This window comes from Ralstonia sp. OTU4908, assembly GCF_038440115.1.
Classification (GTDB): domain Bacteria; phylum Pseudomonadota; class Gammaproteobacteria; order Burkholderiales; family Burkholderiaceae; genus Ralstonia; species Ralstonia pickettii.
Genome location: NZ_JASATD010000030.1, coordinates 1 through 49,024, shown reverse-complemented (window position 1 = coordinate 49,024; position 49,024 = coordinate 1). Strand labels below are relative to the sequence as shown.

Below are 49,024 nucleotides of genomic sequence, written 5' to 3'. Positions count from 1 at the left end.
GGGCCGCGGTTACGCGCTCAGCGCCGGATCGGACGCGCTGACACGGCCGGTCTCAACGTGGCCGGCAAGACGACGCTCAAAGCCGGCATCGCTGCTGGCCGTGACGGTCAGGTCGTACCAGGCGTGGTGGCTGCGCAAGTCGAGGTACACCGACGCATCGTCACCGCCGCGCACTTCGCGTTGCACGCTTTCGCCCGTGTAAGCGCTCTTGATGGTGAAGACGGTCGGCGCACGGCCGTGATTGATGAGGCGCAGTTGCAGGTTGCCGTTGGCCACGTCGTAGCCTTCCTTCACTTCCAGCGCGTGACCGTGCGGACGCAGCAGGCCCGACAGCGTGAGCTTGCCGACAAAGCGGCGCAGGAAGCCGTTCGGGCCGTGCACCGTGAAGTCGTAGGCACCGCCTGCGTTCACGGCCAGCTTGTCCGACAGCCGCTTGCCTGCCTCGACCGTGTAGGTGCGCGGCGCATCCGTGCTGCCGGCGGTGTAGACGAGGAATGCAGCCCCCACGTCCCCGGTGTTCACGAATTCCAGCTGGAACTTGCCGGCGGCTTCGTCCTGCCGCCCGCGCACGAAGAGTTCGTACGGCAGCGCACGCGACGGGCGCACGCCCGCTTCCTGCTTCGGCACGGCCTGCACCAGCGGGGGCAGCGGCACGTAGCTGGCGTGGCGCAGCTTGTCCTTCGGCACGTAGGCTGCAGTGCTCGGCAATGCAGGCACCACCTCGTTGGGCGTGGCGAAGTTGAACGCCGACGTCAGATCACCGCACACGGCGCGACGCCACTTCGAGATGTTCGGCGACTTCACGCCGTGCGTGCGCTTGAAGCGCTGCTCGATGAAACGAATGATCGACGTATGGTCGAACGTTTCGGAGCACACGTAGCCGCCCTTTGACCACGGCGATACCACAAGCATCGGCACGCGCTGGCCCAGGCCGTAGCTGCCGGCACTGTACGTGCTGTTGCCCGGGAAGTATTCGCCCGTGGTATCGACCGTCGACAGTCCATTGCTGCCCGACGCGGCGAACGGTGGGACGAGGTGATCGAAGAAGCCGTCGTTCTCGTCGTAGGTGATGAACACCGCGGTCTTGCTCCACACCTCGGGGTTGGAGGTCAGCACCTGCAAGACCTGATCGATGTACCAGGCGCCGTAGTTGGCCGGCCAGTTCGGGTGCTCGGAGAACGCTTCCGGCGCGGCAATCCACGATACCTGCGGCAGCGTGCCGTTCTGCACGTCGCGCTTCAAGATGTCGAAGTAGCCCTCTCCGGCCGCTGCGTTGGTGCCGGTGCGCGCCTTGTCGTACAGCGGGTTGCTAGGCTGCGCGTTCTGATATTGCTTGAAGTACAGCAGCGAGTTGTCGCCGTAGTTGCCGATGTAGGCGTCGCTCGTCCAGCCCCAGGAACCTGCGGCGTCCAGCCCGGTACCGATGTCCTGATAGATCTTCCACGAAATTCCGGCGGCCTCCAGCACTTCCGGATACGTCGACCAGCCGTAGCCGGCTTCTGCGTTGTCGATTACCGGGCCGCCGCCGACGTTGTCGTTACCGACATAGCCGGTCCACATGTAGTAGCGGTTCGGGTCGGTCGACGTGGGCGTGGCGCAGTGATAGGCGTCGCAGATGGTGAAGGCGTCGGCCAGGGCGTAGTGGAACGGAATGTCCTGGCGTGTGAGATACGCCATCGTCGTGGTGCCCTTGTGCGGGACCCAGCCGTCATAGCGGCCGCCGTTGACGGCAAGGTGCGTGTCGTTCCAGCCGTGCGGCAAGTCTTGCAGGAACTGCAGGCCCAGATCGGGCGCACTCGGGCGGAACGGCAGCACTTCGCCCACGCCACCGGCCACCGGCTGATGCCACACGCTCTTGCCGCTCGGCAGCGTGACGGTGCGCGTATCGCCATACCCACGCACGCCGCGGAGCGTGCCGAAGTAATGGTCGAACGAGCGGTTTTCCTGCATGAGGATCACGATGTGCTGCACGTCCTCGATGTTGCGGTGCGCGTTATGGGCGGGAATCGCCAGCGCCTGGCGAATGCCTTCGGGCACCGCGCCCATGGCTGCGGAGGCAGCAGCCAGTTGGGCAGCGGAACGGAGAAAACCACGGCGACTGTTGGAGGTCATGTTCTCGTCCTGATGTCTGTGTATTTGGGAGGTTGGGGGGGACAACACGGGGCAACGCCTGACTGAGCGCGAGCGAACGCAGTCAGTCGACGGTGTGGATCACGAGAGGCACATGAGGATCAGCCGCATCGCCACCGCTCAACGCAAGCGCAGACAGCGCGGCTGCGCCTGCAGACACCACGGGCAATCGATGAGGAGCGTTGGCGTCTTGGCTTGCAGACACGGATGACCTCCTGATGACATCAGCGAGCCGGACTGTGCAGCGCGCGCCGTCCGCTCAACACGCGCTAAGGTAGAAAGGATTCATGTCGGTTACGTGAAGACGACTCGCGCCGGCACCGTCCCATCCGCCATTGGATTGATGGATTTTTGTTGCAAGTGCGAATCATTCTCACCTACACTGCAGCGCACCAAATGGTGCCTTCGCGTAGCCGACCCAACTGCCCGCATCGCGCACCTCCGTAGAAGAACGCACCTCCCGGCTGCTGGCCCATGGGAGCGTGATATTCCCGCCTGTCTCTGAAGCGGCCCCTACATCTGGACCCCCCCTGTGCTGCAGGGCCGAGCCCCGCTCGCCTGCACACGCTCATGTCCCGTAGGAGCCCTCGTGCAACGACGATCTGATACCGCCGCCCACACCGCAACCGCATCCGCTGCCGTTGCGGCCGGCAACCTCCGCCTTGAATCCATTCCTGCGCTGCGCGAAGCCGGCGTGCGGACCGAACATTGGTCGACTGCGCAGCAGTTGGCACGCCGCCGCGTGCTGTCGCGCCTGCTGCAGGCGCTGTTTCGTGAAGCGCTGCTCAGCGCAGATCAACTCATCGCCGATACACGGGCCGATGTGACCTTGCTGCCCATCTGGCAGCAGCGCGTGCTGTTGCGCTTTACCGGGCTGCGGCCCGGCGCGCTAGGAAGCTGGACGCTGACGGGCGATGTCGCCGTGCTGGCGCACGAGCGCCCGCCGACGCCGATTGAACGTCCATCAGCCCTGCTCCACTGGCTCGCGCCCATGCTGGACATGGGCGATGCCGCCGAGGCCCATCGCCTCGCCGCCATCGACCGGCTCGCGGCAGAACTCGACAACAGCCAGGACAACGACACGCTGTGCCAGGCCTATCGACTCGCCTGGGGCAAACGGCTCGCTGCCGAGCACCGCACCGCCGCGTGGCAAGACGCGCTGGCCCTGCTCTGCGGCGACGGCACGCCCCGCGCCTTGGCGCGCACCGAGCAATGGGGCACCGGCGGCCACCCGTGGCATCCGGCCTACAAGACACGGCTGGGACTGGCTCCCGACCAGGTGATTGCGCTGTCGCCAGAGTTCGAGGCACAGGTGCCCCTCGGCGTGGTGGCGGTGGCGGCGCATCGACTGCAGGTCACGACGATGGACGGTGTGCAGCCGTACGCTAATTGGTTCGCGGCGACGTTCCCGCAAACCATGGCGGCGTTTCGCAAAGCCCTGTTGGCGCGCCAGCTTGCGCCCGAAGCGTGGCTGCCGCTGCCGGTTCACCCATGGCAGCGCGACACGACACTCGGCGAGACTTTCGCCGCAGAATTTGCCGCAGGCGAATTGATCCGTTTGCCGGACATCAACATTGCCGCCCGGCCAACGATGTCATTCCGCACCGTGGCCGCGACCGACGCGCCGGGCGGTCCGATGCTCAAGCTGCCGGTCAGCATGCGGCTGACCAGCGTTGAGCGCACCGTATCGCCCAAATCGGCCGTGATGGGCCCGCGCGTGAGCGCCCTGCTGGAACGCATCCTCGCGAACGACGCAGCATTGGCGCGCGTCTTGTCGATCGTGCCGGAGCGCCATGGCATCCACTTGGCCGGCACCGACGACGATCGCGCCCGGCATCTTTCGATGATCGTGCGCGACAACCCGACCGCACGCATTGCCGGCAACGAACGGCTGCTGCCGGTCGGCGCCCTCTTCACGCCCGACTTCACCGCCGACATGACGCACGCAGCAGCACCGCTGCTGCTCGACACCGTGCTGGCGCGCCAGGCCGACGGCACGCGCGCCGAGCGGGCTGCGCGCTTTTTCGATGCGTACCTGCACGTCGCCATTCCGGCCATCGTCGGCCTCTATTTGCGTTACGGCATCGCTTTGGAGGCGCATCAGCAGAACACCTTCGTCGTCATCGACGCGGCCGGTATGCCGGTGCGGCTGGTGGTGCGTGACTTTGGTGACGTGAAGATCGCCCTGCCGACGCTGCGGGGCCAAGGCTTCTCGATCGAGCCGTTCCGTGCCGGCCACACCACGTATCCCGATCGGGACATCCCGCGCAAGAAGCTGATCCACGCCTTCCTGCTGTGCCATATCGGTGAGCTGGCGCTGGCGCTGTTTCCCGAACGCGGTAGCGCCGTCGGGCTACGCCAGTGGCATGACGCCATGCAGGCCGTGTTCGAGGCAAACCGCTCGGCGCTGGATGCCGACACCTGGAAGCAGGAGCGTCACGCGCTGCTCGAAGCGCCATGGTCGTTCAAGACGTTCGTTCGCATGCGCCTGCGCGACCAGTCCGACGATATGCACGCCGCGCTGCCTAACCCGCTGGCCGACGCGGTTCGGACATGAGCCCCGCAACGCCCGTGGACGCGTGGCGCGGGGCCATTCGGTGGCTCCTCGTCATCCAGGCCCTTTCAATGGGCGCGATGGAAATGACGGGGCCGTTCTGGCCACTGTTCCTGCGCGAGCTGTTGCCGGTGCCGCATGTGCCGTTCGCGTGGGTGGCGAGCGCAGCGTACTTCGCGCCGATGGCCGCCACGCTTGTCACCGCGCCCTGGTGGGGCCGCCTGGCTGATCGCGTCGGACCCAAGCCGATGATCCTGCGAGCGCTCATCGCGCTGGCAGCGTCGCAGCTGTGGTCGGTCTATGCGGACTCGGCGGCCAGCGTGCTGCTGGCGCGCACCGTGCAAGGCGGACTGGCCGGCTTTCTGGCAGCCGCACAGATCTACGCGATGCGCGTGGCACCTGCCGACATGCGCCGGCGCGTCTTCGCCGATCTGCAGACCGTCACGGCGTGCGGCAGCTTCATGGCGCCGCCCGTCGGTGCGTGGCTCGTGGGGTGGATGGGCTTCCGCATGGCGAACACGGCGGGCGCTGCGGTGATCCTGGCGTGCATTCCGCTGGCGATGTTCTGTCTGCCCGCCATCAAGCCCGCTCCAACGTCCGAGATCCACCAGGACGCCGACGCTCGCCGGGCAGGTCGCGCTCCGCTGGGTGGCCTGGTGATCGGGCTGCTGCTGGGCATGGTGGCAGTGCAGGCGGCGCGCGTCATGCCGCAAGGCTTTCTTGCACCCTACATCACGGAGACGCTGCATGGGTCGGTGATGCTGGCAGGCTTGGCCTACAGTGCCACGGCCGCGACACTGGCGCTGTCTGCGCGCTGGTGGGCAAAGCGTTTTGCGAGCCTGCCCGTGCATGTCACGCTGGGGCGCGTCTGTGCGTTGACCGCTGTCTGCGGCCTCACCGCGCTCTGGCAGGGCATTGCGCAAGGAGAAAACGCATTCATTGCTGCGCGCCTGGCGTGGGGCCTGTGCCTGGGCGGCCTGCTGCCGGTGCTCAATAGCCTGGTGGTGGAAACCAGCCCGGAACACCGCCAAGGCTTTGCGTTGGGGTTGTGCAGCAGCGCAGCCAAGGGCGGCGCGCTCATCGGCCTGGGCGTGGCAGCATTTTCGACGGGCTTGTTCGGGTGGCGCGCGGGTTTTGTCGCCATGGCGGCGATGTATCTTGCGGCGCTGGCAGCGCTGATCGCGGTGCGGCGCGCTGCCTCACCGCATCCCGCATCTGCTGCGGCGGGCACTCAACGCGCGTGACGTCCGGCGCGCCGCTGCAGCTGCGTCTGCTCGGCGCGCCAGGCGAGATAGCCGAGGCCGAGAAACGGCCACAGCCAGCCGATCCATTGCGACAGGCTGTTGAAATGGACGAAGCGCCCCAGCCGCCAGCTTTGCGCGGACACCCACGAATACGGGCTCGGCGGCAAGACGTTGGACAGAACGATCAGCGCAATCAGCAACGTCATGGCCAGCGCGCCGCGCAACCAGCGCGGCAGCCGCACCAACAGCACGAGCACCAGCGAGCCGACAATCAACCCGAATCGCGCACCGGAGGAAAGCCAATCCCACGCGCCGCCCAGCGGAAACTGCAGCACCGTCGCCCCCGCCTTGACCAGCAGCGCGCCGGCCAGCAGCGCAGCCAGCAAGCGCAGCATGGGCGCACCACGGCGCATGGCCACGCTGGCCAGCAGCCCCGTGCCGATCCAGCTGCAAGCGGTGATGAGCGCTTCCAGCAGTTCCTGGCGCTGCAGTGCTTCCGGGTGCGCCGTCAGCTTGTCCTGCCAGTCGAACAGCTCGGGAAACCAGCCGTTAAGGAGATTGACCACAAACGCATCCGGCGATGGATCGAGCAGGATGCTGCGGATCACTCCGCCCATGCTGAAGAGGAATTCCTGCGGAAAAATCTGTGCGAACGGCCACACCAGCATCAGCAGGATGGCAAAGGTCGCATGTGGCTCGAACCACCGGCGGCGCAGGCGGCGCAGCCCGCCGCGGTCGATCAGCCGCGCCGCAAAAGGCAGCATGACGAGGCCGCCCAGCAACGCGCCCAGCGTGTTCGTCGCCAGATCGACATTGGAGGACACGCGCGTGGGCAGATAGGTCTGGATCGCCTCCATCGCGCCGGAGAGCAGTAACCCTGCCAGCATCGCCAGCAAGACCGCGCGCCAGCCGGTGATGCGCGGGTGCAGTGCCAGCACCGTCAGCATGCCCAGCGGCATGTAGCCCCACACGTTGGTGAGCATGTCAAAGGCGGTGTTGTAGCGCGGCAGCGGTGCGCTCAGGAAGGCGAACGGCGACACGCCGGTGTCTGTCCAACCGGCAAACGGATACAGGCTTGCGTAGACGACCAGCAGCACGAACCACCCCAGCCCGGCGCGCGCAAGCGGCGAGTGGCGATGCTGGGTGGGTGCAGCGGGTTGCGCGTGGAGGTCCGTCACCGGAAGAAGCGAGCTAGAAAGAGGAGCGGACGTGGCCGGAAAAAGCCGTCCATCATAGCGTCCGATGCCGCGCATCACGGATGGTTCCTCCATCCGGTTCAGAGGTGGCGGTATTAGCGCCGGCGCGAGCCAAGTGCAGCGCCGGGCGTTGCCGGTGTCGAAGGGGCGGACGCCGCGAGCGGCAGTCCCGCCACCCAGTCGAGCACCTCGCCGATGGCCTTGTCCGATGCCTGCGTGAGGGCGGCCACGCCGCCTGCAGCGTCCGGGCTCGGGGCCGGCGCGTCCGCCTGTACCACGCGCTGGTCGATCACACCGCGCGCCAGTGACACGGTTGCACGCAGGCGCACCACGCCGCGGCTGGCATCGGGCCTGTCGAATACCTGTGAAAAATCGACCAGCTCGACACGCAGGCTCGGCACATCGGGCGTGGGATAGCCGATCACCTGGCCACGCCCTGCCGCCGCATTGCGCAAACGGGCATCGAACAGACTCACGGGCGATTCCACCCAGCGGCTGTTGGCGTAGGCGTCGGTACGCTGGCCTTGCGCATAGGCGAGGCGGTAATAGATGGCGTTGCCGTCCATCCAGCCCGGGCCGGCCACGTCGGCCACGCGCAAGGCGGTGGGCAGGCGCGCGCCAGCGCTTGCGGCCGGCGCGAGTCCAAAGTCATAGAGGGCGGCGGGCGCCACCGGCGCGCTGGAGCAAGCTGCCAGCAGCGACAGCGCCATCAGGGCAGGCAGCGCGCGCGCGCGGCGGAACACAGCGGACAACATCGGCATGGAATCTCCTCAGGGCTGAGCCGAAGCGCGGGCGGCGGGCGCGGTGAAGCCGGTTTCACCGGGGCCGGGCGCGCCGGGTGCGGGGCCAAACAGCACGCTTTGCGGCCGGGCGTTGAAGTCGGTCACGGCATGGTCGAAACCGCGCACGGCCTGGCGGGCCTCGCGTGCAAAGCCATTGAGCTGCGGCAGCGTTTCGTACGTCAACACGTTGGCTGCGGATTGCATCGACTGCGTTGCGGCCGTCAGATCGGTGCCGGCACCGGAGAGCGTCGTCATCAACGGCCCCTTCGGATCGGACAGCGACTGCGTGAGCTTGCGCGTGGCCACCAGCGTGGAATCGAGGTTGTCAGCAATCTGCGGCAGGCGGCGCATGGTCGGCTCCGCCTGCTGCGCGAGCGAGCTGTAGGCGTCCATCGTCTTCTGAAACGATTGCAGCGACGCAGTGACCTGCTGGCGGTGCTCGTCGTCGAACATGATCGACAGCGAACTGAGCGTCTGATCGAGCTTGGACAGCATCTGGTCGCCGCGCTTGTCCAATTCGTCCAGAAAGCCGGCATCCATGCGGATGCGCGCGGGATCCTTCTGGGAAGTGGCCAGACGCACGGGACTGGGCGCGTGCTGGCTGTTGTCGAAACCGCGGTCGTCGAGCTGCACATAGGCGAGGCCCGTCACGCCCTGGTACGCCAGGCGCCCATACGTCGTCGTGGTGATGGGCGCATCCTTGTCGACCAGCACACGCACGACGATCTGCCCCGGCACCTTGTCGTCAAACCGGATGCTGTCGACCTTGCCGACGTCCAAGCCGCGGTATTTTACGGAAGCCTGCGGGTTCAGCCCGTTGACAGTGGAGCGGGTGACCACTTCGTAGGGCACGCGCACGGTCTGGTCTCGGTTGAACCACATGACCGCCAGGCCCATGAAGATGGCCAGCCCGATCGTAAACAGCCCGGCCAGGAATGCGTGGGCTTTGTTTTCCATCAATCCTCCTGCGTCGAAAGCGAGGCCGCAGCCACCGCCTCCGTCATCTGCGGGCCCAGCGCCATAAGGGCCCGTTTGCCCCGTTCACCGAGGAAATATTCCTTGATGAAGGGATGATCGATCTGAATGATCTGCTCCAGCGGCTTGGCCGCCAGCACCTTGCGATCCGCCAGCACGGCAATGCGGTCGGACAGCGCCACCAGGGTGTCGAGATCGTGCGTCACCATCACCACCGTCAGGCCCAGTTCCTGGCGCAGTTCGCGAATAAGCGCGACGTAATCGTCCGATGCGCGCGGGTCCAGCCCGGCGGTCGGCTCGTCCAGAAACACCAGTTCCGGCTCCAGCGACAAGGCCCGTGCCAGTGCCACGCGTTTGATCATGCCGCCCGACAGGTCCGACGGCATCTTGTCGGCATCGGTGGATTTGAGGCCCACCATCTGCAGCTTGAGCATCGCCACGCGCTGGATGAACGCGTCGGGCAGCGTGCGCAATTCGCGCATCGGCAACGCCACGTTGTCGATCACGGACAGCGCCGAGAACAACGCACCGTGCTGGAACTGCATGCCCCAGCGGTTACGCATCGACTGCAGATCGTTGCCCACCTGGCAGGTCAGCTCTTCGCCAAAGATGTGGATCGTGCCCGAGGTGGGTTTCTCCAGCCCCACCACCTGGCGCAGCAACGTCGTCTTGCCGCTGCCCGAACCGCCGACGATGGAAAGCGCCTCGCCGCGAAATACGTCCAGATCGATGTTGTCGAGCACGGTCACCTTGCCGTAGCGCTTAGTGACGTTGCGCACCTCGATCACGCGATCGCGCGCGGGCGTAATTGCCGACGGTTCCGCTGCGGGCTTGATGTGAGGATGGCGGGGCCGGGTCATATCCCGACGTCCTTGAAGAGGATGGCGAACACCGCATCGGCGAGTATGACGATGGTGATCGACACCACGACGGACGTCGTCGTGCCCTCGCCCAGGCTCTGCGTGTTGGGCTGGATGCGCAGGCCGAAGTGGCAGGCCACCAGCGCGATCAGCATGCCAAACACCACGCCCTTGCCGATGCCGAGCCACAGGTTGGCCACCGGCACCGCATCGGGCAACGAGGTGATGAAATACGTCGGACTGATGTCGAGCTGGAACTTGGCCGCGAGAATACCGCCCGCCAGCGCGAGAAGATCCGTCCACGCCACCAGCAGCGGCATGGCGATCGCCAGCGCAATCACCTTGGGCAGGATCAGGCGGAAACCGTGCGAGATGCCCATCACGCGCATCGCATCCAGCTCCTCGGTCACCCGCATCACGCCGATCTGCGCCGTGATGGCCGAGCCCGAACGCCCCGCCACCAGAATCGCCGCCAGCACCGGCCCAAGCTCGCGGATGATGGCCATGCCCAAAATGTTGACGATGAAGATGCTGGCCCCGAACACGCGCAGCTGGTTGGCCGACAGGTAGCTCAAAACGATACCGATCAAGAAGCCCACCAGCGCCGTGATGCCCAGCGCCTTGTAGCCCGTGCTGTAGATGTTGGCGGAGATTTCGCGCCACGGCCCGCGATGCGGCGCGCGCACGAACCTGCCCAAGTCGAACACGAGCTGGCCGACCATGGCGATGCCATTGCTCGCGTGATCGAAAAAATCGAGCATGCCCTCGCCGAGGATCGCCACGGGGTTCATGCGGGGCGCCAGACGCTGCTTCCAGCCGCCGGGGTCGAGCTTCGCAACACGATCGAGCATGCGACGCTGGTCGGGCCGGGCATCCAGATGTTCGGGCCACTGATTGCCCCAGGCACGCCAGAGCAGTTGTGCGCCAAAGTGGTCGATACGGCCGACTTCGGTCAGGCACCACGCGTTGGCGTTGTCCAGCCCGGCGCGGATCTGCTGGCGCGCGCTGCGCACGCCGGCGCGTTCGGCCAGGGCAAGCGTGGTCCAGTCGCCAGAGAGAAAGGCGACGGAGCGTCCATCGACAACGCGCACTTCAAGCTGCGGTGTACGGCAGGTGATCAAACGGGTCTCCGTCAGCGGTGATGCCGGGTATCGGTCGAATTGTAGCCAACGCGCCGCCGAACACTGTCACACTGGCTCCCACACTGTGAGGCCTTTGCGTCGCTTGAAGCAAGCGCCACGCCCATGTTTGCAGCGCCACTCGTACAATGCGCCCATTCTTAGCGCGAACCTGATCGCCCGTTTTTTATGTCTCTTGCAGAACCCTCCGCGCGGTGGCGCCTTGCGCGCGAGCGTATCCAGCCCAGCGGCCTGGCTGCCGGCTGGCCTGTCGATGTGGTCGAGGCCACCGGCTCCACCAACGCCGATCTGATGGCCGCCGTGCGTGATGCCGCCTGGCCTGCCAACCCTGCGATGCCTGCTCCTGCCGGCACGGCGCCGCTGCTGGGCGCCCGGGTGCTGGCCGCCCAGCGGCAGACTGCAGGACGCGGCCGACAGGGCCGCCCGTGGGATGGTGACCACGGCCTGACGTTTTCCATCGCCTGCGCCTTTGCGGGGGAGCCCGCGCTGCTCGGCGGCTTGAGCCTGGCCGTCGGTGTCGCCGTGGCTGACGCGGTCGCCGGGTACGCGGAAGCGCGGGGCGGCAGCGGACAGGCGCTCGCCCTGAAATGGCCCAACGATGTGCAGATCGCCGGGCGCAAGCTGGCCGGCATCCTGGTCGAGACCGTGCGGAAGGAAGCGGGTCAGACCTGGGCCGTCATCGGCATCGGCCTGAATCTGGAACGGCCGCGCGTGCTGGAAGCCACGCTGGGCCGCGGGCTATCGGGCGTGGAAGAACTCGTGGATGCGCCAGAGCCGAATGCCGTGTTCTCGGCCCTGCTCACATCGCTGGGGGAGCATCTGCAGCGCTTCGGCGCGCAGGGCCTGGCGCCGTTCGTTGCGCCGTTTGCCGCCCGTGATGCCTTTGCCGGCGAACGGGTGCGCCTGTGGCAGGACGGCACCGTGGTGCTGGAAGGCGTGGCGCATGGCATCGACGCGCAGGGCCGCCTGGCGATTGAGTCGGGCGGACGTGTGCAGTGGGTGCACAGCGGCGAGGTCTCCTTGCGCAGCGCAGAGGCGGACCAGCCATGACACGCCTGAAGGTGTCGGCCGCGCACGCTGCCCCCGCCCGTCCGCTGTTGCTGATCGACGCGGGAAACACACGCATCAAATGGGCGTGGATTGCCGGGGGTGCCGATGCCGAACTCGCCCTGCCGGAGGAGCCCGGCGGCACGCCCTGGCAGCATGCCGGCGCCCGCGCGCATGATCGATTGGCGGAACTGGTGGAAGACTGGCGCGATTGCCACGCCGCCGGCGTTGCGCCGCCCGAAGTATGGATCAGCGCGGTGGCCGGTCCGGCGCTGCGCGACGCACTCACCGCCCGCATCGCCCGCGTGTTCGATGGGGCGCGCGTGCGCATTGCGGCATCGGAGGACGCCACCGCCGGCCTGCGCAATGGGTATCGCGACCCCACGCAACTCGGCGCTGACCGATGGGTCGGCGCGGTCGGCGCCCGCCATCTGTGGCCCGACACGGCCTTGCTGCTCGTGACGGCGGGCACCGCCACCACGCTCGACATCGTCACGCCCGACGGCCTGTTTGCCGGCGGCCTGATCCTGCCCGGTCTCACGTTGATGATGCGCGCGCTGTCGCGCAACACCGCGCAGTTGCCCGAAGTGGACGTCAGCTACCTGAGCGCGGGCGACGTTGTGGCGCCGCCCTGGGCCGACAATACGCAGGACGCCATCGCGCTGGGCTGCGTCATCGCCCAGGCAGGCGCCATTGCGCAGACGTGGCTGGCACTGCAGAAGCAACATCCCGGGCCGGCACGCTGCGTGCTGAGCGGCGGGGCGCGCGCTGCGCTGGGGCCGCATCTGCGCATGCCGTTCCAGATGCACGATAATCTCGTGCTGCTTGGCCTGCAGGTGCTGGCGCGTGCAAGCCGGGACGGCGCCGCGACGCTGGCCTAGTTTCAGCCCGCCGTGCCGCTGTGTTTGCTTGGCGTTTTACCGTTGATGCTGCTGTGTTCCTGCATTCCGAACCCCCTTCCGAATCCACGTCCGTTCGCACCATGACGCTTCGCCTCGCCCTGCTGCTCCTGCTGCTCGTCAACGGCGTTCTGCTCGCGGCCAATACCGGCGTATTCGGGCCAGAAGTGTCCAAGGCGTGGTTCGAGAGCGAGCGCGAGCCTGACCGCATGCGGCGCCAGATCCGCACCGAAGAGATCCGTATTCTCCAACCGGCACCGGCTTCTTCACCGGCTGCTGCCGTACCCAAATCGGCGCCGGGCTCGCCGGAGGCCTCCCCGCCTGCCGCGTCAGGCACGCAAGCCAACCTCGAGCCTACGGCCCTGACGACCGCTGCTGCTGGAAACGGCGGCACCTGCACCGAACTGGGCGGCCTGACCGAAGCACAAGCCACGCGCAGCATTGATCAGCTCAGGCAGGTGGCGGGCGTGCAGGTCGAGCGCTTCACGCGCCAGGAAGACAACCGCTGGTGGGTCCACATGCCGGCACGCGACACGCGCGACGACGCCGAGCGCAAGGTGTCTGAACTCAAGCGCCGCAACGTGGCGGATTCAGCCATCGTGCAGGAAGGCAATACGTTCGTGGTATCGCTGGGCTTGTTTCGCGACAAGGAGCGCGCGCAGCAGCGCCTCGATGAGCTGCGCGCCAAGGACGTGCGCACCGCCGTGGTCACGCAAACGCGCCGGCTTGGCTCGCAGACGTCGCTGCGCGTGACCGCCACCGCCAACGCGGCTTCGGGCGTCGCAGCCCAACTGGCCGCGCTGAAGAAAACGTTGGGCACCGAAGACCTGCACGCGTGCGCTGCGGTCACGGCATCACGCTAACGCCTCAGGACGTTGCGCGCACGCGCTTGAGCAGCGCCGTGGTCGATCGGTCGTGCTCGAACGGAATCGCCAGCGCCTTGCCACCCCAGCTACGCACCACACGCGTTTCTTCCAGCGCATCGATGTCGTAGTCGCCACCTTTCACGTAGATGTCTGGACGCACGCGCTGGATGAGTTCGACCGGCGTCCGCTCGGCAAACAACACCACCAGGCTCACCGCTTCCAGGGCGGCCAGCACGGCCAGGCGATCGTCCTGAGTGTTGAGCGGGCGGTCGTCGCCCTTGCCCAGCATCCGCACCGAGGCATCGGTATTCACGCCGACCACGAGCGACGCGCCCAACGCACGCGCCTGCGCCAGATACGTGGCGTGCCCGCGATGCAGGATGTCGAACACCCCGTTGGTGAAGACCAGCGGGCGCTGCAAGGCGCGCACGCGGGCCTCCACATCGGCGGGATCGCAGATCTTCTGTTCAAAGGTGGGCGCGGGCTGGCGAGCGGTCATGGCAAAAGCGAAGTCGGAGTGAAAAACAAAACGGCCCATCGAATCGATGGGCCGCTCACTGCCAGTGGCAAGGATCAGGCAGCTTGTTCGGCCGAGCCGAGCAGACGCGCGTTCAGTTCCTTGCGGTAGCGGTTCAGGTCTTGCACGGTTTCAAAAGTGCGTTCGAACAGCAGACCCATGTTGTGCAGGATGCGCTCGATGACCTTCTTTTCCCAACCGGCGTCGAACTTGATCTGCTCGTCCAGCCAGTGCTCCAGCCAGTCCGGGTTCGGCAGGCGCGACTGCACCGTGTCTTGCGGGAAGAGCGCCTTGTTCACGTGCAGGTTGGTCGGGTGGAGCGGCTTCTCGGTGCGGCGCGCCGACGCCATCAGCACGCCGATCTTGGCGAATGCGCTGCGCGCGCTGTCGCCGAACTGGCCGAGGTACTTCTTCATGTAACGCAGGTAGGCGCCGCCATGGCGGGCTTCGTCCTGCGACAGATGCTTGTAGATCGCCTTGATGACCGGCTCGGTGTGCCATTCGGAGGCACGGCGGTACCAATGGTTCAGACGGATTTCGCCGCAGAAGTGCAGCATCAGCGTTTCCAGCGGCGGGGCCGGATCGAACTCGAAGCGCACGTTGTGCAGTTCTTCTTCGGTCGGCACGAGGTCCGGGCGGAAGCGGCGCAGATATTCCATCAGCACCAGCGAGTGCTTCTGCTCTTCAAAGAACCACACGCTCATGAACGCCGAAAAATCGGAGTCGTGACGATTGTCACGCAGGAACATCTCGGTGGCCGGCAGGGCTGACCACTCGGTGATGGCATTCATCTTGATGGTCTGCGCTTGCGCGTCGGTCAGCAGCGACGCATCGAACGTGTCCCACGGAATATCCTTTTCCATATTCCAGCGGACCGCTTCCAACGACTTGAACAATTCGGGATAGAGCATGGTAAGCCTTTGAATTTGCAGGCGGATTCTAGCAGACCTGCTTGACCAGCCCCCGTTTTTCATGGTTGCCGGAGCAAAGTTCTTGGTCTGCCCGTTTCCTCATCACAACAGGCCTGCCGCAGCCACGGTTGCAACGTGGCCCGGCGACCCCCTCACGCGCGATGCCGTCGCGCGTTGTCTCGCGGTATGCCGCGATGTGATCGGCAGCACGCAGGCTGTCGTCTTTTGTGTCGGACCGGACTACGCCCGGCGAGGTTTCAGTATAGGAAGCGTTGCAATCCGTGCGCAGAATGGCAGGCAACGCATACCGCACAATTCACCCGGTGCGACCCCGGGGCGTTATACCCTAGACTGAAGACAAACTCCGGTTCGCCGGCTGAGCGACCGCTTTTGGAGAGTCCCCATGTTGTTTCCTGCCACCGTTTCCGCGCGCCGGCCGCGCCTGCAATTGCACGCGTCGGGTGCGCTGCGTCGGCATCATGTGCTGATGATCATCATTGCGATTGCCATTGCCATCATTGCATTGCTGCTGCCCCGCACGGGACATGCCGCCACGGCTGGCGTTGCACCGACCGTGCAAGCGCCGGTTGCCGCAGGCGCATGCCCTGCCAGCCTGAATTTTCGCGTCAAGCGCCTGCAGGACGACGCGCCACAAGACCTGTGCCAGTACGCCGGCCGCGTCGTGCTGGTCGTCAACACCGCGAGCTATTGCGGCTACACGCATCAGTACGAGGGGCTCGAAGCGCTGTACGCAAAGTACCGCGACAAGGGGCTGACGGTGCTGGGCTTTCCGTCCAACGACTTCCAGCAGGAACCCGGCAACAGCAAGCAGATCGCCGACTTTTGCTACAACACATACGGCGTGAAATTTCCGATGTTCTCGAAGACGCCCGTGGTAGGCGCGAGCGCGTCGCCGCTCTATGCGTGGCTGGCGACGCAGACGGGCCAGCCGCCCAAGTGGAACTTCCACAAATACCTGCTGGACCGCACCGGCCGCGTGGCGGCGGTGTTCCCGAGCAGCGTCGAGCCGAGCGACCCGGCGCTGATCAAGCGCATCGACGCGCTGCTGGCTGAACCATCGACACGCTCGTCGCGCTGATCAGGCTGCGCGCATCGTGTCCGGAATCGCGCCGTACAGAAACGCCGCCAACTCGTCGCGGCGCGCCTGCACATCGCGCTCGCCCAGGTCGATCAGTTCCTGCGTGAACTCTGGCTCAAAAAGCAGATAGCTGGCGAATGCTGCGCCGCGCGCCTCGGTGCCGCCCAGCGGCTTGAGCAGCGCCCGCACGGTGCCGGGCAGGCGTTGCACGTGGCGAGAGGCAATCAGCTCGATGCGCTCGGAAGGCGCCATGACCAGCACTTCGATCTTGCGCCAGCCGTCGCGCGCATCGGCAATCTCGGGGTTGCGCGCCACCATGGCGTTGACGTGCTGCAGCCGCTCGATGTCAGCCGAAAGCCCGTCGAGAAAGATGCTCGCCAGCGCCTGCCCCGCGATCTGCGCCAGCGACGGATAGCCGGACGCCGGTACCGTGTCGTACCAGCCAGGCTGCGTGCGAGACGCCGCGCCCACCACCAGAATGCGATTCGCACCCAGATGAATGGCGGGGCTCAACGGCGACATCTGCCGCATCGTGCCGTCGCCGAACCATTCGTCGTTCCCTTCGAGCGGCACAGGCTCGGCCGGAAAGACGAACGGGATGCTCGACGACGCGAGCATGTGCGACACGCCAATCTGGTCTGATACCGCAATCCGCTGCGAACGCCGCCACGGCAGCACCACGTGCGGCGATTGATAGAACGTGACGTGACGCCCTGTGGTGTATGACAGCGCGGTGATGGCCAGCGCGCGTAGCGCTCCGGCGTCGAATGCCGCCTGCACCTGCTGACCGTCGTGTTGGGATTCCAGCAGCTCGCGCAGCGGCGTGTTGTCGAACAAGGCGCGCGGCGTGTGGCCGGTCATCCAGCCGAACGCCAGTGCGGTCAGCCAGCGCGCGCCGCTGGAGCCCACGCGGCCGACGTCCGTGCGATAGACGCGATCGGCATGCAGGCTGCCCCAGAGCTGGGTGAGCGCCTCGGTGGCGAGCGTGAAATCCTGCGCGCCGCGCGCAAGGCCGAGACTGTTGATGGCGCCCGCCGACGTCCCGCAAATGACGTCGAACGGCGTGCGCGCCACGCCCGGCGCATACTCGCGCGCCAACCCCGCGATGCCGCGCAGCACTCCGACCTGGTAGGCGGCACGCGCACCGCCGCCCATCATCAAGAGTGCAGTGCAGTCCGTCGACATCGATCAGGGGGTGTCGTTGGTGGGCTTGCGCGGCGCAGATTTCGCCGGCGCTTTCTTGGCAGCAGTCTTCTTGGTGGCCGGCTTGGCTGTGCGCCCTGCAGACGCCTTGGCGGCCGGCTTCGGCGTCGCCTTGGCGGCAGCGCGCTTGGGCTGGGCCGGCGCTGTCGGCTCTTCGATGTCTTCCGGCGCCGCATCGAGCCCTTCCGCGCCCGGGGCGCCGCCAGACCCGGGGAAGCCTCCGGGGAAACCCGGCATCAGATTCTGCGGCATCGGCATGGCGGCCGCTGCGGAGCTGGCGATCTGGTTGAACTGCTGCTGCAGCATGTTCCACCACGGCGAGGGGTCCAGCGCAGCCGCGGCGGCGCGTGCGGCCGCTTGCGCCTGCGCAGCGGCCTGTGCCTGAGCGTGGGCAGCCTCGGCGCGGGCTTCGGCCTGATCGTCGTCCGTGTCTTCTTCCGCCTCGTCCTCGTCTTCGGGCGGCGGTTCGTCGTCCGGCTTGGCTGTGGCGGCGGTGTGGGGCCAGACAGGTTTGGATTCCTCGCCGGAAGACGAAGAAGACGACGACGCGCTCGGCGTCAGGCCGTCGAACGCAGACTTCATGGCCTCGGGCGACAGTGCGGAGCCGAACGTCTGCAAGGCCACCAACGTGGCGCGCTGCACCTCCAGGCCCTGAATTGCCGTACGCAGGAGGCTGGCGTTCAGTTGCAGCCAACTCTCCACCGCGCGCAGATCGTGGATACGCTTGTCGATTTCCTCAAGGTCCATCGGCGGCGCGGCAAAGCTCGCCATGTTGGGCATGCCGCCACCGGCCATCCCGGCAAAGCCGCCGCCCCACAGCTTGCGCAGGAAATCGAAACCGCCTTCGGCGAAATTGGGCATCTGGGTGAACATGGTGTCTCCTACAAATCGGTCGGGGGGCGGGCGCGCATACGTGTCTTCATCTTCAATCAGGCGCCATCAAACGTGGGCGGACGCTTCTGGCGCAGGCTCGCAATGCCCTCGCGCACGTCGGGGCCCGCAAAGCCCATGAATTCAAGCGCCAGCGACGTATCAAAACTCGGGCCCGCCAGACGCAGCCAATTGTTCAGCGCGTACTTGGTCCACCGGATGGCCGTCTGCGAACCCGCCGCCAGGCGCTCGGCGACCTCGAATGCGCGGTTGACGAGTTCCGATTCCGGCACGGCCAGCGAAATCAGCCCAATGCGCTCGGCCTCTTCGCCGGTCATGGACTCGCATAGCAGCAAGTAGTACTTGGCCTTGGCCATGCCGCACAACAGCGGCCAGACGATGGCCGCGTGGTCGCCCGCCGCCACGCCCAGGCGCGTGTGGCCGTCGACGATGCGGGCATCCTTGGCAGCGATGGAAATATCGGCCAGCAATCCGGCTACCAGCCCTGCGCCCACGGCCGGGCCGTGCATGGCGCTGACAATGGGCTTGTCGCAGTTGATGACGTTGTAGACGAGGTCGCGTGCCTCGTGCCAGACGCGCGTGCGCACCTCGAAGTCGTCGGCCATCTGCTCGACGAGGTGCAGATCGCCGCCAGCCGAAAAGCCCTTGCCCTCACCGCGGATGAGCGCGACGCGCACGGAGGGCTCGGCGGAAACATCGCGCCAAATTTCCGCCAGCTCACGGTGCAGCCCGGCATCGGCCGTGGACAATTTGCGGTTGGCCGACTGCGCCGCACCCATCACGATTTCGAGGATGGGGCCGTGCTGGACGAGCGTCAGCGCCTGGTAGCGGGCAAAACGGGGAGCGAGCGAGGTCATGGCGTCCGAGGTAATGAATCAAGCATAGCGGATGAGATCGCGCATGCAACGCGGGATGTGCGCCCTCGTCACTTCGCGGTATCGGCCAGGTGCCATTGGCCACGGCGGATCTGCGCCATGACGCGGGCACGCTGGTCCAGGCCAACGTGGTCTTGTGGGCTCATGTTCACCACGCCGGTGCTGGTAGGCAGATCGCGCACCTGCTCCAGTGCGTCGCGCAGCGCCTCGCGAAAGGCCGGCGTGCCAGGCTTGGCGCGCTTGAGCGCCACCGGCACCGCACGCTGCAACAGCAAGCCGATGTCGCCGGTGTAGGCCGCGAAGATCGACACGCTGCCCTTGCCGAAGGCGGCCTCGTAGCGGCGCGCAAAATCCAGCGCCTGCTTCTTGGCTGGGTGGGTATCAGCCAGTTCGGCGGCGACCATCACGGGGCCGGTCGGCACGTAGGCGGCTTCGCAGTCCTTGCCGCATAGCCTGACGAAATCGTTGTTGGAAACGCCGTGATTGAAGTAGATCTTGCCGGTGTAGCCCCGCTCGGCCAGCGCGCGAGCCGGCAGCGCGGCCGGCGTTCCGGAGCCGCCAATCACCACCGCGTCGGGCTTGTTGGCCAGCAGATGCAGGACTTGCGCCGTCACGCTGTTGTCCGTGGGCGAAAAACGCTCGGTATCGGTGACGCGGATGTGCTTGAGATCGGCAAAGCGCTGCACCTCCATCAGGAAGGCCTCGCCCAGTGCATTTGCAAAGCCGATGTAAGCAATGGTCTTCAAGCCGTGCGCTGCGGCGTGCTCAGCAATCAGCGACGCCATGTGCGAGTCCGAATGCGGCGTCTTGAAGATCCAGCGCCGCTTGGCATCCATCGGCTCGATCAACCGGGCGGATGAGGCCAGCGAAATCACGGGCGTCTTGCCCTCGGCCGCCGCGTCGATCATCGCCAGCGTATTCGGCGTCGTGGAAGAGCCGACGATCACGTCAACGTTCGACTCGCTCATCAGCTTGCGCGTGTTGGTAACGGCGCGCGTGGTGTCCGAGGCATCGTCAAGCACGATCACGTCGACCTTTTCGCCGCCAATCTCGCTTGGCCACAGCGTGGTTGCGTTCTTCTCGGGCTGCCCCAGCGAGGCCTGCGGCCCGGTGGCCGACACCGTGACCCCGACGCGGATGTCCGCCAGTGCGGCGGAAGACAGCAAAGCCAGACCAGCCAGTACGCCTGCGTGCCGCCACTTCGGTCGCTGCATTGGGGGTCTCCTCACGTGGTTTGGCAAAGAGCGTAGCGGTTTTGCGGCGGTTTGGCGATGCGGAGTCGCCCAGGCTGGACAGGTTCAGGCAGCGAGCGCCGTGATGCGGGCGCGCGGCAGCGCATCCTCCACGAACGCGCGCATCGATTCGAGCACAGCCGATTGCGGCATCAACCCGAAGTTGTGCAGCGCCATCACGTGATCGACGCCCATGTCGGACAGCCGCGCGAGCTTCTCGGCCACCGCATCGGGCGTGCCGAACAACGACAGGCCGCTGGCGAGCACATCGTCGTACGTCTGGCGGCGCGCATAGAGACGCGTGGCAACGTACAGGTCGAACGCGTCGGCGGCCGTTGCACGCACGGCGGCTTCGGTCGGGCCCACATGCGTGTGCAGCGCGACGGCCGCCATGCCACGCGTGTCGGCAATGCCTGCTTCGGTCAGGCCGCGCCGGTAGTCGTCCATCAACGCGCGGATGTCATTGAAGCTGTCGACCGAGGCATACGGCACGAACAGCATGCGCCGCCCCTGCCGGCCAATGTGATACGCCGCCTCGCGCCGCAGGATCGCCACGTGGATCGGCACGCGAGCCTGCACCGGCAGCACGTTGAGGCGCACGTCGCGCAGCGTGTGGAACTGGCCCGCGTGATGCACACGCTCACCTGCAAGCAAGCGCTCGACAAGCATCAGCGCTTCGTCAAAGCGCTCGCGCTTGACGGCGGGGTCGACGTCGTAGCCTTCGAACTCGTGCTTGAGGTAGCCGGAGCCCACGCCCAGCGACAGCCGTCCGCCCGAAAGCGCATCGACCATCGCGTAGTTCTCTGCCACCGTGGCCGGATGATGAAAGGTGAGGATCGAAATGGCGGTGCCCAGCCGCAGCCGCTGCGTCTGCGCGGCCAGATGCGTGAGAAAGACCGCAGGGTTGGGAACGGCGCCGTACTCGTGAAAGTGATGCTCGGCCACCCAGAAGGTGTCGTAGCCGAGCGCTTCGGCGTGGCGCGCCTGGGCGATGACGTCTGCGTAGAGTTGCGGCAGACTGCGGGGCCGGTCGGGGTAATGGTCCTGCACGGAAAAGATCGACAGCTTCATGGCGTCTCCCGGGGTTTCGAGGTCTTTTCCAGCGCGCAGGGCCGCCGCGCCGGTTGTATCTTTTTACGTAACGTGTATCTTATAAAGCGACACTCGAGACATCAAGATGCCCATCGACGCTCCCCTGCCGCCGGACACATCGCCCGACGAACTGCCCGCAGAAGACGCCGCACCTGAACGCACCAGCGCCGGCATCCAGTCCGCCGAGATCGCGCTGAGCGTGCTTTCGGCGATGGCGCATGCCGGTGGCGCACACGCCGTCTCAGAACTGGGCCGCCAGCTAGGCATGCCGCGCGCGAAGGTGCACCGTTATCTGGTGTCGCTGGAACGCATGGGTTTTGTCGAGCAGGATCCAGCCTCGGCCCGTTATCGGCTCGGCACACAGGCCTTGCAGGTGGGGCTGTCGGCGCTGTCCGACGTGGATTTCGTGCGCGAAGGCAGCAACCTGCTGCCTAAGCTGGCCGAACGGCTGAACGAAAGCGTGTTTCTGTCGATCTGGACCGCGCGCGGGCCCGTCATCGTGCGCTGGGAAGACAGCGGCCGGCCGGTGGCGGTCAATGTGCGGGTGGGCTCCGTCATGCCCCTGCTGAATTCAGCCACGGGCCAGGCGTGCGCGGCGTGGGTGCCTGAAATCCAGATCGTCTCGCTCATCGACCGCGAGCTGCGCGGCCCCGGCGCCGGCAAGGCGGGTCTGACCGACTGGCTGAACTGCCGCGCGCGCTGGCAGGCGGTGCGGCAGGAGGGCGTGGCGCGCATCGGCGGGACATTGGTGCACGGCATCGATTCAGTGGCCGTGCCGGTGCTCGATTCCCAGGGCAAGCTGGCCGGGGCGATCACGGCGCTGGGCTTGTCCAGCGTGTTTGATTCGAGCCCGGAAGGGCCCGCCGCGCGGCTGTTGCGCGAGGCCGGGCGCACGCTGTCGCTGCGCCTGGGGTATCACGGGCAGGCGCTGATGGCCGGTGCCGCTGCGCCAACGCGGGGGCGCCGTCCGCGGACGACGCCCGAATCCGCGTAAGGCAAGGCTTACGCCTGCGTGCCCGGCGCAACGACTTCCTGGTCGATCGCCCCGAAAATCGACACGCCGTTGGCGTCGAACATCTCGATCTTCACGGTGTCGCCGTAGCGCATGTACTCGGTGACGGGCGCCCCGGATTCGAGGGTTTCCAGCATGCGTTTCTCGGCAATGCATGCGTACCCCTTGCTGCGGTCCACGTTGGAAATCGTGCCGGAGCCGACGATGCTGCCCGCGCGCACGTTGCGTGTCTTGCAGATATGCGCGATCAACTGCCCGAAGTCGAACACCATATCGGTGCCGCACTCGGGCTGGCCAACTTTCTTGTTGTTCCAGCGCACCGTCATTGGCAGATGCACCTTGCGTTCGCGCCAGGCGTCGCCCAATTCATCGGGCGTGACGGCCACGGGCGAGAACGACGTGGCCGGCTTGCTCTGAAAGAAGCCGAAACCCTTGCCCAGCTCCGCGGGAATCAGATTGCGCAGCGACACATCGTTGGCGAGCACGATCAGGCGGATGCCCTCGGCAGCGGCGGCCGGCTCGGTGCCCATCGGCACGTCGCCGGTGATGACAGCGACCTCAGCTTCAAAATCGATGCCGAACGCTTCACTGCGGCAGACGATCGGGTCGTGCGCGCCGGCCAGGTCGTCCGAGCCGCCCTGGTACATCAGCGGGTCGGTCCAGAACTCGGGGGGCATCTCGGCGCCGCGCGCCTTGCGCACCAGTTCAACGTGATTCACATACGCCGAGCCGTCGGCCCACTGATACGCGCGCGGCAGCGGCGCCATGCAGTTGGCAGCGTCGAACGCAAACGGGTGGCGTGCGCGGCCCGCGTTGAGCAGGTCGTACAGATCCTGCAACTGCGGCGCGTGGAAAGCCCAGTCGTCCAGCGCGCGCTGCAGCGTACCGGCGATGTGCGTGGCGAAGTGAGCGGTCTTCAGGTCGCGCGAGACCACGGCCAGTTGGCCGTCGCGCGAGCCATCCTTGAGGGTGGCGAGTTTCATGTGCGTTGTAAGAAAAAAGGCTGCGCGGATGGTACACCGAGCATCGGCTAAACTGGCCCGAACCGATCCATCGCCCCTGACCATGCCACCGCTGCCCGCCGACGCCGATCTTGATCTGGAGCCCGATGCCGATAGTGAATTGGATGCGCCCGCACGCTCGGGTATCCAGTCCATCGAAGTCGGCTTCCGGTTGCTGGAAGTGCTCACGCATACCAGCGGCCCGATGATGCTGCGCGACCTCGCGCGTGCCGCGCCCATGAACCCCGCCAAGGCGCACCGTTACCTGGTGAGCTTTGCGCGGCTGGGGCTGGTCACGCAAACGCCTGAAGGCCGTTACGACCTTGGGCCTTTCGCGCTGGAAATGGGGCTCTTGAGCCTGAACCGGCAAGATCCGATGCGCCGCGCCCGGCCCGCCGCCGCCGCGCTGCGCGACGAGATCGATCACACCATCGGCCTGGCCGTTTGGGGCAATCAGGGCCCGGCCATCGTCCATTGGGAAGAAGCCAGCCATCCGGTAACGGTCAGCCTGCGCCTGGGCGACGTGATGCCGATGCTGAACTCGGCCACCGGCCGCGTGTTCGGCGCGTACTTGCCGCGCGCGCAGACGCGCTCATTCATCCAGCGCGAAATCGATCGCATTGCGGCCAAGGGTAAGTCCGCCGACTCCGAGAACCCCGAGCTGCCGCGAACACTCGAAGCCTACGACGTCATCTGCGCAGACGTGCGCCAGCACGGCGCCTCGCGCATCCACGGTGGCGTGCTGCCCGGCATCAACGCGATGTCGCTGCCGGTGTTCGACGCCAACGGCCAATTGTGTCTGGTGCTGATCGCCTTGGGCGCACAAAGCACCTTCGACACCAGCTGGAGCAGCCCGCTGGAGCGGCGCTTGCGGCTGGCCGCACAACAGCTTTCCGCCGATCTTGGATACGTTGCTCCCACCGCCCCGCAATCCTGACGAACTGAGTAGCGACCCCGTGCAACCCCGCAGGCGTCGCTTCCATCGGCTTGGCCGTCTCGGGGTGGTGCTGTTGGCCGTGCTTGTGCTGCATGTCGTTGCGGTCGAGTGGGTTGCGCGCAGTCGTCAGGTGACGTGGCCGCCCGCGCCGGAACAGATCATCCCCGCGCTGTTGCTGCTCCCTGAGCCTGTACAGCCGCCCCCGCCCCCGGCCACGCCCACGCCACGGCCGGCTGTACCGCATGTGCCCCATCCGGCCGCACCCGCGCCGGCGCCGACACCTGCGCCGGCGCCCGACCTCGCAAGCATGGACCCGTCCGAGTTCACCAGCGCTGGCGCACAAGCCTCCGGCGATACCGGCATGGCCAGAGATCTCAGCGGCGACGGCCCGGGTGGCCCCCCAGCACCGTCCGGCGAGGGCTTTTCGCTGCCACCCTCGGCCACGCTGCGATACGCCACTTACGTCAACGGCGTGCGCAACGAAGACGGTGTGATCCGCTGGGCCACCGACGGCAAAACTTACACGCTCGCCGTGGAAATTCCGTTGCCGTTGTTCTTCGGCACACTGGCCTTTCGCAGCGCTGGCACCGTCGGCGACTATGGCCTGACTCCTACACGCTATGAAGAAGTGCGCGGCCGCAGGCAGCCCGACGTCACCACGTTCCACCACGCGACCGAATCAGCACCCGCGTCGGGCGTGCAGAGCGCATCCACAGTCACTTTTACACGAACGCCGGCCGTGCTTCCGTTGCCAGAGGGCACACAAGACCGCTTCAGCGTCTTTCTGCAATTGACGGGATTAGCCCGCGGCGGCCCGGAGCGCATCGCCAGTCCGGGTCTCACCCTGGAAATTCCGATCGCCGATACCGATAGCGTGGAAGTCGCCCGCGTCCAGCACATCGGCGAGGACACTATCGACACGCCGAACGGCACGATTCGTGCGCAGCACTTCATACGGCTGCCGCGCCGCGCGGATGACAAACGGCGTGTAGAGATCTGGCTGTCCCCCGATCGCGGCTGGCTGCCGGTACGCCTGCGCCAGACCGAGCCCAACGGCATGCAGTTCGATCTGGTCTATCAGTCCCAGGAAGGAGGCTGACATGGACGCAAACGCCCTCTCCGCCGCCGGCACGGTGCGCGCCAACGACATCGACATCCACTACCGCACCGACGGCACGGACGGCCCCTGGGCGGTGCTCGCGCACGCGCTGGGCGTCGACCACCGGTTGTGGGACAACACCGCCCAACGCCTGGCAGGCCGCTATCGGGTCCTCCGCTACGACGCACGCGGCCACGGCCAGACCAGTGCCCCACATGGCCCCTACACGCTGTTCCAGATGGCGGACGATGTGGCCGGCCTGCTCGATGCGCTATCGATCGGACAGGTGCATTTCGTGGGCCTGTCGATGGGCGGCATGGTCGGGCAGGTTCTGGGCGTACGGCACGCGCAGCGGCTGCTGTCGCTCACCCTGTGCGACACCGTGTGCCACACGCCCATATCGGCGCACCCAATGTGGGATGAACGCATTGGCCAGGTCGAAGCACACGGCATGAGCGGCATCGTGGAACCCACGATGCAGCGCTGGCTGACTACGCCGTTCCGGGAAGCGCATCCCGATGTTGTCGAACGGATTCGTGCATTGCTGCGCGCCACGCCGCCCCACGGCTATGTCGGTGCGTGCCTGGCCATCAAGGCGCTCGACACACGCAGCGCGTTGGCGCGCATCGCCTGTCCCGTGCTCGTCATGACCGGTGAGCAGGACACTGGCGCGCCGGTGGAAGCCGCGCGCGAAATCGCCTCGCACATTCCCGACGCCCGTTTGAAAGTGATTCCGCATGCGGCGCACCTGGCCCCTATCGAACAGGAGGAGGCCTTTCTCGCCGATCTGGATGAGTTCCTCAGGCACGCGGGATGCGAAACCCAGGTTGACACGCCATGAGGCCTGCTTGCCTTGCCGATAGTTGCAAGCGCCCCGCACACCGCCCGTTGTCCACTGGCCGAATGGCGGAAGCCCGTTTGCTCCTTTCGGTGCAGGCCCGGAAAGATATTGTTACTCGATCCCAACGCACGTCACACATTTCGCCTCGCGTTTGCGAACTTTGTGACCGATCATGAAGCCCAAGGAACAGATGGGGCGGAACGATCATGAGGCGGGAGTTGATCGGCCCTTGAAGTCATGATGGTGGGCCCCATCTACCCGGTGCAGCAGTAGAGCAGTCCCCACAACAGCAAGACGATTGACGCCTCGGAGGTGCACCATGCAGATGATCTACAACAGCGACAACTACTGTGTTGTCGAGTTCGGTGTAGACGGCCAACACGCCATGCTTGCCGCGGGCGGCTACGAGATCGTCGACAAGAACCTCAAACGTGAAATCTTCCTTGGCGGCGAGTTGGCCGAGCATTTCCGCGAAGACGTGAAGAAGCTCATCGCCAGCGAACCGACCGTTGAAGAAGTCGATGATTTCCTGGGCAAATTCGACACGGTGATGACGCAGCCGGTCACGATGCACTGAGGCACTTCGCGGGTCAGACTGCCCGCTGGAACAACCATGAAAAAACGCCCGGAGCTTGGCGCTGCCGGGCGTTATTCATTTGCCGACCGACTATCGGGCCGATAGTTTCTCTCTAGCACTGCTCCCACGGGAGACCGGCATGACGCCAGCCATTGAGGGTGTTGCGATGGCGCGTGCCGTCCAAATCGCCTTCGAAGCCGTGGCGCACGACGTAGACATCGCGGAACCCGGCTTCTTCCAGCGCGTGCGCAGCGGCCGCGGAGCGATTGCCGCTCCGGCAGATCAGCACGATCGGCCGCTCGATGCCGTGGCCGGTCAATTTGCGTACGGTCGGCACGAACTCCGGGTTCACTTCCCAGTGCGGGCCGTCATTCCAGGAGACGTGGTGCGCGCCGGCCGGATGCCCCACGAAAAGGTGTTCCATCTCGCTGCGGCAGTCGATAAAGAGGGCGGCAGGCGTACGCTGCAGGAACGCGTGGGCGTCTGTGGGGTCGAGCAGTTGCATGGCGGGCGTCAGAGCAGAGCAATTGGCGTGATGTCGATTATAGAAGCGCGATTGCCCGCAACGGCGGCAAGTCATTGATGCGACTGGTAAAATTCCGTTTTGGCCGCAAATTCTGAATATTCGACCGGCCGCCGCACCCCGGAGTCCCACCCCATGACCGCGCCCCTGCCCTACACCCGTGCCGCCAACCTGCCCGCGCTGCTGCGCGAGCGCATCCTGATCCTGGACGGCGCAATGGGCACCATGATCCAGCGCTACAAGCTGAATGAGGCGCAGTACCGTGGCGAGCGATTTGCCGACCATCCGATCGATGTAAAGGGCAACAACGAGCTGTTGCTGCTCACCCGCCCCGACGTCATCCGTGAAATCCACGAGCAGTATCTCGCGGCTGGCGCCGACCTGATCGAAACCAACACCTTCGGTGCGACGACCATCGCGCAGGAAGACTACAAGATGGCGGAGCTGGCTTACGAGATGAACGTCGTGGCCGCCCGCCTCGCACGCGAGGCCTGCGACAAATACAGCACGCCCGACAAGCCGCGCTTCGTCGCCGGCGCCTTTGGGCCGACGCCAAAGACCGCGAGCATCTCGCCCGACGTGAACGACCCGGGCGCCCGCAACGTCAGCTTCGACCAACTGCGCGATGCGTATTACGAGCAGGGTAAGGCGCTGCTCGAAGGCGGCGCGGACGTGTTCCTGGTCGAGACCATCTTCGACACGCTCAACGCCAAGGCGGCGCTGTTCGCCATCGATCAGCTTTTCGAAGACACCGGCGAGCGCGTGCCCGTGATGATCTCCGGCACCGTCACCGACGCCTCGGGCCGCATCCTCTCTGGCCAAACCGTCGAAGCCTTCTGGAACAGCCTGCGCCACGCCAAGCCGATCACCTTCGGCCTGAACTGCGCGCTGGGTGCTGCGTTGATGCGTCCGTACATTGCCGAACTGGCGAAGATCTGCGACGCGGCCGTCTCGTGCTACCCGAATGCCGGCCTGCCCAACCCGATGAGCGACACGGGTTTCGATGAAACGCCAGAGGTCACCTCCAGCCTGGTCGACGAGTTTGCTTCGGCCGGCCTGGTGAATCTGGTGGGCGGTTGCTGCGGCACCACGCCGGAGCACATCAAGGCGATTGCCGATCGCGTGGCGAATCGCAAACCGCGCGCATGGCCCGGCCAATACAAAGAAGCCGCCTGAGCACAGGCCCCACGCCCGTACACCGCCGTCCCCATTCGCATCAAACGATCATGACCGACCACCCCATGCGCCTTTCCGGCCTCGAGCCGTTCAACATCGGCGAGAGCACGCTGTTCGTCAACGTCGGCGAGCGCACCAACGTCACCGGGTCCAAGGCGTTTGCGCGCATGATCCTGAACAGCCAGTTCGACGAGGCGCTGGCCGTGGCGCGCCAGCAGGTCGAAAACGGCGCACAGGTCATCGACATCAACATGGACGAGGCGATGCTCGACTCCAAGGCGGCGATGGTGCGCTTCCTGAATCTGATCGCCTCGGAGCCCGACATCGCGCGGGTGCCGATCATGATCGACTCGTCCAAGTGGGACGTGATCGAGGCAGGCTTGAAGTGCGTGCAGGGCAAGGCGATCGTCAACTCGATCTCGCTCAAGGAAGGCGAAGAACAGTTCGCGCAACACGCCAAGCTCATCAAGCGCTACGGCGCGGCCGCCGTAGTCATGGCGTTCGACGAGCAAGGCCAGGCCGACACGTTTGCCCGCAAGACCGAGATCTGCAAGCGCAGCTACGACTTCCTGGTGAACAAGGTCGGCTTCGCGCCCGAAGACATCATCTTCGACCCGAACATCTTTGCGGTGGCCACTGGGATCGAAGAGCACAACAACTATGCCGTGGACTTCATCGAAGCCACGCGCTGGATCAAGCAGAACCTGCCGTACGCGAAGGTGAGCGGTGGCGTGTCGAACGTGTCGTTCTCGTTCCGCGGCAACGACGTGGTGCGCGAGGCGATCCATACCGTGTTCCTGTACTACGCGATTCAGGCGGGCATGGACATGGGCATCGTCAACGCCGGGCAGCTTGGCGTCTACGAGAACCTGGACCCCGAACTGCGCGACCGCGTGGAAGACGTGGTGCTCAACCGCCGCCCCGACGCCACCGACCGCCTGCTGGAAATTGCAGACCGCTACAAAGGCGGGGGTACCCGCCGCGAAGAAAACCTCGCCTGGCGCCAGGAGCCGGTGGAAAAACGCCTTGCGCATGCGCTCGTGCACGGCATCACCGACTACGTGGTCGAAGACACCGAAGAAGTCCGCCAGAAGATCTTTGCCGCCGGCGGCCGTCCGATCCAGGTCATCGAAGGCCCGCTGATGGACGGCATGAATATCGTGGGCGACCTCTTCGGTGCCGGGAAGATGTTCCTGCCGCAGGTGGTGAAATCCGCCCGCGTGATGAAGCAGGCGGTGGCGCACCTGATTCCTTTCATCGAAGAAGAAAAGCGCCAGATTGCAGCGGCCGGCGGCGACGTCCGCTCGCGCGGCAAGATCGTCATCGCCACCGTCAAGGGCGACGTGCACGACATCGGCAAGAACATCGTCACCGTCGTGCTCCAGTGCAACAACTTCGAAGTCGTGAACATGGGTGTGATGGTCCCGTGCAACGACATCCTGGCAAAGGCCAAGGTGGAAGGCGCGGACATCATCGGCCTGTCGGGCCTGATCACGCCGTCGCTCGAAGAGATGGCCTACGTGGCGTCGGAAATGCAGCGCGACGAGTACTTCCGCGTGAAGAAGATTCCGCTGCTGATCGGTGGCGCGACGACGAGCCGCGTGCATACCGCCGTGAAGATCGCCCCGAATTACGAAGGGCCGGTGGTCTACGTGCCGGACGCTTCGCGTTCGGTAAGCGTGGCGTCAAGCCTGCTGTCCGACGAAGGCGCCGCACGTTACGTGGAAGAACTGCATGCGGATTACGACCGCATCCGCACGCAGCACGCCAACAAGAAGGCCACGCCGATGGTGTCGCTGGCCGCCGCGCGCGCCAACAAGACGAAGATCGACTGGAGCAACTACACGCCGCCCAAGCCGAAGTTCATCGGCCGCCGCGTGTTCCGCAACTACGATCTGAACGAACTCGCGCAGTACATCGACTGGGGCCCGTTCTTCCAGACGTGGGACCTGGCCGGCAAATTCCCGGACATCCTCAACGACGAGATCGTCGGCGAATCGGCCCGCAAGGTGTTCTCCGACGGCAAGAGCATGCTCGCGCGTCTGATCGCCGGGCGCTGGCTGACGGCCAATGGCGTGATCGCGCTGCTGCCGGCCAACACCGTCAACGACGACGACATCGAGATTTACACCGACGAATCGCGCTCGGAAGTCGCGCTCACCTGGCGCAACATCCGCCAGCAGAGCGAGCGCCCGATCATCGATGGCGTGATGCGCCCGAACCGCTGCCTGGCGGATTTCATCGCGCCCAAGGACACCGGCATTGCCGACTACATCGGCCTGTTTGCCGTGACGGGCGGCATCGGGGTGGAAAAGCGCGAGAAGCAGTTCGAAGCCGACAACGACGACTACAGCGCGATCATGCTCAAGGCGCTGGCCGACCGCTTTGCCGAAGCCTTTGCCGAGTGCCTGCACGCCCGCGTGCGTCGCGACTTGTGGGGCTACGCACCGGATGAGACGCTCGACAACGATGCGCTCATCCGCGAGGAATACAAGGGCATCCGCCCCGCGCCCGGCTACCCGGCCTGCCCGGAGCACACCGTCAAGCGCGACATGTTCCGCGTGCTCGACGCGCAGGAGATCGGCATGGACCTGACCGAAGCGCTGGCGATGACGCCCGCCGCGTCCGTCTCGGGCTTTTACCTGTCGCATCCGGCCAGCACGTACTTCACGCTCGGCAAGATCGGCCAGGATCAGGTGGACGACATGATCGCCCGCAGCGGCGAAGACCGCGCCTTTGTGGAGCGCGCCCTCGCCCCGAATCTCTGATTCTGTGACAAGACGTTTAAGACATGGTGTGATCCGCTCTGTGTCTTACGTCCGCAAACCCTTGCTGGCGTTGGCTTTTCCGGGGTTTCAAGAGGGGCGATCCTTACATTACAAAGGCTTACACCCCCTAACAGTCGTAACCGGCACGACTCCATAGACTGAACGCATTCACTCAACACACACGGAGTGATGCCGCGACGAATTCCTCGCGTGGCAGTTCAGAATGAAAGGAGTCTCTCCATGAACAAGCTGCTGATCTCCCTGTCCGCCATCGCTATTGCTGCTGCTTCGGCCTACGCCAACGCACAAACCCCGTCGGCCGGCGCATCGCTGCAAAGCAACGGCACTGCGGCCGTGGCGCCCGCGCAAGGCAATGCCGGCGTGGGCCTGAAGGCCGATGCGAAGTCGGACGGCGGCGCCAAGCTGGACACCGAGTCCGCCAAGAGCCAACTGAACACCAAGGCTGAGCACGGCGCCAAGGCCGCGCACGAGCACAAGGCGAAGACGGAAGCCGGCGTCGACAAGACCGCAGACAAGGCCGGCAAGTCGGTCAGCAAGACGGAAAAGTCGGCCGAGAAGTCGGGCAAGGCCGCAAAGGCTGACACCGGCGCCGGCCTGAGCGCCGACGCAGGCGCGAACGCCGCCGCCACGACCCAGACGAAGTAACACGTCACTGCGCGGAAAAGCCGGGGCCGCCCGGCAATTCCGGCTACCCTCGGGGCGGAACTCTTCCGCCCCGTTTTCTTTGGCCGCACGCGCTCAGGCACGCCGATTGCTCATTGGGAGGCATCGACATGTTGCGATTCATGCACATTCCCGAGGTCTCTTATGGAAACGCAGACAACGCCTTCTCAAACCGCCAGCAAGAGGGGCCCCGTTTTGGCGCAACAGTCCGATACAATTGCTGTCGTATCGAACCAACAAGCGCAGCGCATGGAGTCGGGCAATCCGCCCAGCGCGCTCATAAGGAGCAGCATGATTCGCGTCCTGATTGCGGACGACCACGAGATCGTCCGCGCCGGCCTTCGACAGTTTCTGTCCGAAGAGCGGGACATCGAAGTCGCGGGGGAAGCGGCCAGCGGGGAAGAGGTGATGGAGCAACTCCGCACCGGGGCCTTTGACGTCGTGGTGCTCGACATTTCCATGCCCGATCGCAACGGCATAGACACCCTCAAGCTGGCTCGCCAGCGCCATCCGGATCTGCCGGTGCTGATCCTGTCGACCTTCCCGGAAGACCAGTACGCCATTAATCTCATCCGCGCAGGTGCCTCGGGCTATCTGACCAAGGAAAGCGCGCCGGACGAGCTGGTCAAGGCCATCCGCACCGTGTCGCAAGGCCGTCGCTACGTCAGCCCGACCGTGGCCGAACTGCTGATTGGCGGCCTGGAAAAACCGACCGACCAGCCGCTGCACCAGACGCTGTCCAAGCGCGAATTCCAGATCTTCTGCAAGCTGGCGCGCGGGCAATCGGTATCGGTCATCGCGGAAGAGTTGTTCCTGAGCGTCAAGACGGTCAGCACGTACCGCACGCGGATTCTGGAAAAGATGGGCATGAAATCCAATGCCGATCTGACGTATTACGCCATCAAGAACGGCCTGGTTGAGTAGCATGCGGTGGGGTGCCAAAACCCCTTGGCGCGCCGCAAACCCAACTGGCATGTAGGACAACGCCTGATACCACCTCGGCAACCCGCTGGCTAACATCAACCCATGCTGGATCAAGCCGTCACCCTCTCCGCCCGTGGCCTGCGTGTCCTCCTGATCGAGGACTCCCCTGTGCTTCGTGGCATGGTGTTGGAATACCTCAAGGCCTCCGCCTTCGTGGCGACGGTCGAATGGGCAGACACCGAAGATTTGGCGCTGCGCCTCCTCGGGCAAGGCAACTACGACGTCGTGATCGTTGACCTGCAATTGCGGCAGGGCAACGGGTTCAAGGTCCTTCAAACCTTGCGTGATCAGGCATCACCCAGCGTGCGTATCGTCTATACCAACCACGCGCAAGTGCCGACCTACCGGCAGCGCTGCTTTGAAGCTGGCGCCAACTATTTCTTCGACAAGTCGCTCGAGCTCGACAAGGTGTTCGAGGTCATCGAAGAGCGCGCCGGCGTGGGTCGCCCCCGTCCGCAGCCCGCCCAGCATTTCCACCCCTGAGATTGTTCGCGCGCGCCGTAAATACCGCCGCGCTGCGCACCCAACGCCATTTCTCACCCCAAGGAGCGTTCGATGAAGACCTTGTGTGCCGCACTTGCACTGACGTGTATGTTCCTGGCTGGCTGCAACACCATGGCCGGCGCCGGCAAGGACATCCAGACCGGTGGTCAGAAGCTGGAGAACTCGGCCGACAACGTCAAGCAGAAGATGTAACGCCCGCGTCAGCCACTCCGGCATCAAAAACAAAAAGCCCCGCGATGGGGCTTTTTGTTTGGGCAGCACCTGGCGAGCGACCTACACCGTTGCGCCGCCGTGACCCGGCGCGGGCGCAATCCCGCCAGTCAGCGCCTGCATGCCCGACGGTTCGTTGGCCGCACTCCGGTCGAAGACGGCATCGCTGGGAGGCAGCTCGACGATGATCGTCACGCCTCCGCCCGGCATGGAATCGATGACGAGCGTGCCACCCAGCGCAATGGCACGCTGCTCCATCCCCAGCAGGCCGTGATGGCCAACCATGCGGCGGCGCTCGATATCGGCAGGGAAACCTCGGCCGTTGTCGCGCACGCGCAAGCGCACGCCCTCTTCACCCACATCGAGCGCCACCGACACCGTGGTCGCATGCGCGTATTTCGATGCGTTGGTCAGCGATTCCTGCACGATCCGATACAGCGCGATGGCCGCATCGTCGGTCAGCTTGGGCATATCGTCGGGCAGGCTCACTTCCGTATGCCAGCCATTGCGCGTACCGACGTCTTCGGTCAATTGCGAGAGCGCTTCCACCAGCCCCAGGTTCAGCAAGATGGTCGGGCGAAGGTCTTCGATCAGGCGGCGCTTGATCTGGATGCCCTGATCGACGTGGGCCATCACGCGGGTAATCTTTTCACTCACGGCCGGCTCGCTGCTGTGCACGCGTGAGCGCAGCCAGTGGAGATCCATCTTCGTGGCGGTGAGGATAGCGCCCAATTCGTCGTGCAACTCGCGCGCCAGGCGCGTCTTCTCGTCTTCGGTTACGCGCTGCAAATGCGCGGCGAGGTCGCTCAACTGTCGCGTACGCTCACGCACCATGCGGTCGAGTTTCTGGCTTTCCTCTTCGGCCATGTCGCGCTCGCGCTCCGTCACGGCAAGGCGCTTGGCGTGCTGCATGCCCAATACCACCAGCAGGATGATGTTGACCGCCGTGATGAGCGCAATGCCGTAGCGCGAGAGGGCCAGGTCGCGCTCGGCGTGTTCAAGACTGCGCGCCACGGTGGCGATCTCACGCTGACGCAGTCGATCCAGCCCCTGTCGCACCGCTTCCATCGATGCCTTGCCGAAATCGGTGCGCACGAGATCGAGCGCCACTTCCAGATCACGCTTGCCATAGATGAGCGTGAGTTCCATCTCGGTGAGCTTGCGGCTCACCTGAAGCGCTGTCTCCGAGAACAGCTTGAGCGCGTCCGGATCGTTGGCGTAGTGATCGCGAATTTCCGCCATCAACGCGTGGATGTGCGGGATGGCCTTGTTGTACGGATCGAGGTATTCGTCCTTGCCCGTGAGCAAGAACCCGCGTTGCCCGGCCTCGGCGTTCACCAGTTCGGCCAGCAGTTCGTTGATGGCGGTTTCAGCCTGCTGCGACTGAATCACCTGCCGATAGCCCTGGCTCAGGCGGATGTTGCCCGTCTCCGAGGCAATCAGCACCCCGAGCGTCAGCAGAATGCCGCCGGCGAGCAGCAGAGTGGAGCGCAAGGATGACCGCATGGCATGCAGACCCATAGGAAACGTCAAACCGCCCGACGCGGCGTGCGTTGCGTTTGTGTTTTTTTAGCAATTCGGATGATACCGCGTGGGCGCCCCGGGCGACACTTGGGAAGCACCCGGGTCAGGCACGCAATGTGCGTGGGAGTACGCCGCAGGGCAGTGCCCTGCATCCCATCCATCCGAATCGGAGACGACAACATGCTCAAATGGGCACTCATCTTCGCCATCATCTCCCTGGTGGCAGGCGTGCTGGGCTTTACCGGCATTGCCGCAGGTGCGGCAAGTATCGCCAAGGTCCTGTTCTTCATCTTCGTGGTGCTGTTCGTGCTGTTTCTGGTGTTGGGCGTCACGGTCTTCAAGGCCGTCGATTAGCGGCCAACCCAGAGCGGATGCGCGGCCCGTGTCTTGCTAGCTGTTTTGGGACACGTGGCCCGCTTTTGCACAAGCCGAATCGCACTCAAGACAACCACGCCGCAGGTGTGTGCCGCCCTGCGGCGTCACGACGAGGAGCCTCCCCATGTCACTTTTTGCCAACCATCGCGTCCGCAGTCGGATTGATGAAGTCAACGACCGCGCGCGCCGCGTGATGGACAGCGCCAGCGACGCCGTCGACCACGCCCGCAGCGCCTCTCGGCCCGCCGTGGAAGATGTTCAAAGCCTGCTGCGCTCGCTTGAGGACGCCATCCATACGTTGACGGACGAAGGCAGCGCCGAAGCCGATCGCGCAAGCCGTACGCTTCAGGCGCGTGCCGACCAGCTGCGCCGCGCCGCCAATGAGCGTGCCCACCAGGCCCGCGAACGCATGGACTGGGCACTCGGCCGCGCGGAAGAAACCATCACAGCGGCACCGTTCAGGGCGGTTGGCGTGGCCGTGGCCATTGGCGCGGCGATCGGCTTGGTCGTGGCACTGGCCGGCAGCGGCCGTCGCGACGGTAGCGAATAACCCTCTACGCCCATCACCGCAGGAGCAACCACATGAGTCTGACCAACGTCGCCGCCCCCTCGGAAAGCGGCTTTCTCACCGACATCAAGACTTTGCGCGAACGTGCCCGCAAGCACATCGAGGAAGGTGCGGTGACCGAAGATTACAAAGCCGATCGGGAGACCGTGCTACGGCTGCTGAACGAGGCGCTAGCGACGGAACTGATCTGCGTGCTGCGCTACCGGCGCCATCATTTCATGGCCAAGGGGATCAACGCAGAACCCATCGCAGCAGAATTCCTGGTGCACGCCAACGAGGAACAGGCCCACGCCGACAGCATCGCCGCCCGCATCGTGCAACTGGGCGGCGAGCCCAACTTCAACCCCGAAGGGCTGTCCACGCGAAGCCATTCCGAGTACGTGGAAGCCGACAGCCTGGTCGACATGATCAAGGAAAACCTGGTGGCCGAACGGATCGCGATCGACAGCTACCTGGAGATGATCCGCTACATCGGGGATCGAGACCCCACCACGCGGCGCGTGCTGGAACAGATTCTGGCCGTGGAAGAAGAACACGCGGACGAGTTGTCCGACATGCTTCACGACCAATAAAGCGAAAGCAGTCGGACGAGATACCGGCCAGCGCGCCAGCCCCCCCTCCCCCGCTCCCGGCCGCAGTGGCCGGATGCCCGGACCGCCCCGTTTGGCGGCCGGGCATTTTTTTTGGCCTGCGTCCGAAGCTCAGACGCCCCAGAGCACGCTGGATTGTTCGACCAGCGATTCTTCCAGCATGTGCAGCAGCGGATAGGCGCGCTGGCCGAGGTGCGGCGGCTCTTCTTCGCCGTTTTCGTCCAACTCGGACGCCGACAGTTCGGCCACCTTGATATGTGCCTGGTGCGTGTCATCCTTGATGGCCCGCTTGAGGCGGTCGATGGCGTGGGGCATTTCTTCGGGCGTGATGACACCGCGCTCGCCCAGCGTCTTGCCGATCACGCCCAGCAACACCATGGCGAGATCCTTCTGCATCGAGAATTTCTGCGAAGCGTGCGAAGTAAAGGTGATCATCATGTCTTCGTTTCCCTTGGTTGGGTGGAGCCACGGTTTGCCACGACCGGGGCGGATACGTCTGAGACCGCGGCTCACCTGATAAAATTTCGTACTTTTCCCCGAACAACGCAACTGGCGGCGCCAGGACTGGATTTCAATCCATTTCAGCACTGCCGGCGTCATGGTTTCTTTATGCTGCCCTCCCACAAACAGACGATCGCCCAACTGTTGTCCGACGCCGTCGGCTCCCTGCTGCCCGAGGGCCAAGCCCGACCGGAGATCGTCCTGGAGCGCCCCAAGCAGGCCGCGCACGGCGACATCGCCTGCAACGTCGCGCTGCAGCTCGCCAAACCCCTGGGCACCAACCCGCGCGAGTTGGCCGGCAAGATCGCCGATGCCATCCGCGCCGATGCCCGCGGCCAGCGTCTGGTGTCCGCCGTTGAGATCGCCGGCCCGGGTTTCATCAACCTGCGCCTGTCGGCCGCCGCGCGTGCCGACGTGATCGCCGCCGTGTTTGCCGAAGGCGACCGCTACGGCGCCGCCAACACGCATGACGGCGCGCCGGTGCTGGTGGAATTCGTCTCGGCCAATCCGACCGGTCCGCTGCACGTCGGCCACGGCCGCCAGGCCGCACTGGGCGATGCGCTGGCGAGCCTGCTCGACTGGCAAGGCCACAAGGTCCACCGCGAGTTCTATTACAACGACGCCGGCGTCCAGATCCACAACCTCGCCGTCTCCGTCCAGGCCCGCGCACGCGGCTACAAGCCCGGCGACGCCAACTGGCCTGAAGCCGCGTACAACGGCGACTACATTGCCGACATCGCCGCCGATTACCTCGCCGGCAAGACCGTACGCGCCTCCGATGGCGAACCCGTGACCGGCGAGCGCGATGTGGAAAACCTCGAAGCCATCCGCCGCTTTGCCGTGACGTATCTGCGCAACGAGCAGGACATCGACCTGCAGGCCTTCGGCGTGAAGTTCGACCGTTACTACCTGGAGTCGTCGCTGTACACCGAAGGCAAGGTGCAGCAAACGGTGGACGCGCTCGTCGCTGCCGGCAAGACCTACGAGCAGGAAGGCGCGCTGTGGCTGCGCACGACCGATGACGGCGACGACAAGGACCGCGTCATGCGCAAGTCCGACGGCGCGTACACGTACTTCGTGCCCGACGTGGCGTACCACACGACCAAGTGGGGCCGTGGCTTCACGCAGGTCATCAACGTGCAGGGCAGCGACCACCACGGCACGATCGCCCGCGTGCGCGCCGGCCTGCAGGGCCTGAACATCGGCATCCCGAAGGGCTACCCCGATTACGTCCTGCACAAGATGGTCACGGTGATGAAGGACGGCGCCGAGGTGAAGATTTCCAAGCGCGCCGGCTCGTACGTGACGGTGCGCGACCTGATCGAATGGTCCAACGGCGACGCCGAGAGCGAAGCCGGTGTCGACACCATCCGCGCCTGCGTGGAAGCCGGCGAGCCGAACTGGCCGGCGCGCTTCACGCGCGGCCGCGACGCCGTGCGCTTCTTCCTGCTGTCGCGCAAGGCCGATACCGAATTCGTCTTCGACGTGGATCTGGCGCTCAAGCAGAGCGACGAGAACCCCGTGTACTACGTGCAGTACGCCCACGCGCGCATCTGCTCGGTGTTCGAGCGCGCCGGCGTTGACCCCGCCTCGCTCACCAACGCCGATCTCGCTGCGGTGACGGGCCCGGACGTCAGTCCGCAGGCGACCGCCCTGGTGCAACGCCTGGCCGCATTCCCCGACATGCTGGCCGACGCCGCGCGGGAGCTGGCTCCGCACGCCGTGGCCTTCTACCTGCGCGACCTCGCGGGCGATTTCCACGCGTTCTACAACGCCGATCGCGTACTGGTGGACGATGAGGCCGTCAAGCGTGCCCGTCTGGCGCTCCTGGCTGCCACGCGCCAGGTGCTGCGCAACGGGTTGACGGTGATCGGCGTATCCGCGCCGCAAAAGATGTAAATGCCCACGATCGGGCATCACACGGCGCTCTTATAATCGGGCGCTTCTAGAAGGATCGACATGGCACGCAATACGCAATCTTCCCGTGCCCGCTCGCAACGCGGCGGCACGTTTCTGGGTCTGGTGTTGGGCTTGATCGTCGGTTTGGCGATCGCCGTGGTGGTGGCGGTGTACATCACCAAGGCCCCGGTGCCCTTCGTATCGCGTGGCGGCGCGCAGCCCAAGCCGAGCGAAGCGGGCAACGTGGTCAACACGCTGCCGGCCCCGGTACAACCCGCGCCTCAGGCCAGCGCGCCGCAGGCAGCTGACCCCAACGCACCGCTGTGGAGCCGCGTGCCGGCCAAGCCGGTCGATCAGCCCGCTGATCAGAATAATCCGCCGCCCGGCATCACCATCCGCCCGGCGCAGCCGGGCTCGGCGCCGCAAACGGCGAGCGCACCGATCGCCAAACCGCCCAAGCCGCCGGTCACGGCTTCCAACGAAAAGCCGGTCACGGACCCGATTGCAGAGATCGCTCGCCAGGATGCCGCCAAGACAGGCTATTTCCTGCAAGTGGGCGCTTACAAATCGTCGGAAGACGCCGAGCGTCAAAAGGGCAATCTGGCCATGCAGGGCTTTGAAGCCAAGGTGACACAGCGCGAGGTGAACGGCACCACCATGTACCGCGTGCGCCTGGGGCCGTTCAATTCGCTGGATGAGATGACCGCTGTACGCAGCCGCCTGCAGTCGACGGGCGTGGAATCGTCGGTCATCCGCTTCGCGCGCCAGTAACGTCAAGTCGTGCAGCCTGCTGTGAACCCGGCAGGCTGTGATCGGTCAGAAACCTGAGTCTCAGTTACGCTGACAGCGGCATCTGTCGGTTCTGCACTGGATTTCGCTGGTTTTTCCATCGCTTCGTCCAGTTCGTCGTCTAATTCGTCGTCCATTCACCATGAAAAAACTCGCTGCTTTCCTGATTGCCCTCGCCACCGGTGCCGGCTTCCTGATGACCGCGCCGGCCAACGCCACGCCCACCGCCGGTAAGGAATACAAAGTGCTGCAAACGCCGCAGCCCGTGCCCGCAGGCAAGATCGAAGTGACGGAGTTCTTCTGGTACGGCTGCCCGCACTGCTACGACTTTGAAAACACCTGGACGGCGTGGGTCGCCAAGCAAGGCAAGGACGTGGTGATCAAGCGCGTGCCGGTCGCCTTCAATGCCAAGCTGGAGCCGCATACCCGCATCTATTACACGCTGGAAGCGCTGGGCAAGCTCGACGCCAAGGACGCCAGCGGCAAGACGCTGCATGACCGCGTGTTCGACCAACTGCACAAGAACTACCGTTCGATGTCCGAACTCGATGACATCGCCAAGTTCATGGCTGCAAACGGCGTCGACGAGAAGCAGTTCCGCGACACCTACAACTCGTTCAGTGTGAACGCCAATACCAAACGCGCCGCGCAACTGGCCGATCAGTACAAGATCGAAGGCGTGCCGACCGTCGTTGTGCAGGGTAAATACACCACGTCGCCGGCAGATGCCGGCAGCAACGTGGGCGCTGCCCAGACGCTCGACTACCTCGTCGACCAGGTGCGCAACCGCAAGATGTGACGGGTTGCCGCGTTTCCGGGCATTCGCCCGGGCGTGACACCGCCATCGACGCCCGCCCCTGTGCGGGCGTTTTTTGTGCGTCGGCCTTCTTCACACCTACCAGGACATCGACATGAGCGAGATCGTCTTCATCACCGGCGCTTCCAGCGGCATCGGCCAAGCCTTGGCTCGCCAGTACGCAGCGCAGGGCGCAACGATCGGGCTGGTCGCACGGCGTGTCGACGCGCTCCAAGCGTTTGTACAGACCCTGCCAGCCGCCCTCCAGAGCCGCTGCCACTGCTACGCCGCCGACGTGCGCAGCGCCGATTCAATGCGCGACGCGGCCAACGCCTTTATCGCCACGGCCGGGCTGCCCGATGTGGTGATCGCCAACGCCGGCATCTCGGTCGGCACGGACTTGCGCGAACCCGGCGACCTGAAAGCCTTTGCTGTCGTGATGGACACCAACTGGATGGGCGTGCTCAACACGTTCCAGCCGTTTGTCGGGCCGATGCTGGCGCGCGCCAAGCCTGGGCAGCCCGGCGGCACGCTGGTCGGCATTGCCAGCGTGGCGGGCGTGCGCGGGCTGCCGGGTGCGGCGGCGTACAGCGCCTCCAAGTCGGCGGTGATCAAGCTGATGGAAAGCCTGCGCGTGGAATTCGGCCCGCTTGGGCTGCGCGTGGTGACGATCGCCCCCGGCTACATCCGCACGCCGATGACCGAACACAATCCGTATCCGATGCCCTTCCTGATGCCGGTGGACCGCTTCGCGCTGAAAGCCGTGAATGCGATCCATCGCGGCGTGCGCTTCACGGTGCTGCCATGGCCGATGGGCATCGTCGCCAAGCTGCTGCACGTGCTGCCGCGCGGGCTCTATGACTTTGCGTTTGCGCGCGCCGGGCGCAAACCCCGCAACCCCGAGATTTCGTCATGACTTACACCGATGCGGCTGGGCTCGCCCACGCCCCTGTCGACACCACACCGCGCATCGCCAGCCTGGTCCCTTCGATTACCGATCTGCTGTTCTCGCTCGACCTGGGCGATCAGCTTGTGGCCCGCACCGGCTTCTGCATCCACCCGCGCGAAGCGGTGCGCAACGTGCCCAAGGTTGGCGGCACCAAGACCGTCAAACTGGACAAGTTGCGCGAGCTGGCGCCCACGCACGTCATCGTCAACATTGACGAGAACACACGCCCGACCGTCGACAGGCTGCGCGAGTTCATCCCGCACATCATCGTCACCCATCCTTGCTCGCCCGAAGACAATCTCGCGCTATACCAGCTGCTGGGCGGCATCTTCCGCCGCGAGGCGCAGGCACAAAAGCTGGCGGACGCGCTCACGCAGGAGCTGGAGGCGCTGCGCGGCCGCCACTTCCTGCCGCACCGCGTGCTGTACGCCATCTGGCAAGACCCGTGGATGACGGTGTCGCGCGATACGTACATCTCGCGCATGCTCAAACTCGTCAACTGCCATACGTGGCCGGACGACCCTGCGCCCGTGCAATGCGGCACCGACAAGAGCGGCGATTGTGCCCGCCCCAACCGTCCCGACACGCGCTACCCGACGTTCCGCTGGAGCAATGATGTCGTGCGCAACATCGACTGCGTGCTGCTCTCCACCGAGCCTTACAGCTTTACCGAAGAGCACGTCGATGCGCTCGAAAAGCAGATCGGCAAGCCGGTCTACCTCGTTGATGGCGAAATGGTGTCGTGGTACGGCAGCCGCGCGATTGATGGCGTGCGGTATCTGGGGCAATTTGCGAAGACGCTGCGTTAGGGCCAAATCTTCAGGCCGAAAAAAACCCGCCGGTTGGCGGGTTTTTTGTTGGCCGCAGCGATACGTTATCGCTCGAACCCATAGTCGTACTCGACCTTGGCAATGCGCAGGTGGTACGACGCATACCACTGCTCACGTCCCAGCTTCTGGGCGGCAAGGTGGTCGCTCTGGTTCTTCCATTCGCGAATGGCCTCCAGCGACGACCAATACGACACGGTGATACCCGGCCGCCCCTGATCGCCGGCCAGCTCATCGCGTACGGATTCGATGCCGAGAAACCCCGGCATACTGCGGCCCAACTCCACCATGCGGTCGGCCATGGCGCCGTAGCCGTTGTCGCCGTCGGTGCGCGTGGAGGAAAAAATCACCGCGTAATACGGCGCAGTCGGCGTTTGCGCGGGAAACGGCAGGACGACGGCGCTGTCGTCGAGAACGTCATGCTGGTCAGCCATGGTCGGCTCCGGTGGAAAGCACGGGTTGTGTGGTTATGCAGCGGCCTGGAATCGAACGATACCGTCCGCGCCGGTTTCGCGCACCAGTTCGCCTTGATGCCACAGCGCATGCAGGTGAGCAAGCGCCTCGCCCATCGCGAAGGTCATCTGGTGCACATCGAACTGACGCTTGAAGATGACGTTGACGATGTCGCGTGCCGATTGCGGCGCGGCCTTGCACGCGGCCAACGTTTCGGCCAGGCGATCCGCATGGTGATCGCGCAGTTGCCGAATGCGCGTATGCAGCCCCCGGAACGGCCGCCCGTGCGACGGCAGAATCAGCACATCCGCGGGCAGCGGCTCGTATTTGCCGAGCGAATCCAGATACAGCGTGAGCGAATCCGCTTCAGGCTCCAGATCGAACACGCTCACGTTGGTGGAAATGCGCGGCAGGACCATGTCGCCGGAAATCAGCACATTGGCATCTTCACTGTAGAGCGCGACGTGCTCGGGCGCGTGGCCGAAACCGGTGATGACACGCCACTTGTGCTCGCCGATGGTGACGACATTGCCGTCCATCAGGCGGCGGTACTGGCTCGGCACGCCGGGCACGAGCGTGCTGTAGTAATCCTTGCGATTGCGGATGCCTTCGATGGAAGTCGGGTCGGTCAAGCCGTGGCGCTCGAAATGGCGCGCGGCAAATTCGCCGCCGGCATTCGACGCACCCGTGCCGCCCACCAGCATGCGCGCGAAGGCGTAGTCGCCCAGGCTCATCCACAGGCGCACGTTCCAGCGTTTTTGGTCGCCGCCTTCGCACAGCCAGTTCGACAGGCCGACGTGGTCCGGATGACAGTGCGTGACCAGCACGCGCAGCACCGGCAGGCCGTCGAGGTGGTTCGCGAAGATCGTTTCCCAGTACCCGCGAATCGCTTCGTGGTTGATGCCGCAATCGATGATCGTCCAGCCGTCCTGCCCGTCCTGGCGATCGCGCAGCAGCCAGAGGTTGATGTGATCGAGCGCAAACGGCAGCGGCATGCGCAGCCAGTAGACGCCAGGGGCGACTTCAAACCGCGTGCCGCCCTCGGGAAGCGTGTCGCCAAAGGGATAGTCGAGTTGGTGTTCGAGCGCGTTCATGTGGGTGGGGTCTCGGTCGCCGCCTTTGGGTGCGTCGGGGCGGTCTCTGCGATTGCGGTTTGGCGCCATTGACGCTAACGTAAACGTCAATTTGCCGCCGGTCATCCATCTTAAGCGAAAACTTAATGTCGCTGCCCGGCGTGCATGTGTCATCACACCTCTGTCGTTACTCCGTTCCCCCGCCGTATGTCTGCCTCTACTCCGTCTGCCGCCGCTGCGGTCGCCGCCGATCTTGAATCGGGCGATACCGGCGCGCTTGCCGACGCAAGCTTCACCATCACCGACCTTGCCCGCGAGTTCGACATCACGCCGCGCGCCATCCGCTTCTACGAAGACCAGGGCCTGCTGGCGCCGGATCGCCAAGGCCCGGGCGGGCGTCGCCGGGTGTATTCGGCCGGCGAGCGTACACGCCTGAAGCTGACCCTGCGCGGCAAGCGGCTCGGCCTGTCGCTGGGTGAGATCAAGGAGATCCTGGACCTGTATGAGTCACCGCGGGATACCGTGCCGCAGCTGGAGCGCTTCCTGGCGTCGCTGGCCCAGCACCGCGCAGTACTCACGCAGCAACTGGAGGATCTGAACGCCCAACTGGCCGAGATCGACCAGCACGAACGCCAGTGCCGGCGCCTGCTGGAAGACGCGCAGGCCGGCACGGTCAAGCCGACCAAGCGCCGCAAGGCCGCCTGATTCCGCAAATCTACGTAATGGACGGTCATTGACGTTTACGTAAACGTCAATACAATACCCAACACCCTGCTGCACCCTCCCGGCCCCGCGGCGCCCGCCATAAGCGACGCGCACCGCACATCGCCAGACCACTGACTAGAGACACCCGCGGCTCGAACCGCGCCCAAGGAGACCACCATGATTGATCTGCCCGGCCTGAAATTCGACTTGGGCGAAGACATCGAGATGCTGCGTTCGGCCGTGCGCGATTGGGCGCAGGGCGAGCTGGCACCGCGTGCCGGCGAAATCGACCGCACCGACCAGTTCCCGATGGACGCATGGCGCAAGATGGGCGAGCTGGGCGTGCTCGGCATCACGGTGGCGGAGGAATACGGCGGCGCCAACATGGGCTACCTGGCGCACATGATCGCCATGGAAGAAATCAGCCGCGCATCGGCGTCGGTGGGCCTGTCGTATGGCGCGCACTCGAACCTGTGCGTGAACCAGATCCACCGCAACGGCACGGCGGCCCAGAAGACCAAGTACCTGCCCAAGCTGGTGTCGGGCGAATGGGTGGGCGCGCTGGCGATGAGCGAGCCGAATGCCGGGTCGGACGTCGTCAGCATGAAGCTGCGCGCGGAGCTGAAAGGCGACCGCTACGTGCTGAACGGCACAAAAATGTGGATCACCAACGGCCCCGACTGCGATGTGCTGGTCGTTTATGCCAAGACCGAGCCCGAACTGGGCGCGCGCGGCATGACGGCGTTCATCGTCGAAAAAGGCATGAAGGGTTTCTCGGTGGCGCAGAAGCTGGACAAGCTCGGCATGCGCGGCTCGCACACGGGCGAGTTGGTGTTCGAGAACGTGGAAGTGCCGGTGGAGAACATCCTCGGCCAGGAAAACGGCGGCACCAAGGTGCTGATGAGCGGCCTGGATTACGAGCGCGCGGTGCTCTCCGGCGGCCCGATCGGCATCATGCAGGCCTGCATGGACGTGGTCACGCCGTACATCCACGACCGCAAGCAGTTCGGCCAGAGCATTGGCGAATTCCAGCTCATCCAGGGCAAGATGGCTGACATGTACACCACGCTGCAGGCTTGCCGCGCGTACCTGTACACGGTCGGCAAGAACCTCGACTCACTGGGCCGCGACCACGTGCGCCAGGTGCGCAAGGACTGCGCCGGCGTGATCCTCTACACCGCCGAGAAGGCCACCTGGATGGCCGGCGAAGCCATCCAGATCCTGGGCGGCAATGGCTACATCAACGAATTCCCGGTCGGCCGCCTGTGGCGCGACGCCAAGCTGTACGAGATTGGCGCCGGCACGTCGGAAATCCGCCGCATGCTGATCGGCCGCGAGCTGTACGCAGAGACGATGTAACTGGCGAGAGCAGGCGGGGCTGGGGCACGGGGCCATCAGCCAAACGGATAAGGAGGCGCAACGGTTTCAGGACGCGAACACGGTACCGAAGACCCTACAATCTAGGTCTGCCTGGTTTGCTGGTTTTGCCGCTTCCCTGCCCCCGCGCACACGCCATGTCCCATTTCCCCAAGCTCCTCTCGTCGCAGATCGCCTTCGACGTTGCCCGCACGATGCTCGACGGCTTCGACAAGCACTATCGCTTGTTTCGCGAGGTCAGCGTACAGGCCAAGACTGCGTTCGAGACCGGAGACTGGGCCGGCCTGCAGCAGTTGCAGCGGGACCGCATTGCTTATTACGACGAGCGCGTGCGCGAAGCGTCGGTCATCCTCGAAGACGAATACGACGCCGAGAACATCGACGACGAGATCTGGCGCCAGATCAAGCTGCACTTCATCGGCCTGCTGACCAACCATCATCAGCCCGAGTGCGCCGAGACCTTCTTCAACTCGGTGTGCACGCGCATCCTGCATCGTTCGTACTTCAACAACGATTTCATCTTCGTGCGCCCGGCCATCTCGACGGAGTACATCGAGAATGAAGAGTCGCCCACCAAGCCGACGTACCGCGCGTACTACCCCGGCACGCGCGACGGCCTGGGTGCCTGTTTCGAGCGCATCGTCCACAACTTCCAGCTCAACGCGCCGTTTGAAGACCTGGAGCGTGATATCGGCTACGTGGTGCGCGCGGTGGGCGAGCACTTCGGCGATTTCCGCATCGCGCCCAATTTCCAGATCCACGTGCTGTCGTCGCTGTTCTTCCGCAACAAGGCGGCGTACATCATCGGGCGCGTGATCAATGGCGACAAGACGTTCCCGCTGGCCGTGCCGATCCTGCGCAATGCCGCAGGCCAGCTCTCGCTCGATACGGTGCTGCTGCGGCAGGAACAGCTGCTGATCCTGTTCTCGTTCACGCACTCGTATTTCATGGTGGACATGGAGATCCCGTCTGCCTACGTGACCTTCCTGCGTGACCTGATGCCGCGCAAGCCGCGCGCCGAGATCTACACCTCGCTCGGCCTGCAGAAGCAGGGCAAGAACCTGTTCTATCGCGACTTCCTGCATCACCTGCAGCACTCGTCGGATAAGTTCATCATCGCGCCGGGGATCAAGGGCCTCGTGATGCTGGTGTTCACGCTGCCCTCGTACCCGTACGTGTTCAAGGTCATCAAGGACTACTTCCCGCCGCCCAAGGAAACCACGCGCGAGCTGATCAAGAGCAAGTATCAGCTGGTGAAGCGCCACGACCGCGTCGGGCGCATGGCCGATACGCTGGAGTATTCCGACGTGTCCTTCCCGCTCTCGCGCTTTGACGACGACCTCATCAAGGAGCTGGAGAAGCACGCGCCGTCGATGGTCGAATACCAGCGCAGCGAAGACGGCAGCGAAGAGATCGTCATTCGCCACGTCTACATCGAGCGCCGCATGACGCCGCTGAACATCTGGCTGCAGGAAGGCACCGATGCGCAGGTCGAACACGGCATCATCGAATACGGCAACGCCATCAAGGAACTCATCGCCGCGAACATCTTCCCGGGCGACATGCTGTACAAGAACTTTGGCGTGACGCGCCACGGCCGCGTGGTCTTCTACGACTACGACGAGATCGAATACCTCACCGACTGCAACATCCGCACCGTGCCCGAACCGCGCACGGAAGAAGAAGAAATGTCCGGCGAGGTCTGGTACAACGTCGGCCCGCACGACATTTTTCCCGAGACGTACCGCACGTTCCTGCTGGGCGACCCGCGCGTGCGCGAAGCCTTCCTCAAGCACCACGCAGACTTCTTTGAAGCTTCCATGTGGCAGGGGTACAAGGAGCGTCTGCTCACGGGGCAGATGCACGATTTCTACGCGTATGACGCAGCCGAACGCTTCGTCAATCGCTACGGCGCGAGCGCGCCCGACAACGCAGCGCAAGACAACACGACGCTGCAGCGCGCCGCCGCTTAACCCTCTCAACACGACGGGAAACCATGCCACATCGCATCAAAGAGCTGTTCGAGAACAACCGGAAGTGGGTCGAGCGCGTCAACGCTGAAGACCCGGCGTTTTTCTCGAATCTGGCCAACCAGCAGAACCCGGAATACCTGTGGATCGGCTGCTCGGATTCGCGCGTGCCGGCCAACCAGATCATCGGTCTGCCGCCGGGCGAGGTGTTCGTCCACCGCAACATCGCCAACGTCGTGGTGCACTCGGACTTGAACTGCCTGTCGGTGCTGCAGTTCGCGGTGGAGGTGCTGAAGATCCGGCACATCACGGTGGTGGGTCATTACGGCTGTTCGGGCGTGAAGGCCGCGCTGACGAAGCAACGGTTTGGTCTGGCAGACAACTGGATTCGTCACGTGCGCGACGTGGCCGAGCAGCACGAAACCTATCTCGGCACCGTGGTTCGTGAGCAGGATCAGCATGACCGGCTGTGCGAGCTGAACGTGATCCATCAGGTCAACAACGTGTGCCTGACGACGATCGTGCAGGACGCGTGGGATCGCGGGCAGCCGCTGACTGTTCATGGCTGGATTTACGGCGTGAAGGACGGGATGTTGCGCAATCTGGGGATGGCGGCGAGTTCCAATGAGGAACTGCATGCGCAGTTGGGCGAGGCTTGGCTGAATTATGGGAAAGAAGGGAGTGTGCCTAGTCCGGTGGGGTTCTGAGTTTTCGTGTGTTTGGGGTGGGTTTTTTGTTGGTGGTGCATCCCTTGTTTCATCCCCTGCCGGGGCTGACTTACTTTCTTTGTCTTGCCAAAG

At 65.0% G+C, this 49,024-nt stretch carries 49 protein-coding genes; 29 read left to right on the top strand and 20 right to left on the bottom strand.

Going from position 1 to position 49,024, the window contains the following annotated elements:
* Nucleotides 1–9: 9 nt before the first annotated feature.
* Both AAHM38_RS20120 and AAHM38_RS20115 read right to left on the bottom strand, forming a co-directional pair.
* Nucleotides 10–2,112 (bottom strand): phosphocholine-specific phospholipase C, encoded by a 2,103-nt coding sequence (locus AAHM38_RS20120; RefSeq protein WP_116576713.1) that lies wholly within the window; start codon nucleotides 2,110–2,112, stop codon nucleotides 10–12.
* Nucleotides 2,113–2,194: 82 nt separating this feature from the next.
* The gene (locus AAHM38_RS20115) at nucleotides 2,195–2,335 is read right to left on the bottom strand and encodes a hypothetical protein (RefSeq protein WP_155647578.1); all 141 of its coding nucleotides are present in this window, start codon (nucleotides 2,333–2,335) and stop codon (nucleotides 2,195–2,197) included.
* Between the two features lie 384 nt (nucleotides 2,336–2,719).
* Between AAHM38_RS20115 and AAHM38_RS20110 the strand changes: the two genes are divergently transcribed.
* Together AAHM38_RS20110 and AAHM38_RS20105 are read left to right on the top strand one after the other, a co-directional pair.
* Entirely contained in the window at nucleotides 2,720–4,687 is a 1,968-nt protein-coding gene (locus tag AAHM38_RS20110; protein ID WP_116576714.1) for an NRPS-independent rhizoferrin synthetase, read from the top strand.
* Nucleotides 4,684–5,928: a rhizoferrin export MFS transporter gene (locus tag AAHM38_RS20105; protein ID WP_116576715.1), complete on the top strand. Its 1,245-nt coding sequence runs from the start codon at nucleotides 4,684–4,686 to the stop codon at nucleotides 5,926–5,928. Before AAHM38_RS20110 ends, AAHM38_RS20105 begins: the two co-directional genes overlap by 4 nt.
* Here the strand turns inward: AAHM38_RS20105 and AAHM38_RS20100 are convergent.
* Genes AAHM38_RS20100 through AAHM38_RS20080 form a run of 5 tightly spaced genes read right to left on the bottom strand, consistent with a single transcriptional unit; the run spans nucleotide 5,916 to nucleotide 10,862 of the window.
* Nucleotides 5,916–7,181: a VanZ family protein gene (locus tag AAHM38_RS20100; RefSeq protein WP_116576759.1), complete on the bottom strand. Its 1,266-nt coding sequence runs from the start codon at nucleotides 7,179–7,181 to the stop codon at nucleotides 5,916–5,918. The genes AAHM38_RS20105 and AAHM38_RS20100 overlap by 13 nt on opposite strands.
* 38 nt (nucleotides 7,182–7,219) lie before the next feature.
* On the bottom strand, nucleotides 7,220–7,885 hold the full coding sequence (locus AAHM38_RS20095; RefSeq protein ID WP_116576716.1) for an ABC-type transport auxiliary lipoprotein family protein: 666 nt from the start codon (nucleotides 7,883–7,885) through the stop codon (nucleotides 7,220–7,222).
* A gap of 9 nt (nucleotides 7,886–7,894) precedes the next feature.
* Nucleotides 7,895–8,863 (bottom strand): MlaD family protein, encoded by a 969-nt coding sequence (locus tag AAHM38_RS20090; protein ID WP_116576717.1) that lies wholly within the window; start codon nucleotides 8,861–8,863, stop codon nucleotides 7,895–7,897.
* Nucleotides 8,863–9,741: an ABC transporter ATP-binding protein gene (locus tag AAHM38_RS20085; RefSeq protein ID WP_116576718.1), complete on the bottom strand. Its 879-nt coding sequence runs from the start codon at nucleotides 9,739–9,741 to the stop codon at nucleotides 8,863–8,865. The genes AAHM38_RS20090 and AAHM38_RS20085 overlap by 1 nt, the downstream gene beginning before the upstream one ends.
* Complete coding sequence (locus AAHM38_RS20080) at nucleotides 9,738–10,862, bottom strand: MlaE family ABC transporter permease (protein WP_012760998.1); 1,125 nt, start codon at nucleotides 10,860–10,862, stop codon at nucleotides 9,738–9,740. Before AAHM38_RS20080 ends, AAHM38_RS20085 begins: the two co-directional genes overlap by 4 nt.
* 186 nt (nucleotides 10,863–11,048) lie before the next feature.
* Between AAHM38_RS20080 and AAHM38_RS20075 the strand changes: the two genes are divergently transcribed.
* From AAHM38_RS20075 to AAHM38_RS20065, 3 genes are all read left to right on the top strand, one after another.
* Nucleotides 11,049–11,930 (top strand): biotin--[acetyl-CoA-carboxylase] ligase, encoded by an 882-nt coding sequence (locus AAHM38_RS20075; RefSeq protein WP_116576719.1) that lies wholly within the window; start codon nucleotides 11,049–11,051, stop codon nucleotides 11,928–11,930.
* On the top strand, nucleotides 11,927–12,808 hold the full coding sequence (locus AAHM38_RS20070) for a type III pantothenate kinase (protein ID WP_116576720.1): 882 nt from the start codon (nucleotides 11,927–11,929) through the stop codon (nucleotides 12,806–12,808). The genes AAHM38_RS20075 and AAHM38_RS20070 overlap by 4 nt, the downstream gene beginning before the upstream one ends.
* A 101-nt stretch (nucleotides 12,809–12,909) precedes the next feature.
* A complete protein-coding gene (locus AAHM38_RS20065) occupies nucleotides 12,910–13,689 on the top strand; it encodes an SPOR domain-containing protein (protein WP_116576760.1) in 780 nt (259 codons plus the stop codon).
* A 4-nt stretch (nucleotides 13,690–13,693) separates the two neighbouring features.
* On the opposite strand, the gene rfaE2 is transcribed toward AAHM38_RS20065, so the two are convergent.
* Nucleotides 13,694–14,191 (bottom strand): D-glycero-beta-D-manno-heptose 1-phosphate adenylyltransferase, encoded by a 498-nt coding sequence (gene rfaE2 / locus AAHM38_RS20060; RefSeq protein ID WP_116576761.1) that lies wholly within the window; start codon nucleotides 14,189–14,191, stop codon nucleotides 13,694–13,696.
* 74 nt (nucleotides 14,192–14,265) lie between these two features.
* A complete protein-coding gene (locus AAHM38_RS20055) occupies nucleotides 14,266–15,120 on the bottom strand; it encodes a ferritin (RefSeq protein ID WP_004633768.1) in 855 nt (284 codons plus the stop codon).
* 403 nt (nucleotides 15,121–15,523) lie between these two features.
* Between AAHM38_RS20055 and AAHM38_RS20050 the strand changes: the two genes are divergently transcribed.
* Entirely contained in the window at nucleotides 15,524–16,219 is a 696-nt protein-coding gene (locus AAHM38_RS20050) for a glutathione peroxidase (protein WP_116576721.1), read from the top strand.
* Here AAHM38_RS20050 and AAHM38_RS20045 read toward each other — a convergent pair whose 3' ends face one another.
* From AAHM38_RS20045 to AAHM38_RS20025, 5 genes are all read right to left on the bottom strand, one after another.
* A complete protein-coding gene (locus AAHM38_RS20045) occupies nucleotides 16,220–17,404 on the bottom strand; it encodes a patatin-like phospholipase family protein (RefSeq protein ID WP_179817601.1) in 1,185 nt (394 codons plus the stop codon).
* 3 nt (nucleotides 17,405–17,407) lie between these two features.
* Entirely contained in the window at nucleotides 17,408–18,295 is an 888-nt protein-coding gene (locus AAHM38_RS20040; protein WP_116576722.1) for a PhaM family polyhydroxyalkanoate granule multifunctional regulatory protein, read from the bottom strand.
* Nucleotides 18,296–18,351: 56 nt separating this feature from the next.
* Nucleotides 18,352–19,170: an enoyl-CoA hydratase/isomerase family protein gene (locus AAHM38_RS20035; protein WP_037027801.1), complete on the bottom strand. Its 819-nt coding sequence runs from the start codon at nucleotides 19,168–19,170 to the stop codon at nucleotides 18,352–18,354.
* Nucleotides 19,171–19,238: 68 nt separating this feature from the next.
* Entirely contained in the window at nucleotides 19,239–20,402 is a 1,164-nt protein-coding gene (locus AAHM38_RS20030; protein ID WP_116576723.1) for an ABC transporter substrate-binding protein, read from the bottom strand.
* An 84-nt stretch (nucleotides 20,403–20,486) separates the two neighbouring features.
* Nucleotides 20,487–21,491, bottom strand: coding sequence for an LLM class flavin-dependent oxidoreductase (locus tag AAHM38_RS20025; protein ID WP_116576724.1), 1,005 nt, complete (start codon nucleotides 21,489–21,491; stop codon nucleotides 20,487–20,489).
* Nucleotides 21,492–21,597: 106 nt separating this feature from the next.
* Between AAHM38_RS20025 and AAHM38_RS20020 the strand changes: the two genes are divergently transcribed.
* Entirely contained in the window at nucleotides 21,598–22,506 is a 909-nt protein-coding gene (locus AAHM38_RS20020) for an IclR family transcriptional regulator (protein ID WP_116576725.1), read from the top strand.
* A gap of 8 nt (nucleotides 22,507–22,514) precedes the next feature.
* Here the strand turns inward: AAHM38_RS20020 and AAHM38_RS20015 are convergent, their stop codons facing one another.
* Complete coding sequence (locus AAHM38_RS20015; RefSeq protein WP_012760986.1) at nucleotides 22,515–23,507, bottom strand: fumarylacetoacetate hydrolase family protein; 993 nt, start codon at nucleotides 23,505–23,507, stop codon at nucleotides 22,515–22,517.
* A gap of 82 nt (nucleotides 23,508–23,589) precedes the next feature.
* On the opposite strand from AAHM38_RS20015, the gene AAHM38_RS20010 reads away from it, so the two are divergent.
* The 4 genes from AAHM38_RS20010 to AAHM38_RS19995 all read left to right on the top strand — a co-directional run bounded on the left by AAHM38_RS20010 (nucleotide 23,590) and on the right by AAHM38_RS19995 (nucleotide 26,979).
* The gene (locus AAHM38_RS20010) at nucleotides 23,590–24,462 is read left to right on the top strand and encodes an IclR family transcriptional regulator (RefSeq protein WP_116576726.1); all 873 of its coding nucleotides are present in this window, start codon (nucleotides 23,590–23,592) and stop codon (nucleotides 24,460–24,462) included.
* Nucleotides 24,428–25,561, top strand: a complete 1,134-nt coding sequence (locus AAHM38_RS20005) for a DUF3108 domain-containing protein (protein ID WP_218909922.1) — start codon at nucleotides 24,428–24,430, stop codon at nucleotides 25,559–25,561. Before AAHM38_RS20010 ends, AAHM38_RS20005 begins: the two co-directional genes overlap by 35 nt.
* Before the next feature lies 1 nt (nucleotide 25,562).
* Nucleotides 25,563–26,402 carry a 3-oxoadipate enol-lactonase gene (gene pcaD / locus AAHM38_RS20000; protein ID WP_116576728.1) on the top strand — a complete coding sequence of 280 codons (840 nt, stop codon included), beginning with the start codon at nucleotides 25,563–25,565 and terminating at the stop codon, nucleotides 26,400–26,402.
* Nucleotides 26,403–26,721: 319 nt separating this feature from the next.
* The gene (locus AAHM38_RS19995) at nucleotides 26,722–26,979 is read left to right on the top strand and encodes a BTH_I0359 family protein (RefSeq protein WP_012760982.1); all 258 of its coding nucleotides are present in this window, start codon (nucleotides 26,722–26,724) and stop codon (nucleotides 26,977–26,979) included.
* Between the two features lie 112 nt (nucleotides 26,980–27,091).
* On the opposite strand, the gene AAHM38_RS19990 is transcribed toward AAHM38_RS19995, so the two are convergent.
* The gene (locus tag AAHM38_RS19990; protein WP_004633744.1) at nucleotides 27,092–27,484 is read right to left on the bottom strand and encodes a rhodanese-like domain-containing protein; all 393 of its coding nucleotides are present in this window, start codon (nucleotides 27,482–27,484) and stop codon (nucleotides 27,092–27,094) included.
* Nucleotides 27,485–27,637: 153 nt separating this feature from the next.
* Here AAHM38_RS19990 and AAHM38_RS19985 point away from each other — a divergent pair, with 153 nt between their 5' ends.
* The 6 genes from AAHM38_RS19985 to AAHM38_RS19960 all read left to right on the top strand — a co-directional run bounded on the left by AAHM38_RS19985 (nucleotide 27,638) and on the right by AAHM38_RS19960 (nucleotide 33,810).
* Complete coding sequence (locus AAHM38_RS19985) at nucleotides 27,638–28,678, top strand: homocysteine S-methyltransferase family protein (RefSeq protein WP_116576729.1); 1,041 nt, start codon at nucleotides 27,638–27,640, stop codon at nucleotides 28,676–28,678.
* A 50-nt stretch (nucleotides 28,679–28,728) separates the two neighbouring features.
* Nucleotides 28,729–31,446, top strand: coding sequence for a methionine synthase (metH, locus tag AAHM38_RS19980; protein ID WP_116576730.1), 2,718 nt, complete (start codon nucleotides 28,729–28,731; stop codon nucleotides 31,444–31,446).
* A gap of 240 nt (nucleotides 31,447–31,686) precedes the next feature.
* Nucleotides 31,687–32,112, top strand: coding sequence for a hypothetical protein (locus AAHM38_RS19975; RefSeq protein ID WP_116576731.1), 426 nt, complete (start codon nucleotides 31,687–31,689; stop codon nucleotides 32,110–32,112).
* A gap of 309 nt (nucleotides 32,113–32,421) precedes the next feature.
* On the top strand, nucleotides 32,422–33,054 hold the full coding sequence (locus tag AAHM38_RS19970; RefSeq protein WP_037027780.1) for a response regulator: 633 nt from the start codon (nucleotides 32,422–32,424) through the stop codon (nucleotides 33,052–33,054).
* 102 nt (nucleotides 33,055–33,156) lie between these two features.
* On the top strand, nucleotides 33,157–33,597 hold the full coding sequence (locus AAHM38_RS19965; protein ID WP_012760977.1) for a response regulator: 441 nt from the start codon (nucleotides 33,157–33,159) through the stop codon (nucleotides 33,595–33,597).
* A gap of 72 nt (nucleotides 33,598–33,669) precedes the next feature.
* A complete protein-coding gene (locus AAHM38_RS19960; RefSeq protein ID WP_012760976.1) occupies nucleotides 33,670–33,810 on the top strand; it encodes an entericidin A/B family lipoprotein in 141 nt (46 codons plus the stop codon).
* 81 nt (nucleotides 33,811–33,891) lie between these two features.
* Here AAHM38_RS19960 and AAHM38_RS19955 read toward each other — a convergent pair whose 3' ends face one another.
* Nucleotides 33,892–35,334 (bottom strand): sensor histidine kinase, encoded by a 1,443-nt coding sequence (locus AAHM38_RS19955; protein ID WP_037028749.1) that lies wholly within the window; start codon nucleotides 35,332–35,334, stop codon nucleotides 33,892–33,894.
* A 198-nt stretch (nucleotides 35,335–35,532) separates the two neighbouring features.
* Here AAHM38_RS19955 and AAHM38_RS19950 point away from each other — a divergent pair, with 198 nt between their 5' ends.
* From AAHM38_RS19950 to AAHM38_RS19940, 3 genes are all read left to right on the top strand, one after another.
* Nucleotides 35,533–35,706: a DUF1328 family protein gene (locus tag AAHM38_RS19950; RefSeq protein WP_004633727.1), complete on the top strand. Its 174-nt coding sequence runs from the start codon at nucleotides 35,533–35,535 to the stop codon at nucleotides 35,704–35,706.
* Nucleotides 35,707–35,851: 145 nt separating this feature from the next.
* On the top strand, nucleotides 35,852–36,277 hold the full coding sequence (locus AAHM38_RS19945; protein WP_012760974.1) for a DUF883 family protein: 426 nt from the start codon (nucleotides 35,852–35,854) through the stop codon (nucleotides 36,275–36,277).
* Between the two features lie 32 nt (nucleotides 36,278–36,309).
* Nucleotides 36,310–36,867 (top strand): ferritin-like domain-containing protein, encoded by a 558-nt coding sequence (locus AAHM38_RS19940; RefSeq protein ID WP_065860242.1) that lies wholly within the window; start codon nucleotides 36,310–36,312, stop codon nucleotides 36,865–36,867.
* Between the two features lie 129 nt (nucleotides 36,868–36,996).
* On the opposite strand, the gene AAHM38_RS19935 is transcribed toward AAHM38_RS19940, so the two are convergent.
* On the bottom strand, nucleotides 36,997–37,320 hold the full coding sequence (locus AAHM38_RS19935) for a DUF1840 domain-containing protein (RefSeq protein WP_012760972.1): 324 nt from the start codon (nucleotides 37,318–37,320) through the stop codon (nucleotides 36,997–36,999).
* Between the two features lie 174 nt (nucleotides 37,321–37,494).
* Here AAHM38_RS19935 and argS point away from each other — a divergent pair, with 174 nt between their 5' ends.
* From argS to AAHM38_RS19910, 5 genes are all read left to right on the top strand, one after another.
* Nucleotides 37,495–39,285 (top strand): arginine--tRNA ligase, encoded by a 1,791-nt coding sequence (gene argS, locus AAHM38_RS19930; RefSeq protein ID WP_012760971.1) that lies wholly within the window; start codon nucleotides 37,495–37,497, stop codon nucleotides 39,283–39,285.
* A 60-nt stretch (nucleotides 39,286–39,345) separates the two neighbouring features.
* Nucleotides 39,346–40,056 carry an SPOR domain-containing protein gene (locus AAHM38_RS19925; RefSeq protein ID WP_116576732.1) on the top strand — a complete coding sequence of 237 codons (711 nt, stop codon included), beginning with the start codon at nucleotides 39,346–39,348 and terminating at the stop codon, nucleotides 40,054–40,056.
* A 160-nt stretch (nucleotides 40,057–40,216) separates the two neighbouring features.
* Entirely contained in the window at nucleotides 40,217–40,873 is a 657-nt protein-coding gene (locus AAHM38_RS19920; protein WP_012760969.1) for a thiol:disulfide interchange protein DsbA/DsbL, read from the top strand.
* 112 nt (nucleotides 40,874–40,985) lie between these two features.
* The gene (locus AAHM38_RS19915; protein ID WP_012760968.1) at nucleotides 40,986–41,786 is read left to right on the top strand and encodes an SDR family oxidoreductase; all 801 of its coding nucleotides are present in this window, start codon (nucleotides 40,986–40,988) and stop codon (nucleotides 41,784–41,786) included.
* Nucleotides 41,783–42,628 carry a helical backbone metal receptor gene (locus AAHM38_RS19910; RefSeq protein ID WP_012760967.1) on the top strand — a complete coding sequence of 282 codons (846 nt, stop codon included), beginning with the start codon at nucleotides 41,783–41,785 and terminating at the stop codon, nucleotides 42,626–42,628. Before AAHM38_RS19915 ends, AAHM38_RS19910 begins: the two co-directional genes overlap by 4 nt.
* Nucleotides 42,629–42,693: 65 nt before the next feature.
* Here the strand turns inward: AAHM38_RS19910 and AAHM38_RS19905 are convergent, their stop codons facing one another.
* Nucleotides 42,694–43,080, bottom strand: coding sequence for an antibiotic biosynthesis monooxygenase family protein (locus AAHM38_RS19905; RefSeq protein ID WP_009239249.1), 387 nt, complete (start codon nucleotides 43,078–43,080; stop codon nucleotides 42,694–42,696).
* Nucleotides 43,081–43,113: 33 nt separating this feature from the next.
* A complete protein-coding gene (locus AAHM38_RS19900) occupies nucleotides 43,114–44,193 on the bottom strand; it encodes an MBL fold metallo-hydrolase (RefSeq protein WP_012760966.1) in 1,080 nt (359 codons plus the stop codon).
* 186 nt (nucleotides 44,194–44,379) lie between these two features.
* Here AAHM38_RS19900 and AAHM38_RS19895 point away from each other — a divergent pair, with 186 nt between their 5' ends.
* The 4 genes from AAHM38_RS19895 (at nucleotide 44,380) to can (ending at nucleotide 48,931) form a co-directional block, all read left to right on the top strand.
* Complete coding sequence (locus AAHM38_RS19895) at nucleotides 44,380–44,877, top strand: MerR family transcriptional regulator (RefSeq protein ID WP_116576733.1); 498 nt, start codon at nucleotides 44,380–44,382, stop codon at nucleotides 44,875–44,877.
* Nucleotides 44,878–45,054: 177 nt separating this feature from the next.
* Nucleotides 45,055–46,236, top strand: a complete 1,182-nt coding sequence (locus AAHM38_RS19890) for an isovaleryl-CoA dehydrogenase (protein ID WP_012760965.1) — start codon at nucleotides 45,055–45,057, stop codon at nucleotides 46,234–46,236.
* A gap of 155 nt (nucleotides 46,237–46,391) precedes the next feature.
* Nucleotides 46,392–48,227: a bifunctional isocitrate dehydrogenase kinase/phosphatase gene (aceK, locus tag AAHM38_RS19885; RefSeq protein ID WP_037027763.1), complete on the top strand. Its 1,836-nt coding sequence runs from the start codon at nucleotides 46,392–46,394 to the stop codon at nucleotides 48,225–48,227.
* A 23-nt stretch (nucleotides 48,228–48,250) separates the two neighbouring features.
* On the top strand, nucleotides 48,251–48,931 hold the full coding sequence (gene can, locus AAHM38_RS19880) for a carbonate dehydratase (RefSeq protein ID WP_012760963.1): 681 nt from the start codon (nucleotides 48,251–48,253) through the stop codon (nucleotides 48,929–48,931).
* The last annotated feature ends 93 nt before the right edge of the window (nucleotides 48,932–49,024 follow it).

Bases quoted from the DNA above. Each gene is read 5' to 3' on its own strand.
- AAHM38_RS20120 (WP_116576713.1), bottom strand. From the start codon at position 2,112: ATGACCTCCAACAGTCGCCGTGGTTTTCTCCGTTCCGCTGCCCAACTG.
- AAHM38_RS20105 (WP_116576715.1), top strand. From the start codon at position 4,684: ATGAGCCCCGCAACGCCCGTGGACGCGTGGCGCGGGGCCATTCGGTGG.
- AAHM38_RS20100 (WP_116576759.1), bottom strand. From the start codon at position 7,181: ATGCGCGGCATCGGACGCTATGATGGACGGCTTTTTCCGGCCACGTCC.
- AAHM38_RS20095 (WP_116576716.1), bottom strand. From the start codon at position 7,885: ATGCCGATGTTGTCCGCTGTGTTCCGCCGCGCGCGCGCGCTGCCTGCC.
- AAHM38_RS20090 (WP_116576717.1), bottom strand. From the start codon at position 8,863: ATGGAAAACAAAGCCCACGCATTCCTGGCCGGGCTGTTTACGATCGGG.
- AAHM38_RS20085 (WP_116576718.1), bottom strand. From the start codon at position 9,741: ATGACCCGGCCCCGCCATCCTCACATCAAGCCCGCAGCGGAACCGTCG.
- AAHM38_RS20075 (WP_116576719.1), top strand. From the start codon at position 11,049: ATGTCTCTTGCAGAACCCTCCGCGCGGTGGCGCCTTGCGCGCGAGCGT.
- AAHM38_RS20070 (WP_116576720.1), top strand. From the start codon at position 11,927: ATGACACGCCTGAAGGTGTCGGCCGCGCACGCTGCCCCCGCCCGTCCG.
- AAHM38_RS20065 (WP_116576760.1), top strand. From the start codon at position 12,910: ATGACGCTTCGCCTCGCCCTGCTGCTCCTGCTGCTCGTCAACGGCGTT.
- rfaE2 (WP_116576761.1), bottom strand. From the start codon at position 14,191: ATGACCGCTCGCCAGCCCGCGCCCACCTTTGAACAGAAGATCTGCGAT.
- AAHM38_RS20055 (WP_004633768.1), bottom strand. From the start codon at position 15,120: ATGCTCTATCCCGAATTGTTCAAGTCGTTGGAAGCGGTCCGCTGGAAT.
- AAHM38_RS20050 (WP_116576721.1), top strand. From the start codon at position 15,524: ATGTTGTTTCCTGCCACCGTTTCCGCGCGCCGGCCGCGCCTGCAATTG.
- AAHM38_RS20045 (WP_179817601.1), bottom strand. From the start codon at position 17,404: ATGTCGACGGACTGCACTGCACTCTTGATGATGGGCGGCGGTGCGCGT.
- AAHM38_RS20040 (WP_116576722.1), bottom strand. From the start codon at position 18,295: ATGTTCACCCAGATGCCCAATTTCGCCGAAGGCGGTTTCGATTTCCTG.
- AAHM38_RS20035 (WP_037027801.1), bottom strand. From the start codon at position 19,170: ATGACCTCGCTCGCTCCCCGTTTTGCCCGCTACCAGGCGCTGACGCTC.
- AAHM38_RS20030 (WP_116576723.1), bottom strand. From the start codon at position 20,402: ATGCAGCGACCGAAGTGGCGGCACGCAGGCGTACTGGCTGGTCTGGCT.
- AAHM38_RS20025 (WP_116576724.1), bottom strand. From the start codon at position 21,491: ATGAAGCTGTCGATCTTTTCCGTGCAGGACCATTACCCCGACCGGCCC.
- AAHM38_RS20020 (WP_116576725.1), top strand. From the start codon at position 21,598: ATGCCCATCGACGCTCCCCTGCCGCCGGACACATCGCCCGACGAACTG.
- AAHM38_RS20015 (WP_012760986.1), bottom strand. From the start codon at position 23,507: ATGAAACTCGCCACCCTCAAGGATGGCTCGCGCGACGGCCAACTGGCC.
- AAHM38_RS20010 (WP_116576726.1), top strand. From the start codon at position 23,590: ATGCCACCGCTGCCCGCCGACGCCGATCTTGATCTGGAGCCCGATGCC.
- pcaD (WP_116576728.1), top strand. From the start codon at position 25,563: ATGGACGCAAACGCCCTCTCCGCCGCCGGCACGGTGCGCGCCAACGAC.
- AAHM38_RS19995 (WP_012760982.1), top strand. From the start codon at position 26,722: ATGCAGATGATCTACAACAGCGACAACTACTGTGTTGTCGAGTTCGGT.
- AAHM38_RS19990 (WP_004633744.1), bottom strand. From the start codon at position 27,484: ATGCAACTGCTCGACCCCACAGACGCCCACGCGTTCCTGCAGCGTACG.
- AAHM38_RS19985 (WP_116576729.1), top strand. From the start codon at position 27,638: ATGACCGCGCCCCTGCCCTACACCCGTGCCGCCAACCTGCCCGCGCTG.
- metH (WP_116576730.1), top strand. From the start codon at position 28,729: ATGACCGACCACCCCATGCGCCTTTCCGGCCTCGAGCCGTTCAACATC.
- AAHM38_RS19975 (WP_116576731.1), top strand. From the start codon at position 31,687: ATGAACAAGCTGCTGATCTCCCTGTCCGCCATCGCTATTGCTGCTGCT.
- AAHM38_RS19970 (WP_037027780.1), top strand. From the start codon at position 32,422: ATGATTCGCGTCCTGATTGCGGACGACCACGAGATCGTCCGCGCCGGC.
- AAHM38_RS19965 (WP_012760977.1), top strand. From the start codon at position 33,157: ATGCTGGATCAAGCCGTCACCCTCTCCGCCCGTGGCCTGCGTGTCCTC.
- AAHM38_RS19960 (WP_012760976.1), top strand. From the start codon at position 33,670: ATGAAGACCTTGTGTGCCGCACTTGCACTGACGTGTATGTTCCTGGCT.
- AAHM38_RS19955 (WP_037028749.1), bottom strand. From the start codon at position 35,334: ATGCGGTCATCCTTGCGCTCCACTCTGCTGCTCGCCGGCGGCATTCTG.
- AAHM38_RS19950 (WP_004633727.1), top strand. From the start codon at position 35,533: ATGCTCAAATGGGCACTCATCTTCGCCATCATCTCCCTGGTGGCAGGC.
- AAHM38_RS19945 (WP_012760974.1), top strand. From the start codon at position 35,852: ATGTCACTTTTTGCCAACCATCGCGTCCGCAGTCGGATTGATGAAGTC.
- AAHM38_RS19940 (WP_065860242.1), top strand. From the start codon at position 36,310: ATGAGTCTGACCAACGTCGCCGCCCCCTCGGAAAGCGGCTTTCTCACC.
- AAHM38_RS19935 (WP_012760972.1), bottom strand. From the start codon at position 37,320: ATGATCACCTTTACTTCGCACGCTTCGCAGAAATTCTCGATGCAGAAG.
- argS (WP_012760971.1), top strand. From the start codon at position 37,495: ATGCTGCCCTCCCACAAACAGACGATCGCCCAACTGTTGTCCGACGCC.
- AAHM38_RS19925 (WP_116576732.1), top strand. From the start codon at position 39,346: ATGGCACGCAATACGCAATCTTCCCGTGCCCGCTCGCAACGCGGCGGC.
- AAHM38_RS19920 (WP_012760969.1), top strand. From the start codon at position 40,217: ATGAAAAAACTCGCTGCTTTCCTGATTGCCCTCGCCACCGGTGCCGGC.
- AAHM38_RS19915 (WP_012760968.1), top strand. From the start codon at position 40,986: ATGAGCGAGATCGTCTTCATCACCGGCGCTTCCAGCGGCATCGGCCAA.
- AAHM38_RS19910 (WP_012760967.1), top strand. From the start codon at position 41,783: ATGACTTACACCGATGCGGCTGGGCTCGCCCACGCCCCTGTCGACACC.
- AAHM38_RS19905 (WP_009239249.1), bottom strand. From the start codon at position 43,080: ATGGCTGACCAGCATGACGTTCTCGACGACAGCGCCGTCGTCCTGCCG.
- AAHM38_RS19900 (WP_012760966.1), bottom strand. From the start codon at position 44,193: ATGAACGCGCTCGAACACCAACTCGACTATCCCTTTGGCGACACGCTT.
- AAHM38_RS19895 (WP_116576733.1), top strand. From the start codon at position 44,380: ATGTCTGCCTCTACTCCGTCTGCCGCCGCTGCGGTCGCCGCCGATCTT.
- AAHM38_RS19890 (WP_012760965.1), top strand. From the start codon at position 45,055: ATGATTGATCTGCCCGGCCTGAAATTCGACTTGGGCGAAGACATCGAG.
- aceK (WP_037027763.1), top strand. From the start codon at position 46,392: ATGTCCCATTTCCCCAAGCTCCTCTCGTCGCAGATCGCCTTCGACGTT.
- can (WP_012760963.1), top strand. From the start codon at position 48,251: ATGCCACATCGCATCAAAGAGCTGTTCGAGAACAACCGGAAGTGGGTC.